A 55,343-nucleotide genomic window follows, 5' to 3' on the forward strand; every position below is an offset into this window, starting at 1 on the left:
CGCCCTGTGCCACCTGCCGACCCATCATGTCCGTGACCCCCTGCCGCCTTGCAGGAGTGAATCACGCCCTCGTCACCATCGCAAGCAGCCATTTTTCAACAGTCTCGTTCGGTTGTGACACTTGAGACAGCGCGGACTGAGCTATGAAGCAGCAGGTCCAAACCGGTTCAGTGGCAACTTGAGAAACGCCGTCCCACATTCGTCGGCATCTGGCAGTCGGCCGCCACGTATGTTCACCTGAAGCGCGGTAAGCATCAGGTCGGGTAGTGGGAGCGATGCGTCGCGTTTCTCGCGGGTTGCGACGAACTCGGCTTCGTCGATGCCATCGTGAACATGGATGTTGTCGCGACGCTGATCGGCGACGGTCGAGTGACCGAGTACGTCCCGGCCATCCTTTCCATAGTCATGCCCGACATAGGTTGCGGTTTCGGGTGGCAGATCGAGGATGGCGCGAATCGAGCGCCACAACGCATGAGCATCACCACCCGGGAAGTCTGCCCGGCTTGTGCCGCTATCGGGGACCATAAGCGTGTCGTGAACGAACGCGGCGTCACCGACGACATAAGTGATCGAGGCGAGCGTATGGCCCGGGGACAGCATGACTTGAGCGTCTAGCGTACCGATCCGGAAACGCTCGCCATCCGCAAACAACCGGTCCCACTGGCTGCCGTCGACGGCGAGATCGGGCAGGCAGTAGATGTCCCGCCACAGCTTCTGCACTTCCACGATCTTGTTGCCGATCGCGGTTTTGCCACCGGTCTTGCCGGCGAGGTACGGAACGGCTGAGAAGTGATCGGCATGGGGGTGGGTGTCGAGCACCCATTCAACAGTCAGCCCCTTCTCACGTACATAGTCGAGGATTAGATCGGCGTTGCGGGTCGCGGTCGCACCGGCGCGCGGATCAAAATCCATGACCGGGTCGATGATCGCAGCCGTCTTCGTGGTCTCGTCGATGACAACATATTGGAAGCTGCCAGTGTGTTCGTCATGGAGCGACGCAACGGTCATGCCATCGTGCTCATACTCGATCATGTTTTCATCCTCTCGCTCTGTTAGCTTTCCGTCCGCGCCCGCGCGAACAACCGTTCAAAATCACCCGCTTCGATTGCGCCCATCACCAGCATGCGTCCGGCAAGAAAGCCCGGGGTGCCGGCCAAACCGATCGAATAGGCCTCTCGGCCGTTCGCCCGCAGGCGTGCCGCGACAGCCTGTCCATGCGCAGCAAGCCAGGTCGTCGCGCGCAGCCAGTCCCCGCCAGCGCCGGTGACAATGTCCCTGAGCATGTCGTCGTCGATCATACGACTGTCGGTCATCAGCTGGCGATGAACGGCTGGGTAGATGCCCTGTTCGGCACAGGCGAGTGCAACGCTCGCGGCGCGTTCGGACGGCGGACCGAAGATCGGCCAGTCCTTGTAGATAACCCGAACCTTGCCATCGTGTCGCACCGCCTCTTCCATTGCGGGGAAGGCGTGACGACAGGCCGGGCAACGATAATCGGTGAACACGGCAAGTCGCAGCGTTGCATTGGCAGGGCCGTATTCAGGCGAACCGCTGCCTGCCAGAATCTGGTCAGCGGTCGGACCAACGTCGCGACCGATCGGCGCTGTGCGTCGCAGCACCTGTCCGGCTGCCCAGCCAGTCACGACGACGGCTCCAAGCCCGACTGCCTGCCTGCGATTGAGCGGCTCTGGCATATTTAATGCACCTGAGGCTTGCTGCGCGCCGTTGCGACAAGCCGGCGTAGCGTCGGCAGATCAACCGCGCCGGCCACCACTTGCGAGCCGACGATCAGCGCAGGTGTTCCGTTGAACCCGATCGCTCGAGCGATAGCGTTGGTGCGTGCGAGAAGCGCATCGATTTCTGCGCCGCGCGTCTTCAGATCGCGTTGCAGACGTGGCCAGTCCATCTTTGCTTTCGCGGCAGCGGCCTTGATCCCGGCACTGTCGAGCCGTGCCGGCGAGGTCAGCAACGCCTCATGAAAGGCAGCATGCTTGCCCTGCCACTGGCTTGCGACCGCAGCCCGTGCGGCTTCCCGGGATGCAGGGCCAAAGATCGGCCAGTCACGATAGACGATCCGTACCTTCGGATCGGCCGCGACAAGCGCGTTCAGCACCGGCTCCATTCGCCGGCAATACGGGCAATTATAGTCGGAAAATTCAACGACGGTGACGTCATAGGCTTGGCCGACACGCTTCGGAGCGACGGGATCGTCGACGACCGCCTTACGCGACAGATCGGGTTGCTGCGCAACTGCTGGCACTGTCGGCACGGCGACGGTGAGCAACGCCAGAAAGCTGCGACAGAGAAGGTTGCGTCGGTTCATCGGTGTTTCCTTGCCATATCGATCCCATCGGCGAGGGCGGCGCGCGACAGCTCGCCGAACTGAAGCTGCATGATCGTGCCGTCCGCAGCGACGAAGGCGGTTGCGGGATAACCAGCCACCTCGAAGGCTTGAGAAAGCCTACGGGAAGGATCGAGCGCGACATTGTTCACGCCGATGCCTTCACGGGTAAGAAACCCGGTGACGATTGCTGGTGACTCACCCTGATCGGCGAGCAGGATCGGCACATCCCGATTGCGCGTTGCCGCGGCGTCGAGCATCGGCAGCTCGCGCCGGCACGGCCCGCACCATGTCGCCCATAGATTGACCACGAAGGGGCGGCCTCGGAAACGTGCAAGCGGGAGAGGAGCGCCGGACGGCGTCGTCAACGTTAAATGATAGGGGAAGGGGCCATAGGTCACGGGCGGGATAAGCGCCTGGAGCGTGAACCACAGGCCACCCGCTATTGCCAACGCCCCCCAGCCCACCGCCAAGGCGCGTGTTCGGCCAAGCTGGAAGGCCAGCGTTGCGGCAGCACCAACGATGCCGGCCATCGCAGAGAAGCCACCCTGCCAGACGGCGAAAATGGATAGCGGCGCTTCGACATAGCTTGCCCAATGTGCCGCGACATAGCCGATCCGCGCCGCCACCAGTCCAGCGACGATGGCACCGGTCGTAACCGTAGACACTTGCGGGAAGCGGAACCGCCCTGCCACGGTCGTGAGCCCCAGGAACACGGCGACGCACAGTACCGCCAATCCACGATCGACCGCCATCATAAGCGGTCCGATGGCAATCGCGCTTCCCATCAGAGAAACGCGCCGGCGCTCTTCCAGAGCATGTAAGCTGCCACGACGAAGATCAGCACCGCGAAGACGGTGGTAAGCGTTCCGCCCGAGCCAAGGCGCTTGGCGATGCGTGTGCCGATCAACCCGCCGACGACCCCGCCGCCAATGAAGACGAAGGCAAGCGGCCAGTCGACCAGCCCGGAGAATGCATAATTAGCAGCGGTCGTCAGGCCGAAGGCGGTGACAGCAATCAACGACGTGCCGACAGCGTTAAGGATCGGCATACCCGTCGATCCGATCAGGCCCGGAACGATCAGAAAGCCACCTCCGATGCCGAAGAACCCTGAGAACAAGCCCGTCCCAAGGCCGTAGCCCAGCACCTTGGGTGCCTTCTCCCGGTTGCATTCCGCACCGGGATTACCTGCATCACCCCGCCCGCGAAGCATCAGGACGCCGACGACGACCATGACGAGCGCGAACAGAAAGAGCAGCTTGCCGCCATCGACGGCTTTGCCGACGGTGGACCCTAGCAGCGCGCCGATGACGCCCGCTGTGGCATACAGGCCCCCGCACCGCCATTTTACGGTATGAGCCTTGGCATGGCCGATCAGACCGGTCGCGGCATTGGCTGCTACGGCAAACGCACTCGTGCCGATTGCAAGGTGCGCATCGGGTACGCGCACCAGATACACCATTAGCGGTACGGCGAGGATCGAGCCCCCGCCTCCTACAAGGCCAAGGGTAAATCCGACCAGGCTGCCCGAAAGGGTGCCAAGCAGATACTGGATCGGTTCGAGAGTCATGCTGCCTTGCCGATTTTATGCGGGGCGGCCATCCACTCGCGGCCCTTCAGCATGCCCTGCCAATAGATCGGGGGAAGCATCCGCTCCTTCAGGAACCAGGCGGCGCGCGTGGGTCGCGTTCCGTCCAGCAGCCAGGATGGGAAGCTGGGCAGCAGCTTTCCGCCATAGCCAAACTCGGCGAGGACGATCTTACCGCGTTCGACCGTGAGAGGGCATGAGCCGTAACCATTATAGTCGGCAACGGGGGGGCTGCCGTCGAGCGCGGCCAGCGCGTTGACCGCGACTACCGGCGCCTGGACGCGAGCAGCAGCGGCCGTCTTGGCGTTGCTGGTCCCAGCGGCATCGCCAAGGCCAAAGACGTTTTCAAATCGCTTGTGCCGCAGCGTAGTCTCGTCGACCTCGACAAAGCCGTTCGCGGCCGCGAGCGGGCTATTGGCGACGACGGCATGCGACACTTGGGGCGGAACGACGTGGAGCATGTCAAACGGGCGTTCGATCCTCTCGGAGACGCCGTCCTGCTTGCGCTCGAACGTGGCGACACGACGATCGGCGTCGACTGCGACAAGGTTGGATTCAAGCCTGAGATCGATGCCGTACTTCTCGACATATTCCATCAGCGCCGGGACGTAGGTCGGAATCCCGAACAGGGCGGCGCCGGCGTTGTGGAACTCAACATCGATCGCGGGGAGGACGCCGCAGCCTCGCCAGATATCACATGAGAGATACATGGCCTTTTGCGGTGCGCCGGCGCACTTGATCGGCATTGGTGGCTGCGAAAACAGCGCACGCCCCCGCTGCAATTCCTTGACGAGCCGATAGGTGTAGGGCGCCAGGTCATAGCGATAGTTTGAGGTGACACCGTTGCGGCCAAGGGCCTCTGGTAGCCCCTCGATCTTCTCCCACGCCAAGCGCAGCCCGGGCGCTACAATCAGGACGTGATAATCAATGGAGCTTCCGTCTCCGAGCTGGATCGCGTGGCGGTCGGGGTCGATGGTGATCGCGGGCAATCGTATCCACCGGACGCCCTTAGGCATCACATCGGCTTCGGCCTTCCGGGTTTGCTCGGGCGTGAAGACGCCGGCTCCGACCATCGTCCAACCAGGCTGGTAATAGTGGTCCGTGGCGGGATCGACGACCGCGATCGTCACCTTGGCGTTGCGCTTCAGAATGCTGGAGGCGGTCGCGATGCCGGCGGCACCGCCCCCAATGATGACGATGTCGTAGGTCATTGATCCACCCTCTCGGAACGGCGCTTCAGCGCAGGCGTCAGATCGGCAAGGTCGTACCCGGCTGCCTTTGCCTGGCCGATGATCGTCGCCGAATCGGCGCGATCGGCCTCGGCCAATGCCCACAATGTCGCCGCGCGCGTCCCGCTGCGGCAGAAGCCGAGCGTCGGCTGTGGCAGCGTGGCCAGCGCCTCCTTCATGCGATCCGCATCGGCGTCAGTCGCTTTGCCCGGTACGATTGGAACATGCGCAAACGCGAGACCGTGTTCGCTGGCCAATCGAGCCATTACTTCCGCGCTTGGCTGGCCCGCCTCCTCGCCGTCCGGGCGGCTTGAGATGATCGAGCGATATCCTGCCTGCGCGGCAGCGGCGAGGTCGGCTTGCGTCAGCTGGGGGGCGGCAGAGAAGGACGAGGTGATCTGCTTGAAAGCCATGTGATGTCTCCTGTCTGATCAGGCCGAACGGCGGGAAGTGAATGCAAAGCGGTGGACGGCAGCGCCGAGGGCCATTGCAGCGATGAAGATCAGTGCCGGCAGAGGCTGGATCGCCAGTGCGGCAATGGCAGGACCTGGGCACAATCCGACGATGCCCCAGCCTATGCCGAACAAGGCCGCACCGCCGATGAGGTGCCGGTCGATCGGCGAGGTGGCTGGCGTATAGAACTGTTCAGCCGCAATCGGGGTCGAGCGACGCCGCACGACAAACCATGCTATCGCCATCGGCAGGATAGCGCCTGCCATGACGAACGCCAGGGTTGGGTCCCACGCGCCGGTGACATCGAGGAACGCCCGTACGCGCGCCGGATCGATCATTCCGGAGACAACAAGGCCGGCGCCGAACAGCGTCCCGCTGGCGAGTGAAATGAGGTTCTGGCGCATCACTGTAGTACCCCGGACAGACGCATGATCGTGACCGTGACGACGCCGGTTGCCATGAACGTAGCGGTCGCGGCGATGGACCGGGGCGACAGGCGAGACAGGCCGCATACGCCGTGACCACTGGTGCACCCGGACCCGAGCCGTGTTCCGATACCGACGATCAGACCGGCGACGGCGATCAGCGAAAGCGATGTCGGAAAGCTGGCCTTCACGCCTAAGCTGGCTGCAACAATACCCGCGCCCAAAGGCAGACCTGCGGTGAAAAACAGCGCGATTGCCCATGGTGGGCCTCCAGCGGAAAGACCCAAAACCCTTGCGAACATGCCGCTGACTCCGGCGATGCGGCCGTTTCCGAGCAGCATGATCGCCGCGGCGACACCGATCATCAGCCCGCCGATGAAGCCTTCGAATGGCATGGCATGGGGAAAGCCCGGCATCACAGCGCATCCAGCGGAATCTTGAGGTAGCGGGTGCCGTTGACTTCCGGCTCCGGCAGATGACCACCGCGCATGTTCACCTGGATCGAGGGCAGGATGAGCTTGGGCATCGACAAGGTCGCGTCGCGACTGGTCCGCATTGCGACGAAGTCGTCTTCGCTGACCCCTTCATGGACATGGACGTTGCCGACACGCTGCGCGCCTAAAGTCGTTTCCCAGACATATTCGTCGCGCCCCACCGCCTTGTAGTCGTGGCAGAGGAACAGGCGCGTCTCGTCCGGCAGCTGCATGAGCCGGCGGATCGAGCGGAATAGCTGGCGTGCGTCGCCACCAGGAAAGTCCGCCCGCGCGGTGCCGTAATCGGGCATGAAGAGCGTATCCCCAGTGAAGACTGCGTCGCCAATGACATAGGCCATGTCCGCCGGCGTATGGCCGGGCACATGCAGCGCAATGGCGTCGATGTTGCCGATGGCAAAGCGGTCGCCGTCCTCGAACAGCCGGTCGAACTCGGAACCGTCGCGCTCGAAATCGGTGCCAGCGTTGAAGATTTTGCCAAATACGTTCTGGACCCGGATGATCTCACGACCGATCGCGAGCTGCCCGCCAAGCGCCTGTTGAAGATAGGGTGCCGCAGACAGGTGATCGGCATGTGCATGGGTTTCCAACAGCCAATCGACCGTCAGTCCCTGATCCCGCACGTAAGCGATCACTGCGTCCGCCGACGCAGTTTTGGTCCGGCCCGCCGCGGCGTCAAAATCGAGGACGCTGTCGACGATCGCAGCTTTTTTCGTCGCCGCGTCCCAAACGACGTAGGTCGCTGTGTTGGTGGGCTCACCAAAGAAGGACTGAACGACCGGCGATCCGGCCGTTTTTGCGCGTCTGATCTGGGCGTTGGCTTCGCTCAAAACCGGGTCCATGACCATCTCCGTTTAATCAATATCACGGTTTATGTAGTTGTGTAATCATATTGCGTCAACGGGGTGTTCGTGCCATTTGGGAGGAATGGAAATGATTGATGCGAACATGCCGCGCTCGCTGCGCATCGGGGATGCAGCCCCGAACTTCACCGCCCGCACCACGCAGGGCGAGATTGCGCTCGATCAGTATCGTGGGCGCTGGGTCGTGTTCTTCTCGCACCCTGCCGACTTCACGCCGGTTTGCACCAGCGAGTTTGTGGCCTTGGCCAAGGCGGCACCTCGCTTTGAAGAGTTGGATTGCGCGCTGCTAGGGCTGTCGGTCGACAGCCTCTACTCGCACGTGGCTTGGCTACGCGCGATCAAAGACGTCTTCGGTGTAGAGGTGCCATTTCCGGTAATCGAAGATCCCTCGATGGCGGTCGGGTATGCCTACGGCATGCTCGACGAGCAGGCCGGAGATGCCTCAACCGTGCGCGCGACTTACTTCATCGATCCTGAAGGCATCATCCGCGCGCTTAGCTGGTATCCGATGAATGTTGGTCGGTCTGTCGACGAGATGCTGCGCACGGTCAGGGCGTTGCGGCGCTCGGCCGATGGCGAGGCCTATACGCCTGCTGACTGGCAGCCGGGTGACGACGTGCTCCTGCCTCCTGCCTTGCCGGGGCACGCAGGCGCTGACTGGTTTCACCAAACGAAGGCTGACCGGTGACGGCGATTTACCAGTCCCGCGCGCTCGCCGACGTCGCAGTCGAGAAGCTGCGCGTGTTCGCGCAGCCTCAGCGGCTTATGATCCTGTCCTATCTCTTAGACGGCGAACGGCAGGTAGCGGACATTGAGGCCGCCACGGGCGTGACACAACCCGCGCTCAGCCAGCAGCTTGCCGAGCTACGGCGCGCCGAACTCGTTAAGACCAGACGTGAGGCCAAACAGGTTCACTACCGCCTTGCCGACGACGCAGCCGCATTGTGCGTGCGAACCCTGGAGGCGATGTTTGGAGCCGACGATCTGTCGGCCCCCCAAACAGCCCCCGCCCTCCGCCAAGTACGACCGCGCGAGACGCCCTCCGTGGTTCGACCGCAAAATATCGGTGCGGCCGTTTTTGCGAGAGTTGGCTGATCATTTTGACTGAAAAAGGAAAAAGCGGATGCGCATGCCAATCATTGCTGTTGCAGGATGCTTGTCACTCATGAGCAGCGTCAGTGCTTTAGCCAGCGTGCCCGGGCAGGCGGTGATAGCGGGATACGGCGCGATCACACCCATCGAAGGTGCTGCGGAACGGCCCGATCGCAAGTTGCGCTATCGCGTGCTGTTCAATGTGACCAAGGCCGCGGCAACGCCGGATAAGATCAATCCATCTCTGGAGAAGGTCGCCCGCTTCCTGAACCTGCTAGGCAACGACGGCGTTCGTCCAGAACAAGGCGATGTCGTCGTGATCGTCCACGGTCCGGCGACGCCCATCGTTACCGAAGATCGCGCCTATGCGATAAAGACGGGAGTAGCTGCGAACCCCAACCTTGCTTTGATTGAGGCGTTGAAGAAGGCGGGTGTGTCCGTTCGGGTATGCAGCCAAGCTCTTATTGGCAACAAGATCGACCCCGCTACGGTAGAAAAGAGTGTCGAGACCGACGTGTCTGCGCTGACTACTTTGGCGACGTTGCAGCTGCGTGGTTGGGCGCTGATCCCAGACTGATCGCGCCGATACGCTTCCTGCTTCATCATTCCAGTCGGTAACGCTGCCGGTGTCATAACCGGTCGAGGCTGTTGAAAAAGGGTGCGTGATCGGCGGCAAGGGCCGTTTGGGATGTTGGCCATGTTGCGAGAGCAGGCTGTCCGCTCAGACTGGCGCTGCCCGATTGCTCAGCAGCTGGAGGTTGTAGGCTGCGGCTGCCATGGTGAACTCCTCGGCGGCACCGGCGAGGCCTCGAAGCTTGAGAGATCTGAGCTTCAGGTTGCGTTTGAGGTGCCCAAATACGCGCTCGATGCGCTTTCGTCTCTGTCTCGCACGCGCATATTCTTCGGTTCCGGCGAGTGCGCGCACGTGGTCGCGCGCGTCCTCATTGACCAGCCGAGCAATGGCGCGCTGCCTGGCCGTGGTACATTGCTGCTTGAGTAGGCACCCGGAGCAATCGGCCGCGCGGCTGCGGTATCGACGAACCTGACTGGAGGGTACCGTACCACGGTAAGTGAGAGATTTGTCAGCCGGGCAGCGGTAGGCGTCGGCGTCAGGGTCGTAAGTAAACGCGTCGCGGGTGAAGAAGCCGTCCCGCTGGCGGGTGCGATCGATCACCGGGATGTACGGAGTAATGCTTTGCTTTACCAGCCAACCGAGCAGCGGGCCGCTGCCGTATGCCTTGTCCGCGGCGAGGCTTGAGGGCTGGATCCCGAGCTTGGCCTGAGCACGCGACAATAACGTCCGCGTGGCGGTCACCTCAGCGGAGAAACGCGCCGGTGTTGCCTCCACGTCGAGGATGCAATCGGTGTCGAGGTCGAGCAGCGGATTGATGGCATAGGCATAGCGTGCCGGGCCGTGTTTGCATGAAAGCGCCGCCTGCGGATCGGTTGGCGAGACGTACATGGGTTCGACGGGTGCTGGCTCATCGGGGTTGACTGGCAGCGCGGCGTCGAGAGCAGCGAGATACTCGGCAACAGGACGTGACACTGCATCGCCTGCACGCAGATCATCAGGTGCGGTTGCCCCCTTCAGCTTCTTCTCATGGCTGGCATCGGCCATGATCGTGCTGCCATCTACAGCCAGTTCGCGGCCTGCCACCAATCCAGCCGCGGCACAGCGGCTCACCACCTGTTCAAACAGCAGACGGTACAGGTCGCACTGACGAAAGCGGCCATGGCGGTTTTTGGAAAAGGTCGAATGGTCGGGCACCCGGTCAGGCAGATCGAGCCGGCAGAACCAGCGATAGGCCAGATTGAGATGCACCTCCTCGCACAGACGGCGTTCTGAGCGGATGCCGAACAAGTAGCCGACGAGCAGCATCCTGAGCATCAGCTCCGGATCAACCGAGGGGCGTCCAGTTGAACTGTAGCTGGCCGCCAGCGCTTCCCGAACGAAGCCGAAGTCGAGCAGCCCATCAATGCGCCGAAGCAGGTGGTCCGCAGGCACGTGCTCGTCGAGCCGGAAGCTGTAAAATAGCGCGCCTTGCGCCACCTGCTGACCCATCATGCCTGTGATACCCTGCTGCCTATGCCGCAGTGAATCACCACTTCCACCCTGTCGCAAGCGCGAGTTTTTCAACAGTCTCGATCGATTTTGATACGCGACCATTTGAGAACGTCTAGCAAGGTCTGGACGCGTATCAAAACACTTTCTCGAATGGAGGTGGTCGTGATAGTCGCGAGACATGAGTTTTGAGAACGGTTCATGCTGATTGGCTATGCGCGGGTCTCCACGTCCGAACAGGATCTGACGCCCCAGCTCGAAGCGTTGCGCAATGCCGGGTGTGAGCGAACTTTTTCCGACAAAGCGAGCGGAGCAAAGGCGAACCGCGCCGGCCTGGCTGAAGCGCTGTCGCACGCACGCGCTGGCGACGTGCTGGTGGTGTGGAAGCTCGACCGCCTCGGCCGAACGATGAAAGGCCTGGTCGATCTTGCGGCCGATCTGACCGATCGTGGTCTCGGACTTCGCTCAATTACTGACGGGATAGACACCGCTGGGACAGCGGGCAAGCTCGTCTTTCACATCCTGGCGGCAATGGCGGAGATGGAGCGCGACCTTAATCGCGAGCGCACCACCGCTGCGCTGATAATAGCCCGGCGGGAGGGCAGGGTAGGCGGTCGAAAAACGGTGATGACGCCCAAGCGGCTCGAGGCGGCGCGCAAACTCCTGGCTTCCGGCATGGCGATCAGGGAAATTGCACCGGCGATTGGCGTCTCGGTTCCGACACTCTACCGCCACTTCCCGGCGCCCACGCAGGAGGCGATCAACGCGGAAGGGCTGGACACGTAGTCTCAAACGCGCCCGGTAAAGTTAACGAGGATAATCGGCGAAATAGGCGCTCGAACGTAGGTGGAGGAATAGTCATGGCTCGTATTCTCGTCATTGAGGACGATCCCGATACAGCCGACCAAATCATCGACGCCTTGAGATCTCATGGACACAAGGTCGCTCATGTCGCCGACGGCCTGCTGGCTGTCGAACAGCTGCTTCGGGAGCCATTCGACCTTGCCACGCTGGACCGCATGTTGCCCGGGCTCGACGGCCTCGCCCTGGTTGCACTCCTGCGCGATCGGCGCTTGATGATACCCGTTTTGATGATCAGTGCGCTCAGTGATGTCGATGAGCGGATTGCTGGCCTGCGTGCCGGCGGTGACGATTACCTGATCAAACCTTTTGTACCTGATGAGATGGTGATGCGTGTGGAGGTCCTGTTACGTCGCCGCCAGGGCAGCGTCGACGCCGTACTCCAGTGCGGCAACATCGCCCTCGATATCGTCAGTCGCCAGGTGACTGTAGGCGGGGAGCCTGTGCGGCTTCTGCACATGGAGTTTCGACTGCTTGAACTCTTTTTGCGCCATGCCGGCGACACACTGAGCCGTCGAATTATTTTCGAGCAAGTCTGGGGGTATCATTTCGATCCTGGCCCAAATCTCATCAACGTTCACATCGCAAAACTTCGCAAGAAACTGGATCGCCCTGATCAACCATCGGCAATCACGACCGTAAAGGGCGAGGGATACCGTTTTGATGTCATTTGAGCGGCTTCGGTTTCACGAGATCCGCAAGACGAGCACATTCAGGCTAACCGCTCTGCTCGGCGTAGTTTTCGCGCTAGGTGTGGTCGCTTTACTCGCATTGATCTATGCGCTTTCCGCGCATGAGCTAACTGCGCGAACGGATCGCATCCTTCGATTGGAGGCGGCGCGCCTACAATCGGTATCAGCCGAGGCGCTACCGGACCGTATAAATGCCGAGATTCGACATAATGCCAGCGGGTTGACCCTGTTCGGCTTGCAGTCGCATGACGGCGAGCATGTCGCGGGCAACCTTCGCGTTGGGGCTGATCTGAGCTTCAATCGCCCTACAAATATTAGCGGGCAGCTTATGCATAATCCGCTGCGCGTTTTGGCGATCCGCGCTGCGACCGGAGAGATCATCCTGATCGGCCGCGATATTTCGCCAATCATCGATCTGCGGCACCGGATGCTTGGCATTCTGGTCTTCACCGGCGTCGCGATGGTGCTGTTGGTTTTTGGCGCCGGCTTCGTGTTGAGTCTTGCACCGCTGCGCCGCGTCCGTGATTTACAAGCAACGAGCCGCGAGATCGCCGCAGGGCGATTAGACCGGCGCATGCCTGTCAGTAAGCGCGGAGATGAACTCGATCTCTTCGCCGGTACGGTTAATGCAATGATTGAAGAGGTGGAACGTGTGGTCGCACAAGTGAAGGGCGTCACCGATGCTATTGCGCACGATCTGCGCACGCCTTTGGCGCATGTGCGCGGTCATCTGCAGCGTGCGATCACGATCGCTGACGGTAACACTCAGATGATCACACTTGCCAAGACGGCGACGGCGGATCTCGACGTGGTGCTTGATCGGTTTGCGGCATTACTGCGCATTTCCGAACTTGAGGCCCGCGGTCGCCATGCTGGATTTATTACTGTTTCAGTCGCGTCGCTGCTCACGGCAGCATATGATCTCTACGAGCCGCTCGCCGAAGATGCCGGCGTGCGGCTACACCGCCCCGACGGACCGGATGCAGCAATCACGTGCGACCCGAACCTACTGTTCGAGGCGATCAGCAATCTGGTCGATAATGGGATTAAGTTTACCGGCGTGGGCGGCGACGTCTGGCTGACGATTGATGTCGAAGCGGTACGTGTTGTCATCGGGGTCCGTGATAACGGCCCCGGTCTGGTGGCTGAGGAGCGACGGGCCGCGCTGCGGCGCTTCTACCGGGGTGTGGATACGGGCGGCATCCCTGGTAGCGGTCTCGGCCTCAGCGTGGTCGCAGCCATCGTTCACCTTCATGGCTTCGATCTGGAACTCGCTGACGGATCGCCGGGGTTGCTTGTCGCAATACGCTGTTCGGTTGATCTTGGGCAGACCTCGCCACAGCCGGCGATACCCGCGACCTGACGATGCACATGTCCCGGCTCCATCCGGGTCGCGACGCTCCCAGGTGAAATTCATTTAAGATGCGCTGCGGTGCAACAGCTTTAGATGGAGCCCCTCATTCCGTGGAAAGAGGGCCGGCGATCCGTGTTACAACTCGTCAAGCTTGCGCTCAGCAAGCCCTATACGTTTGTCGTCCTCGCTATCCTGATCGTGCTGTCCGGCTCGATCGCATGGGTACGCACGCCGACCGACATCTTCCCGGACATCAAGATCCCCGTGATCGCGGTGGTATGGACCTATCGTGGCCTGCCGCCCGAGGACATGGCCGGCCGCGTCGTGTACTATTACGAACGCCAGCTTTCGAGCACCGTCAACGACATCGACCATATCGAGAGCCAGTCGCTCAACGGCGTCGGCATCGTGAAGATCTTCTTCCAGCCTGGTGTTGATATCCGCACGGCGTCCGCACAGGTCACGGCGGCGTCGCAGACGGTGCTGAAGCAGATGCCGCCCGGTATCACCCCGCCGCAGATCCTCAACTACAACGCATCAACCGTGCCGATCCTTCAACTCGCGTTGTCGGCAAAGGATCTGTCCGAACAGAAGATTTACGATCTCGGCCAGAACTTCATCCGCCCCGCGCTCGCCTCGGTGCAGGGCGCGGCGATTCCGTCGCCGTATGGCGGCAAGGAACGCCAGATCCAGATCGACCTCGATCCGGGCGCGCTTCAGGCACGGCACCTGTCGGCGAGCGACGTCGGCGCCGCACTCGCCGCGCAGAACCAGATCGTGCCCGCGGGCACCACCAAGATCGGCGAGTACGAGTATAACGTCCGGCTGAACAACTCGCCGGAGGTTGTCGAGCAGCTCAACGACCTGCCCATCAAGACCGTTGATGGGGCGACCGTGACAATGCGCGATGTAGCGCACGTCCGAGACGGATCCCCGCCTCAGCGTAACGTGGTGCGCGTCGATGGCGGCCGCGCAGTGCTGATGACAGTACTAAAGTCGGGCGCCGCTTCCACTATCGCGATCGTCGATCAGGCCAAGGCCCTCCTACCGAAGATCCGGGAGACGCTGCCGCCATCGCTCAAGGTTCAGCCGCTGTCCGATCAGTCGCTGTTCGTGAAGGCGGCAGTGTCCGGCGTCATCAAGGAAGGCGTGATCGCCGCTGCGCTCACCTCGCTGATGATCCTGTTATTCCTCGGCTCGTGGCGCTCGACCGTCATTATTGCAGCCTCAATCCCGCTTGCCATCCTCGCAGCCGTGGCGGGGCTGGCGGCGGCAGGTCAAACGCTCAACATCATGACGCTTGGAGGGCTGGCGCTCGCGGTCGGCATCCTTGTCGACGATGCGACGGTAACGATCGAGAACATCAACTGGCATCTCGAACAGGGCAAGACCGTGCGTGATGCGATTCTCGACGGTGCCGAGCAGATCGTTGGCCCGGCGTTTGTGTCCTTGCTTTGCATCTGCATTGCCTTCCTGCCGATGTTCTTTCTGCCCGGTGTGGCGGGTTTCCTGTTCGCGCCGATGGCGATGGCAGTCGTATTCGCCATGATCGCCTCGTTCGTTCTGTCGCGAACGCTCGTCCCCACGATGGGCAACTATCTGCTGCGGCAGCACGCCTCCGAGCATACCGCTGAGGTCATGGCCAGCCACGACGCCAAGGCCGGACGCCCGAAAAGCCGCAACGTATTGCGCAGTTTTCAGAGCGGCTTCGAACATCGCTTCGAGAAGGTGCGCGGTTACTACGTCTCGCTGCTCGACTTCGCGCTCGCACGTCGGCGCGTTTTCGTGCCCGCCTTTATGGTCGTGGTGCTGCTCTCATTCCTGCTGGTGCCGATGTTGGGTCGCAACTTCTTCCCGACCATCGACGCGGGGCAGATCAACCTCCATGTCCGCGCGCCGATCGGTACGCGCATCGAGGAGACGGCGGCGATGTTCGACCATGTCGAGGATCGCATCCGCTCGGTCATCCCGCCCGACGAACTGGTGTCGATCGTGGACAACATCGGCATGCCGGTATCGGGCATCAACCGCGCCTATTCGAATACCGGCGGCGTTGGCCCGCAGGACGGCGACATTCTCGTCACGCTGTCGGAAGATCACAAGCCCACTGCAGGCTATGTTCGTGCGCTTCGCAAGGCCTTGCCCGATGCATTCCCCGGCTCGGTGTTCTCGTTCCTTCCGGCCGACATCATCAGCCAGATCCTCAACTTCGGCGCGCCTGCACCGATCGACGTGATGGTGACCGGCAACGACATCAAGGGCAGCAAGGCCTATGCGCAGGCGCTCGCCGAGAAGATGCAACATATCGCCGGCATCGCGGACGTGCGCGTCCAGCAAACCGAAACCTATCCCGAACTCGGCTTCGACGTGGACCGCGCGCAGGCCGATCGGGTCGGGATCACGGAAAACGACGTGACGCGGAGCATGGCCGTGAACCTTGCGGGCAGCTTCCAAGTCGCGCCGGCCTTCTGGCTTAACCCAAAGAACGGCGTTTCGTACCCGATCGTCGTGCAGACGCCGCAATACCGCACCGACAGCCTTTCGGCGCTCCAGAACCTGCCAATCACCGGATCGGGCGGCACGTATCAGCTGCTCGGCGCGCTCGGCACCCTCCACCGCGAGCCATCGCCTGCTGTGGTTACGCATTACGCGGTGCAACCGTCCTACGACGTCTATGCCACTACACAGGGGCGCGACCTCGGCGCGGTTGCCGCAGACATCCAGAAGGTGCTGGACGACGCAAAGGGCACGTTGCCCAAGGGCTCGAGCGTGAAGCTGCGTGGTCAGGTCGAGACGATGAACACTGCCTTCTCGGGCCTGATCTTCGGCCTGATCGGCGCGATTGTGCTGATCTACCTGCTGATTGTCGTCAACTTCCAGAGCTGGGTCGATCCAACGGTCATCATCTCCGCTTTGCCCGCCGCCCTCGCCGGGATCGTGTGGATGCTGTTCGCAACGCACACGCCGCTATCGGTGCCGGCGCTGACCGGTGCGATCATGTGCATGGGCGTGGCAACCGCAAACTCAGTGCTGGTGGTTAGCTTCGCGCGCGAACGCCTGGCAGCAACAGGCGATGCGCTCCTTGCCGCAGCAGAGGCGGGCGCAACCCGCTTCCGCCCGGTGCTGATGACTGCGCTCGCCATGATCATCGGCATGGCGCCGATGGCGCTCGGCTTGGGCGAAGGCGGCGAGCAGAACGCTCCGCTCGGCCGAGCCGTCATTGGCGGCCTGATCTGCGCCACGCTCGCCACGCTCGTCTTCGTCCCCGTCGTTTTCTCGATCGCGCACCGCAAAGAGCGGCGTGCAGCCACTGATCCTCATGCAACCGGAACTCTCGCTCATGCAGGCTGAACCGCTTCAGGCACCCGCTCCCAAAGGTCTTAAGGCTGCAGGTATCGTTGCTGTGGTGGCCGCCATCGGCGTGGTCGCAGCCGGCGCTGTAGTGCGCCGAGGCGATACGCATGAGGCACAGACCTGGTCGGATGCGCGCTCCGTACCAACCGTGCATCTGATCGCGGCCAAGGGGTCATCGGCAAGTGACGCGCTAACCTTGCCAGGCACGATGCAGGCGTGGAACGCCGCCAAGCTCTACGCCCGGGTCGGCGGCTATGTCAGCGCTTGGTACAAGGATATTGGCGCTGTCGTCGGTGCGGGATCTCCGCTTGGCAAGATCGACACGCCCGAACTCGATCAGCAGATCGTCTCGGCGCGCGCTGCCTTGGTCAGCGCTCAAGCCCATGCCAGCCTCGCCCGTAGCACCGCAGCGCGCTGGAATGACTTGCTTACTGATAATTCGGTGTCGAAGCAGGAAGCCGACGAGAAGAACGGCGATCTGGCGGTTCGCAACGCGGCAGTGCAGTCCGCGCGCGCCGATCTTGGTCGACTGCTCGCGCAGAAGGCGTTCTCGACCGTCCGGGCACCATTTGCAGGAACCGTGACATCGCGCAATTCTGACATCGGTGATCTCGTAGGTCCCGGCGCATCCGTGCAGCAGCCGATGTTTTCAGTCGCCGATACGCGCAAGATCCGCATCTACGTCAACGTGCCGCAGAATTACTCGGCGGGTATGACGCCAGGCCTTACCGCGACCCTGACCACGCCCGATTACCCGTCACGCAGCTTCAGCGCGCACGTTATCGGCAATTCAGGTGCGATCGCCCAGCAGACCGGCACCTTTCAGGTGCAGCTCATCGCTGACAATTCGGACGGCGCGCTAAAGCCAGGTGGCTACGCGCAGGTTAAATTCGACGTGCGCGGCCAAGGCAGCACGGTGCAAATCCCCTCCAGCGCGCTGATTTTCCGCGCGAAGGGAACGCAGGTCGCAACGGTAAGCGCGGACCGGCATGTCCACTTGCGCTCGATCAGCGTCGGGCGCGATCTCGGGCAAACTGTCGAAGTAACGTCAGGTCTTTCAGGATCGCAGCAGATCGTCGACAATCCGCCCGACTCGCTTGCCGATGGTGAACTGGTGCGCGTCGAGGATAAGACCCGTGGCTAACCGCGCGTTGTCTGCCCTGGCGCTACTGGTCACCACCGCCGGTTGCTCGTTTGCCCCAGCCTATCACCCGCCGGTTACCCCGACAGTCACGGCGTTCAAGGAAGCCGGCCCGTGGGAACCGGCGACCCCGGCCGACACCGCGCCGCGTGGCGACTGGTGGGCGGTGTTCAACGACCCTACGCTCGACGGCCTTGAGCGGAAAGTCGCGAGCGATAACCCGACATATGCCGGTGCACTTGCCCGCTACGATGCGGCGCGCGGCTTTCTCGGCCAGAGCCGCGCTGCCCTGCTGCCGCAGCTGGGTGTCGACGTCGACGTGACGCGCAATCGTCAGTCCGACAATCGCCCGCTTCGCGGTGCTAACCAGCCCGACGTTTACAGCGGTGATACGGTCGAGGCGAGCTTTGGCTACGAACTCGATTTATGGGGCCGTGTTCGCAACACGGTCGCCGCAGGCAAGGCCGAGGTGCAGGCCTCGGGCGATGATCTCGCCGCCATCCGGCTGAGCCTGCAGGCCGAACTCGCCACCGACTTCATGGCGTTGCGCGGCTATGACCGGCAAGCCGTATTGTTGTCGCAAACCGCGGATGCCTTCGCCAAGGCTGACCACCTGATCGCGCGGCGGTTCCAGGCCGGCATCGTCAGTGGCATCGAAACAAGCCGCTCTGGCGCGCAGCTCGCCGAGGCGCGCGCGCAGCTCGCCGACATTGCAGCGTCCCGCGCGCTGACCGAGCACGCCATCGCCAGTCTGGTCGGCACCCCCGCGTCCAACTTCACGATCGCGCCCGTCGCGACGGATTTCGACGTACCCGCAGTGCCGCTCGGCTTGTCCTCCACTCTGATCGAACGCCGCCCGGACGTTGCCGCTGCCGAACGTCGTGTCGCGTCCGCCAACGCCGAGATTGGCGTTGCCAAGGCAGCGTTTTTCCCTGCAATTCGGCTCGGTGCGAGCGGAGGCTTCCAGAACACCGGACTGCCCGGCCTGTTCTCGGCACCCAACGAGATCTGGTCGATCGGGCCGAGCGCGGTGCTCAACCTGTTCGATGGCGGCCGCAGGCGTGCCGAACTCGCCGTAGCGCGTGCGCGCTGGGCGAGCGCCAGCGCGGAGTATCGGAGTACGGTGCTCTCGGCGTTCCAGCAGGTCGAAGACAATCTCGCGCTGCTTCACCATCTTGGGGATGAAGCCGCAGCCCAGGACCAAGCCGTTCGGCAGGCTGCAATCACCGAACGGCTTTCGCTCAATCGCTACAGCAAGGGCGCAGTGACCTATCTCGAGGTGTTCACCGCCCAGACGACCGCATTGCAAGCCCGACGTACTGCGCTGGATCTAGACACGCGGCGTCTGCAGGCCAGCATTCGGCTTATCCGCGCATTAGGCGGTGGATGGCGCGAGTCTGAAGCAATCGCAACAGCGCGGTGAGTATCGACCGACTGTTTTCTGGCGAGGAGAAACTGACGCCCACCCGCAGCGATGAAAGGTAATTTCAGTGATTATGCTATCTTTGGCCCTAGCCCTCTCTTCTCCGGATCCAGCAAAAGCCCCGCGTTGTTTGTATACGGGGTGGAGCACGGTCTGCAGCAAATCACGCACTTCAGAGCCGGCGAAGCACTGCGCAGCAACGTCTTCCGGGGGAACCTGCCCAACGTCGCCAAAGAACAAGGTTAACGAGCCGGAGCCAAATCAGCGCAGCAACGACGATCGCTCGCGATCAGGCAATGCGTTGAAGGGACGGATCTGACCGGCATAGTGATCTGCAATGCCCGGACTCCTGCCAGGCGCCGGCTTCCCGGCTTAACGGTCAGCCAGAACTTTGATTGTCTTCATCATGTTCTCCTTGGATAAACATTGACTATCCCGGGCATCGGGCGGTCGCCCCAAGTCGTTTTGCCACTTTTGTATGGTTTGAACCACGGGAGAGAATAGCGGCTCGAAAGCATCACTTAACAGAATTTGGAAAGCCGGCCGAGATGCACCATGTCCAATTCGCCGATCTCGGCCTGCACCCCATAGCCCTATCGCTCGGCCCGCTCGATCTACGCTGGTATTCGCTCGCCTACATCGCGGGCATCATCGTGGGCTGGCGGTACCTGTTGCGGCTGCTCGCGCAACCGGCCGCTCCGATGAACCGGGCGCAAGCCGATGATCTGGTATTCTACTCCACTCTTGGTGTTATCTTGGGTGGCCGTCTCGGATATGTGATCTTCTATGGCCCCGAGATGATCCTTCACCCGCTGCAAATCTTCAAGCTGTGGGATGGGGGCATGTCGTTCCACGGCGGCGCGGCCGGCGTGTCGCTCGCACTGATCTTGTTCGCACGACGACACGGACTCGATTGGTTGCGGGTTCACGACTATGTGGCCTGCACGGTGCCGCTCGGCCTGTTCTTCGGACGTCTCGCCAATTTCGTGAATGGCGAGCTGTGGGGCAAGCCCGCCGATTTGCCGTGGGCGATCGTGTTCCCCGGAAGTCATGACGGTCTGGCCCGCCATCCCAGCCAGCTCTACGAAGCCGGGCTGGAAGGGGTGGCCCTGTTTGCGGTGCTCGCCTTCTTGTTCTGGTTCACTAACGCGCGCCGCAAGCCTGGTATGCTCGTCGGGGTGTTTTTGATCGGCTATGGCCTGGCACGGTTCGCGGTCGAGTTTTTCCGAGAACCTGACGCCCAGCTTGTCGCGTTCGCCGTGCGAACCGGCCTCCACATGGGTCAGTGGCTGACTCTGCCGATGTTCATCGGCGGCATCTACCTGATCGTTACCGCCCGACGTCGCGAGCGTCGCCCGGAAACACCTGCTGCCATCGCGCCGCTATGACGGATGGACGGCGTATCATCGCCGCGCAGATCATCTCTCGCCGTCGCGCTCGCGTGCTGGCGCGCGATTTCCGGGGATGGCTTCGCGCGAGCGAAGCATCTTTCATTGTGCTGGCGATCGGCATCGGCGCTGCGGCCGGTCTGCTTAGCGTAGTTCTGGGTGCACTCGCACGCACCCTGCAACACCTGCTGTTCGCGCTGCCTCCGAACACGCGGTTGAGCGGCGTCGCCGAACTCGGGCTGGCGAGCCTGATCGTGCTGCCGCTGGGCGGCGTGATCTTTACGGCATTTGGCTACGCGACCCGCGCCCGAAAGCGCCGCCTCATCGATGCCGTGGAGGCAAACGCCCTTCATGGCGGGCGTATGTCGCTGCTGGATAGCTTGGTTATTTCAGGTCAGACCGTACTCTCCAACGGGTTCGGAGCCTCCGTTGGTCTTGAAGCCGCATACGCGCAGATGGGTGGTGCCGTTGCGTCGGTGCTTGGGGGTTGGCTGAAGCTTCGTCGCGCCGATCAACGCACGCTGGTCGGCGCCGGCGCGGGCGCGGCTATCGCCGCTGCGTTCGGCGCGCCCCTGGCCGGGGCGTTCTACGCCTTCGAGATCGTCATCGGAACCTACACGCCCTCGGCGATAGCCCCTGTTGCCGCTGCGGCACTGGCGGGTGCGCTCGTCGCACAAACCTTCGGGCAGCAACCCTATCTGATCGACGTGGCATCGAACGCCTCGGTCGAGACGCACCATTACCTGATCTACGCCGGGCTGGGCGCGATTTGCGCGCTGATGGGCATTGCCTTGATGCGTGCCGTCGCGCTGGTCGAGAGCGCATCCCGGCGAACGGGGATGCCGGAATGGTTGCGCCCCGCGCTCGGGGGCCTGCTGCTGATTCCAATTGCAATGGTGTCGCCACAAGTCCTGTCGGCCGGACATGACGCGCTTCATGCCGATCTGGCGCTCGGGGCGTCACTGGGGTTCATCCTGCTCGTACTGCTCGCCAAAAGTGCCGCGTCGATCGTGTCGCTCGGGTTCGGGTTCAGGGGCGGACTGTTCTTCGCATCGCTGTTCTTAGGAACGCTGATCGGGCATCTGTTCGCCGACACCCTGACACTGCTGGTCGGGCATCCCGTTATCGACACTCATAACGCGGCGCTGATCGGCATGGCAGCGTTCGCGGTCGCTGTCGTGGGTGGCCCGATGACCATGGCGATGCTGGTCCTGCAAGCGACGCATGATTTTCCGCTGACGGGCGCCGTGATCGCCGCCTCACTCGTGTCCTCGACGATCGTGCGCGAGCTGTTCGGCTATTCGTTCTCGACGTGGCGGCTCCACCTGCGTGGAGAGACGATCAAGAGCGCGCGCGACGTCGGATGGGTCAAAACCCTCACTGCGGGCAGAATGATGCGAAAGGAAACGCGCCCCACGCCCGCCTCCATGTCGATAGCGGAGTTCCGGCGCACCTTCCCGTTAGGCTCAACCAGCAGGGTTGTGCTGTCCGACGCGAAAGATGCCTATGCTGGGATCGTCGTCGTGCCAGCCGCCTATGCAGAAGGGCTCGATCCGAATGCCGCAGTCACCACGCTCGCGACGGGGCGTGAAATCGTACTTACGCCGGAAATGGACATTGCCGCTGTGATGGCACGTTTCGATGAAGCGCGGACCGACGAATTGGCGGTGCTGTCTGCTGAATGCCATGTGCTCGGAATCCTTTCCGAAACTTACGTCCGGCGACGCTACGCGGAAGAACTCGAAAAGGCGCAACGCGAGCTGTTCGGTGAACGCTGAGCACCCCTGATCCGGCGAAGCGGTTCGCAAAATTGGATCGAAACGGCAGTGGCATGCTCGACAAGTCGGAGATCGATGCGATGCTCTCCCGTCGCTTCAAGCGCCTTGATGCGAACGGGGATGGCGTGGCGAGTTCGACAGAACGGGCAAGCGCGCGCGCCAAGAGCATCAACGCTGTGGGCGACGAAACGGAATCCTGATGCTGGACCGACCGGGATGGGCATAGGAACAAGGGCGCTTCAGCGATCAGGACCCAGACTCGAGTTTGCTCGAGCGCGTCGACCGCGGCGAGCCGGCTGCAACGCGAATGCTGGTCGCAGCGAAGCTTCCCCGCATGAACGATTTTGTCTCAAGACACTGTTCGATCGATACGGAACTCCCGGAATGGGCGTCACCATCACGGCATTAAGCTTAATTTAGGTGCTAACAGGGCCGGTTCGGTATAAGGTACGCGCGAGAACACGGCCCCCCCGGCAGTGGCCGTACCCGATACGAGATATATTCAATGCCCAAATGTCTCCACTTAGAGGAGATCACACAGCCGGCCGCGGTCCTGTTTGGAATACGGCTGAAGAAGCGTCGTAAGGAACTCGGTCTTACGCAGGCTCAGCTCTTCGAGCGAACGGGGATCGCGCCGGGCTACCTTTCCTATATCGAGAACGGCCGCGCAAACCCTACGATCGACATGATGGTAAAGCTCGCCGAAACAGTCGGCTTGGAGCTTTGGGATATGCTACGTCCCGAGCCGGAACAGGGTGCCTGATAAAAAGCATCCAATATGAAGGTTTTAAGACAACCTTTTTTCGTTGCCGATGTGCCGGGACATATTTAGAAACATTCGCAATTAGCGGCGCTGACGAAAGACGCCCGTCTGGGAGGTCGAGTCCTAGGAACCTGGTGGGGAACCGAGGGAGTTGGTGTGGCGGTTAGCTTAGAATGGCGGTCCCTTGTTGCGGACCGCATCAGAGCGTTACTTAGGGCAAGAGGTCTATCCGCTCAGGATCTGGTCGAGAAGGTTTCGCTCCCCCCGAAGCAAATTGATGCGATCCTAGAGGCTCGACCTGTCCGGGTCCGCTCCCGAGACCTCGACCTGATCGCTGCTGTCCTCGGCACCGCTGCCTACGTTCTTTTTCTGCCGGTTGACGCGCCGATCGAGGTCATACCGTTCGAGATAGTTGAAAAGGGTGGATCGCCCCACTCCTAGTGCCTTCGCGACGTCTGTCGTCGTCGCGCCGGGTTCGTTCAGTTTCGCGCGAATCTCCGGCAGCTTGTCCGGACTAAGGATGCGTTTCCGGCCAGCCTGCGCCATTTCAGGCGGATGTGTCTTGATGCCGTGCATGTGCCGGTAGTGTGGCCTGCCCCCGTCGAGTGAACCGGGTTTATTGTTAGTGGATTATGCTCGCCGCTGCCATATCCGGGCGGAGGTGGAGCGAAGCGGAACTGGAGGCCGGATATGGCGGTGAGGCCGTTTCCGGGGCCGGTGGTCGGTAGCCAAGGCTGCTGTGCGGGCGGACGGTGTTGTAATGCCGACGCCAGGCTTCGATCAGCACCTTCGCCTCGGCGAGGCTGTAGAAGATCTCGCCATTGAGCAGTTCGTCGCGCAGCGACCCGTTGAAGCTCTCATTATAGCCATTCTCCCACGGTGATCCCGGTGCGATGTAGAGCGTCTTCACGCCGATCTGGCCGAGCCATTTCTGCACCGCGTTGGCGATAAACTCAGGCCCATTATCCGACCGTATGTGCGCCGGTGGCCCCCGTGTGACGAACAGATCCGCTAAGGCTGCCAGCACATCCTCATGTCGAAGCTGACGTGCCACGACCAACGCCAGACATTCCCGGCTGGCCTCGTCGATGATGGTGAGGATGCGGAACTTGCGACCAGCATGCGTGCGGCTTTCGACGAAGTCGTACGCCCACACATGTCCCGGATACTCAGGCCGCAGCCGGATACACGATCCATCGTTGAGCCACAGGCGCCCACGCTTCGGCTGACGTTGCGGGACCTTAAGCCCCTCACGCCGCCAGATCCGCTCGACCCGCTTATGGTTCACGCTCCACCCAGCGTGGCACAGCAATGCTGTCACCCGGCGATAGCCGTAGCGACCGTATTGCTTCGCCAGCGCGATAATGTCCTCGCTCAGCGCCTGCTCATCATCCGCCCCGCGCGGAACCTTACGCTGCGTCGATCGATGCTGGCCCAGCACCCGGCAGATCCGTCGCTCGGACACCGGGAGCTCTCGTTGCACATGATCGATACAGCGTCGTCGCCGCGCAGGGCTTAGAAGTTTCCCCGGGCAGCCTCCTGCAAGATCAGCTTGTCCAGCGTCAGGTCCGAGATCGCCCGGCGCAGCCGAAGGTTCTCCTTCTCCAAATCCTTCATCCGCCGCGCCTGGTCGGTCTTCAGCCCACCATATTCCTTGCGCCAGCGATAATAAGTCTGCTCGCTGACCGCGATCCGCCGACACGCTTCGGCCGTCGATGACCCCTGTGCCAGCACGATCTCAACTTCACGCAGCTTCCCGATAATCTCTTCCGGATTGTGCTTCTTGGCAGGCATTCGTCGTCCCTTTCGTGGTCCAGACTATCATAGTCTCTGGGCCACTCAGCGGGGGGCAGATCAATGTCAGGTGCCGTACGTTTCAGCTCGTCATAGTTGCCCGCATCCGGTATGATGACGAGATTACGATCTATGGGCTGAGAGGGCGCGAGACGCTCTGGCGTTTTGTTGTAAGTCGGTTGTATCGCCATGATCATGTCTCCGCGCGTTACGCCGAATGCCGAGCGTGACACTTGAGATCGTCGAGACCGCTCCTTAGGTCCAACACGCAAATCTGTTCGTTCCGATCTTTCAACGAGATGGTTGCAGAGCTTCGATAGCGTGTTCGTCGCGTTCTCATCCGAGAGACATGAGCCTTATGTCGTTTTGAGGAGCAAATTCGTGCGAGCCGATCTGAATATGAGATTAGAATAATCGTAATCTTTGATTGGTCTGACTGATCGCCTGCTCTCATAGTGAGCATAAGGGGATCCGGCGTGACCCGCAAAAAACCCAGAATCGTGTTCGGCATTGACACTGCCGTCGCGTTCAAGCTCGCTACGACGCTCCAGCTCAGCTTTTCGGAATGATTGGAACAGTTCTCCCCGCCGCGCCGGCAGGCATGTGACGACTGGTAGCCGCCAAGTCGGTTGCTGGCGGCTGCGCAGCAACCTGTCCGTGTCGCCGCTTGCGTTGGGCAGCCCAGCGGTCGGCACGCGCATACTAATCATCGATTGAACGAGAGACTGCTGATGAACAGCTTGAACATGAAACTGGCGCAGGGGATAGACCGCCGTCGCTTCCTGGCAGGGGCCGCAATCGCCAGCGGCGCACTGCTCCCCGCACCTGCTCTGGCAGGGCATCGGGATTTGCATCTGCCGGGTGGTCCATCCGAACGGCCTCTGACAGGCGCATTTCCGGGCAAGGGCAGCATGATCCTCCAGCGAATCCACCCGCCGCTCCTCGAGACGCCGATGAGCGTGTTTAATGGTGACGTCTTCACTCCTAACGACCAGTTCTTCGTCCGCTGGCACTGGGCAGACATTCCGACCTCGATCGATGTCGAGGCGTTCCGGATCAAGGTGCACGGCGCCGTCACGCGACCGCTCTCGATCTCTATCGCGCAACTACTGAGGCTTCCGCGCGTCGAGTTGGCGGCAATCAATCAATGCTCGGGTAATTCACGCGCGCTGTTCCAGCCCCCCGTCGCAGGCGCGCAGTGGCGCCACGGGGCGATGGGCAATGCCAAATGGCTCGGCGTGCGCCTACGCGATGTGCTCGACATCGCCGGGGTGAAGCCGGGCGCGATCGCGGTGCGGTTCGGCGCGCTCGACCAGCCAGTAGTCGCGGGCGCCCCGGATTTTGCCAAGTCGCTGCTGATCGACCACGCGCGCGACGGCGAAGTCATGCTCGCATTTGGGATGAACGGCGAGCAGATGCCGCTTCTGAACGGCTTTCCAGTCCGGCTGATCGTGCCGGGCTGGTATTCGACCTATTGGGTCAAGATGCTGAACGACATAGAGGTGCTCGCCGCGCACGACGACAGCTACTGGATGGCTAAGGCCTATAAGGTGCCCGACACTCCGGGCGCGAACGTGCGGCCAGGCCAGAAGGACTTTCCGACCGTCCCGATCAACAAGATGATCCCACGCAGCTGGGTCACCAGCCTCGACGAGGGGCAGGCGATCGCGTTCGATAGATCGATCCCGCTGGGCGGCATCGCGATGGGGGGCGATTGCGGCGTTGCAAAAGTCGACGTGTCGACCGACGATGGCAAGACCTGGTACAAGACGACACTCGGCCCCGACCACGGCAAATACAGTTTCCGCCGCTGGGACGCACAGGTGCCGCTCACGCATGCCGGCCCGACCAGGCTGATGTCGCGCTGCTGGAACACGGCTGGTGTCGCGCAGCCGGTGACGCCGATCTGGAACCCCGGCGGGTTCATGCGCGGCAATATCGAAACCACCAACATTCTCGTCGGCTGAGGAGCGCACCTCATGAAAACGCCTTCCATCAGCACGCTGTCCTTTGGGCTCGTCGGGGTCACCGCCGTTCTGCTATTCGCGATCGGTGCGCCGAACAGCCGCATCGTTCCGCCGCCCGCCGCTCCGGTCGCACCACCACCGAGCGTATCGGCTAACGGCTTCTCGCTCGCATCGACCTCGGTTGATCTCCCGACCGACGAGGCGCAATATCCAGACGGCCCACATGCCGACGTCATCAACGCGAACTGCACCTCATGCCATTCGGCGAGCATGGCGCTCAACCAGCCGCCCTTGTCGGCCGATCAATGGACTGCGGAGGTCACCAAGATGCGCGAGGTCTACAAAGCGCCCGTCGCCGAAGCCGACGTTCCGGCGATCGTCGCTTATCTGGCAGGGATGAGTGCGAAACTGCCGGGGGTCGCGAAGGGCAAGGCGCAGGATCCCGATCCGAAGACTGCGCCCGACGTTTCCGGAGGATCCGGCTGAGCGATCGAATCATGAACCACTGCGGCTCTGGAAGGCGTGAAGCGTCGCACAGTCCGTACGTGTCTTGCGCAGTCGCGCATTGGGCGCGACGCCGTTTTCTGGGATAATCAGTATCGCTTACACGATGCGACAGGTAGATGCCGAGTGGCCCGTGAAAATAGAGGCGATCGCGATCGGCACCGCGTCGCCAGCGCCAAGCAGTTCGAAGCTTCACGAAAGAACAGGCCAGCGGGGGATTTTCGGCTTCTGCAAGGATCACGACAAAGCCAATCGCTGCCACTCGCTGTCGGCACGCCGAATAAGTAAGCCAGCCGTTACCAAGCGCTGCGCCGCGGCAGGAGAACGGCGTGACTTATCACCCCTGGAAACCGGCACCGAGCATGACAACAGTAGGCAACAGCTTGATCGCCTAACTTTGCGAAGGATTCTTCGGTCTGAAAAAGCTGGCAACGGTCACACTTTTGAGCGTCGCCGCCAGGCTACCCAGCTCAGAGCGCGTTTGAGAAGGATTCCCAAGGCGGCTTTGGCGTGATTCATAGGGCGTCGGACCAACGACGCGAGCCGCCAGCCGATGCCGAAGAGGAAGCCGCCAGCGAGGCGGCGCTATGACACTGATCTGACGGATACCCAGTGGGAGCTGATCGCGCCCATGATCCCGGACGCGCGGGTTGGTGGGCGACCACGGAAGGCCACGTCGCGCGAGCTGATCGACGCCATTCTCTACTTTCTGCGGTCGGGAGCGGCATGGCGGCTCCTGCCGCACGATCTCCCCCCGTGGCAGACGGTCTACTATTACCTCCGCCGCTGGCAGGACGAAGGTGTGTGGCAGCACGTCCATCATGCGCTCGTTCTGGCCGACCGGGAACGCTGCGGCCGGGAAGCGTCGCCGTCGGCGGCGATCCTCGACAGCCAGTCGGTCCGCACCGCTGATCAAAAGGGGGCGAAAAGGGCTATGACGCGGGCAAGAAGATCACTGGGCGCAAGCGCCACATCCTGACCGACACCAATGGCCGGCTCCTGACGGTTCGCGTTCATGCCGCCGACGTGCAGGATCGCGACGGCGGCAAGCTGCCACTCAAGGGCTCGCGCCAGCGATACCCCTTCGTCACTCGCGTCTTCGCCGATGGCGGCTACGCCGTTCGTCTCATAAGCTGGGCTGCCGACAAGACCCACATCTCTCTGGAGATCATCCGTCGCGGTGCCCACACCAAGGGCTTCGAGGTGCTGCCCAGGCGCTGGGTGGTCGAGCGAACCTTCGCCTGGATCTTCAAGAACCGGCGCCTCGTCCGCATGGCAAACGCACTGTGCTTCGCGACCTAATCGTACAAAGCCGAGCTCAGACAATCGCACCGCACGTGTCGAACAGGAAGGCTAGGGCGATGACGACTTGCCGATCATCGGCGAAGGGGAGCCAAAGAGGGGCGATCCTCTTAAACAATCGCTCTCCAGCTGCCTGTTTTCGCCAGTAAAGGCGTGCCCCATATTCCGAACAGATGCCGATAATGCTTTTCCTCGTGACGAGCAGCTGTGCATCGACGGCCATTCGAATTTACCAGTAGAAAATGTGTGGAAGCGCCAAGCCAGGCGTATCCAATTGCCGACGAACCGTGCCATCCGCATCGGCACACCGCCCTTTGAATGGCGAGGCCGCTCGAAAGCACCCAATGCGCTTTTTGGGAGGGAAGGGCGGGAACAGCGTCACGGCGTCGGCTACCGACCGATCGGATGCTCAATTCATCCTCCGAGCTGATCGGAATCATATAATCTGATCGTTGGAAGGATGAAACCGCCGGGTCCACCTGTCTCCCAACCCGAGGAGACGACCGTGACCGCTTACACCCTGCCCAATCCAGACCGCCTGCGGGGCGCGCGGTTGTTGCCCGGGTTGGCGCTATGTCTGGGCGTAACCGGCGCGGCGTTTGCAGTACAGCGCATCGAAGAGGCCCTATTCGGCCGCGCCTGGCTCGAGGCGTTGGTGCTCGCCATCCTGATCGGCACGGCGATCCGCAGTGCCTGGACGCCGGACCAGCGCTGGTTCCCCGGCATCACGTTCAGCGCCAAGGTCCTGCTCGAACTCGCAGTCGTGTTGCTCGGCGCGTCGGTTAGCGCCGCGACCATTCTAGCGGCGGGCCCGGGGCTGCTGCTCGGTATCGCCGGGGTAGTGGTGGTGGCGATCGGGACGAGCTTCCTGATCGGGCGGCTCCTGCACCTGCCGCCGCGCATGGCGCTGCTCGTCGCGTGCGGCAACTCTATCTGCGGTAATTCCGCGATCGCCGCAGTCGCGCCGGTGATCGGCGCCGATGGCGACGATGTTGCCGCCTCGATCGGCTTCACCGCCGTACTCGGCGTGGCTGTCGTACTCGGGTTGCCTCTGCTTGGGCTCGCGCTGCATCTGGACGGGCTGCAATATGGCGCGCTTGCTGGGCTAACCGTTTATGCGGTGCCGCAGGTGATCGCCGCTGCCGCCCCCGCCGGCGCCGCTGCCGTCCAGATGGGTACGCTGGTCAAACCGGTGCGCGTCCTGATGCTCGGGCCGGTGTGCCTCCTGCTGTCGTTCGTCGCGCCACGGCTGCGCGCGGAGACGGACGAAGCCGCCCCGCATGTCACGACCGGCGAGCGACCGGCGCCCGGCCACCTGCCCCTCCACCATCTGGTGCCGTGGTTCATCATCGGTTTCCTGGTGCTGGTCGCGGCCCGCTCTCTCGAGCTGATCCCGCATGCCGCGCTCGCGCCAGCGAACGAGATCGCGACGCTGCTCACCGTGGTGTCGATGGCTGCGCTCGGACTTGGCGTGGACGTTCGCACCGTGGCGCATGCCGGTGGCCGCGTCACCGCTGCGGTGGTGCTGTCGCTGCTGGTGCTCGGCGCCGTCAGCCTCGGCCTGATCCACCTGCTCGGGCTGGCGTGACCGAACTCGCCCCGATTTCTTCTCAAGCATCAGACAGGAACCTCGTGATGAAGATATCCCTATCCCTGCTCCCGCTCGCTGCCGGACTCGCGCTGGCCGGTTGCTCTGGCACGAACGCCCCGTCGGAGGGCAACAAGGGGCAGCGACAGCAGGCTTCAGCACAGGCCGACCAGCCCGCCGATTGCCATAGCGGCATCTCGCTCCAACTGCTCGGCTCGGGCGGACCGATCTCGGACGATGCGCGTGCGTCGTCGGGCGCGGTGATCTGGATCGACGGCAAGGCGCGGCTCCTGATCGATGCCGGCGGTGGCACCTACCTGCGCTACGGCGAGTCCGGCGCGCGGCTTGAAGACCTCGATTTCATCGGCATTTCGCATTTCCACACCGATCACGTCGCCGATCTGCCCGCGATCCTCAAGGGGGCGTATTTCCTCGGCAGCACGCATGGCGTGACGCTGGTTGGCCCGACCGGCAACGCGAACTTCCCGAGCATGACCACCTTCTTCGACCGTGAATTCAGCCACGGAGGCGGTGCGTTTCAATATCTGTCCGGGTTGGCCAAAGCCTCGGATGGCCTGAAACTCGCCGTCCACCCGGCGAACGCGGATGTTAATGCACCGGTCCGCACCCTGGTCTGGCAAGGCGATGGCGTCACCGTTTACGCATACGGCATCCCGCACGGCGACGTGCCCGCGCTCGCCTTCCGGATTGAGACGCCAAAGGGCGTCATCGTCCTGTCGGCCGACCAGAATGGCAGCCGCAAAGGTTTCGTCGATTTTGCGCGCGGTGCCGACATCCTGATGATGCCGGCTGCGATCGACGACGATGCCGATGCGCAATCCCGCTTCCTGCACGCAACGCCCACGGTGGTCGGACAGATCGCGGCCGCCGTGCAGCCGAAGATGCTAGTGCTCGATCACTTCATGGGTCGTGCGCTGAAGAACAAGGACAAGAACGTCGGGATCATCCGCCGTTTCTACCACGGCCCTGTCTTCGCCGCCCGCGATCTCTCCTGCTTTCCCTTGCCTCGCTGATTTCCTTTCAACCACCTCTAGGAGCTTATACATGAAGCACGAACTCATCCTTGGTATCGCTGTCACCTCGCTGCTCAGTGCGCAGTCCTTTGCAGCGCCGCAGGCTCCAACACCTGCGTCGACCAGCCAAGCCGCGAGTGGCGGCGGGAAATGCGCTAGTGGCAAGTGCGGCACCGAGAAGATTTATAGCCAGACCAAACTTCAGCGTGATCCCAACGGCCAGCTTGTCCGCGCGCGTGACGGCACTTGCGGTTTGACAGGGAAGGGCCACCAAATCGTTGAGGCCAGCCGGACCAGGCTGGCGGAGGGCGTATGCGGCCGCTGACATCCGAAACGCGCGGACTCGGGCTTCGGCCCGAGTTCATCGCAAACCTTATCGACAGCCCACCCATCAGCGGGCTCGACTTCCTGGAAATCGCCCCCGAGAACTGGATGAACATCGGTGGACGCAAGCGTGAGCAGCTCGACCGGATCGCTGATCGCTATCCATTGATCGCACATGGCCTCAGTCTTTCGCTTGGTGATACCGAGCCGCTCAACCTCCCGTTCGTACGGGAGGTGTGCAGCTTTCTCGACGAGTATCGCATCGAGATCTACAGCGATCATCTGAGCGCCACGCGCGACAGCACGGGCTATCTTTACGATCTCATTCCCATTCCCCGCCGATCGGAAAATATCGCGTACCTCGCCGGCCGGATTGCCCAGGTACAGGACGTCACCGGACGGCGGTTGGTGCTGGAGAACATCTCCGCCTACCACGAATATCCCGGACAGATGCCCGAAGGCGAGTTCCTGGCGGAGCTGGCGCTGCGGTCCGGCTGCGGCATCCTGCTCGACATCAACAACGCCTATGTGAACGAGCGTAATCACGGCGCGGACGCACGGACTTTCATCGCGACGCTGCCGACCGAGGCGATCGCCTATTATCACATCGCCGGCCATCTCGAATTGGCCGATGGTATGATCCTAGACACACACGGCACGCCGGTGGCTGATGCGGTGATCCAGCTAGCGCAGGATGTGTGGCATCTACATGGCTCACGGCCGCTGCTGCTTGAGCGCGATAATTTCGTGCCTTCGCTCGGCGATCTCGTCCACGATCTGAATGCGATCGGGCAGGCAATGCGGGAGAGCCGTCATGACTTTGCCTGAAGCAACGCCACCGCCGGTCATGGCGGCGGAGTTAGCAGCATTTTGTGCCAGGGCACGCAGCGACGGTTCCGGTCTCTACGGTCAGCTACTGCGCGAAAATGTCGGCGACGCGCTGCGATCGTCGTTCCCGCTGTTTGTCGATCGTTTGGGCCTGGATGCGCTCGACGAGGCGGCAGGTACTTTTGTTGTCGAGCACCCTGCGGTGCGGCCGCAGTTCCACAGCATCGCTACTGAGTTCGTCGCCTTCGCGCAAACGCGGCTGCGGCTGTCGCCCGCGCTCACGGCGCTGCTTGAATATGAGTGGATGTTGCTCGCCGCCGAAATCGACCCGGCGCACGTGCAAGCCGGTGGCAGGAGTGATGCAAGGGTCGCGCTCAACCCGACGGTGCGGCTGGTGCTGCTGCCGTTCGACCTTGCGCAAGATGGGTGGGCGTCGGCGCAAGGCGATGACACGCAGCGTCCGTACGCCATCTTCCGTTCGTCCGATCATATGGTGCGGACCCTGCCGCTGACTCATCAGGCTTGTCTGCTGGTCGAGCATGTCCGCGACGCCGAGGCGATCCTGCCCGCCACACTTGCCCGCCTGACGGCAGCGCTAGTTTCCGAACGCGATATCTTGGCGTGGGTCATGCAGGAACTCGCGTCCGGCCTGCTCTGCCCCCCGCCCGAAGCTTTTGGAGAAGACTCGTGAAATTGATCTCGTTTGTTCAAAGCGCCCTCGACAGGGCGCGCGCGTTGGACTTCATCGCGCCGCTGGCGATCCGCCTTTATCTGCTGCCGATTTTCTACGAAGGCGCACATGCCAAGATCACTGGCTTCGCCGCACTGGTCCAATGGTTCGGTGCACCCGTGGCACAAGGCGGCCTCAATATGCCGGCACCGCTGTTGATGGCATTGCTTGCGACAGCCACTGAGACGGCAGGGTGCATTTGCCTCGCGCTCGGGCTGCTTACCCGACTGATCTCCATTCCGCTGATGGTCACGATGACTGTTGCCGGGCTATCCGTCCACTGGTCGCATGGATGGGCAGCGATCGCGGGTTCATGCTGTTTGCGCGTGCGCGCCGAGGTAGCGATCTCGCCGGTTTCCATCAGTTGCTTAAACCGGCGCAAGTCGCGGCGCGCCTGGATGCCGGGCTCGCGCTGGAAGAGTTTTGCGACGATTTTGCCGATCGCGCCAGCGGGCGGATCATAAGCGATCGTCGCGGTTACCACGGTGCCGCGCGCACCGGCCTCGACGAACGTGACCTTGCCCGAATTAGAGACATCGGCGCCCTCGGCCGACTGCCAAGTGATCGACTCGTTCTCGACCTCGTGCGTGACCGTCGCGTCCCATTCGTAGGTCGTGTCGCCCGGTCCCTTGACCACCCAATGCGACGATTTGGCATCAATCACGTCGATACGGACGATGTTTTCCATGAACCCGGGAAGGTTCGAGAAATTACGGAAATAGGCGTACAGATCGGCGGCAGAACGGTTGATCGTCACGGCACGCCCTACTACGTCGCGCGCGCCGTGCAGGTCCTTGGCAGTGCTGGCGGGCGCATCGTCGCCGCGCTCGGCTTCCACGGTGTCGGTCACATCAATCTCCGAAACATGAGGGTAGGATCGCGCAAAGCGGGGCGCGCGGCAGCGCGCCCCCTCCTTACCTCACGCCGGCTCGGCCACCGCCGCTGCCTTGACGTTGTCACGGCCGATCGCCATCTGCGTCAGCTTGTCGTCGGTGGCATATTCCTCGTCGAGCGTTTCCTGCAGGATCGCGGCGACCTCGCCCCTGCCAAGCTGATTGGCCCAGGCGATCAGCGTGCCGTATCGCGTGATTTCGTAATGTTCGACGGCCTGTGCCGACGCGATCAGGGCAGCATCGAGCACGGCCTTGTCGGCAATGTCGCCAGCGACCTCATTGGCTTCCTTGATAATGCCTTCGATGGCCGGGCAGGTCGCGCCTTTGGCGTCTTCGCCGATCAACGCGAAGACCTTTTCGAGCCGCGCGATCTGGCCTTCGGTTTCCCGCAGATGCGTTTCAAAGCCTTGCTTGAGCGCCGGATCGGTCGCCTTGGCAGCCATTTTGGGCAGCGCCTTGGTAATCTGGTTTTCGGCGTAATAGACGTCCTGCAACTGGTGCAGGAAGAGGTCGTCGAACGTCGCGATATCCTTGGTGAACAAGCCCATCGAAGCCTCCTGGTCTGGTCATCGGACAACGCGCCGCGGCTGGTGCAGGCGTTTCCGTCGAAACCCGATAACGGTCGGTCGGCGCTGCGGTTTCACCCAATCACACTGACCTAGATCAACTGCTCATCGCGGCGACGCGGGCGCCAGGAGCGGTTGCTACGCTGTCGCCGTGGCGCGTTTGTCGTTCGATCAGGCCGGTTTGCTCGTATCGTCGGGGTCCGGGCGGTCGTGGGGGTACTGTCAGACCAATTGCACGTCGAATTTCCTATTTGATTAGGAGACCAAACCAGCATCAGATGGCGCGTTTTGTTCTCGCTAAATTCCTGCAGGGTAATCGACCGACAAACGTTCAAGGAACGACACTCGGCCGCCTTGGCCGAGTGGCAGACGCTCGCCAGCTAGACGTCGCCTTCAAAGAGCGGACTCCATCGTGGAGAGACGAGCTCGCATTAGGCTGACAGCACCCTGGATCGCCTTCAGCAAGCGGCCGAGCGTCCGGTCGATGTCGTTCCGCGCGTTACCAGTTTCGGAAGTTATTATACTGGCTCTTAGTGCAATCGAACCCGTTCGTCGCAGACCTGCAGCCGGGTTCTCCGGTGGGTAGGCCGTTGAACGTCGGATGCTCGTGGTTTACGAAGGCACGGCCCAGGTCTCCCAACTTGGCCTTCAGGTCACCGACTTGCGTCTTCATCGCGGCATTTTCAGCCGTCAGCGCCGTAACCTTAGTCTCCAGCCGATCGAGGCGTGTCTGCAACACTATTTGGGGAGAAAGAGTCGCCGTCTGCGCGGACAGCGGACCCGCCGTAATTTGGGCATATGCCGTGCCGGACAAAGCTGCGGTGGCGACGAACAACAGAGCGGTATTGCGCATCGTGATCTCCCAGACTGTACACGCCTAGAATAGGAGACATCTGCCGAGGCAATCTTCCCCCTCGGAGCGTTTTTCATGCAAATTACTACGGAACGGCGGGAGTCTGTCGGTTGCATTCGATCTGTATCGTCCCGTCGCAACGTCCGCTTCCAAGTATCGCGAGCTCAAATCTACACGACCGAATTTGGGCGCGTTGCGGTCGGCGAGCGGAGCAGCGTGACGGATGCTAACTACCGCTACGTCTTGGATCACCAGCGACTTACCTCACTCAGCCCCCCGTAGGTGCAGATAGATCGGGTCGAATTCACCAACAGCGCAAAGTCCTCGCCAGTCCATGATGTGGACCCGCCGCGCGCGTATCTCCACCAGCCCCTTGTCCCGCAGTCCACGCAGCATCCGGTTCACGTGAACAGGCGTCATGTTGGTTGCCTCGCCGATCTGCTGCTGCGTAAGCGGAAAGGGATAGTGCATCTGGTCATCCGCAGAACTGACGCCGACGCGCACACTCATCTCGGCGAGCAGGTGCGCGATGCGGCCGTCACCCTGCAACCTCGAATTGGTCATCGACCATTGTGAGAGGATCGCGCCGTCGACGGTGCAGTCGCGCCAGAACGCGCGCTCCAGCGCGGGATGCATGTCGCCGACTTCCCTGATCGCCTCATGAGGGACTCGGTAGATCTGCGTCTCGCCAAGCGCCATCAGCGCGGAAGCGGCCTTGGGCAGGACGACGGAGTGAAGGTCGGCCATGTCTCCAGGAATGTGAAGTGCGGTAGTTAGTCGGATCCCGTCCCTGCCCTGGCTGAACCGTCCAGCAATTCCGGATAGGACGAGGCAGGAGCGGTCGACGACCTCACCGAGTTTAACGAAATCGCGTCCGGCAGGGATCACCTCCAATGATCCGGGCAAGCCAAGTACAGCGTCGCACTCGGCCGAGGTCAGGGTTGACCGTAAGCGGAGACGTGCAAGCCACTTAGCTAGGGCGATAGATACGTCGGCCATGACAGCTGTCTAGCCGTCATAACCGCTACGTCCAACGAGTTCATAAAAAACCGGTCGGCCCTCGACGAGGGTTTAACCGCTTATGTCGACGGCATCGCGGTATTGGACCTTGAAGCAACTTGCTCCCGCGGCATCGCTGACGTCGATGTAGCATGACATGCAGAGGCGTCCCTCCAATAATTCGGCACACATCATCTCCCGCGCCGCCCGGATCGCAACGGCGTGGGCCTGCTCGGGGCCGTCGAGCTCCATGCCGTCCTCGTCGATCGTGACGGTGCCGCACTCGTGCAGATGGAGGAAGTATAGCGTCATTTCATTCCAGTGTTCTGAAAGCGGCACTCTTCAATCAATCCAATGATCGAGTGACGCTTCGTATCCCGAAAATGATACTAACTCTCGTTAGCCGGAGAATGCGCATGGCCGGTACAACCGGTGGCCGGTATGCAGAAACTAGCTTGCCGGCCTCAGCAGGTCCGCAACCTTCGATGCGAGACCCTCCATCGTGAACGGCTTCGTGAGCAGTTCCATCCCGGGGTCAAGGTGACCGTTCCCGACCGCCGCATTCTCGGCATATCCCGTGATGAAGAGTACCTTTAGACCCGGCCGCAGCGCGCGCGCCGCATCGGCGACTTGCCTGCCGTTCATTCCGCCGGGCAACCCGACATCCGTGATCAGAAGGTCGATATGCGCGTCAGATTGCAGTATCTTCAGGCCACCGGAGCCGTCGGCCGCACCGATGACCGTGTAGCCAGCATCGTCCAACACCTCGTCGATGAGGTGCCGGATCGTCACCTCGTCGTCTACTACGAGAATGGTCTCGCCTGCGCCCTCGCCGGTAATCACGCGTTGGGAGTTCGCAATGTCAGCCCTTGGCGCGTCGCCAAGATATCGAGGCAGGTAGACGCATACCGTCGAGCCCTCGCCTTCCTCTGAATATATCCGCACCTGCCCGCTGCTCTGACGCGCGAACCCATAGATCATGGAGAGTCCCAGGCCAGTCCCCTCCCCCAAGGGTTTCGTCGTGAAGAATGGCTCGAAGGCTCGTTCGATCGTCGCTGGACTCATACCCGTCCCAGTGTCCGTCACGCAGATCGACAAGTACTGCCCAGGCGGTAGATCCCGCTCCCTTCCCGACCGGTCGTCGAGCCACTTGTTGGCCGTCTCGATCGTGAGCCTTCCACCATCGGGCATCGCGTCCCGTGCGTTGATGCAGAGGTTAAGGACCGCGTTTTCCAGCTGACCGGCATCGATGTTAGCCGCCCATAGCCCGGCCGCACCGACGATCTCGATCTCGATCTGCGGGCCAACGGTCCGCCGCAGCAATTCCTCCATCCCCGCGATCAGTCGGTTGACGTCCGTCGGCTTCGGATCGAGCGTCTGCCGCCTCGAAAACGCCAGCAATCGCTGGGTCAGCGCGGCGGCTCGGCGTCCGGCGCCTTGCGCGGCTATTACGAAACGGTCGAGGTCGTCGGTCCTACCACGCGTCAAGCGCAGCTGCAGCAGCTCTAGGTTGCCCATCATTCCGGTGAGGAGATTGTTGAAGTCGTGCGCCAAGCCGCCGGTCAGCTGTCCCACCGCCTCCATCTTCTGCGACTGCCGCAGAGCGTCCTGCGCCTCGGCGAGCTCGGCCTGCGCCCGGAGCCGGGCACTTATATCGCGCGCATGGTGAAAGGCACCGATGATGTTGCCAGACCCATCGCGCAGCGGCGAATAAAGAATCTCCCAACGGGGAGCGTCGATTTCGGGGTTTCCGAACTCCTGCTCTACTGTGAAGGATTCCCCGGCGAGCGCCCGCGCCATCTGAGCGCGCATGACTGGCCGCTGCTCGGGAACGAACAGGTCCGGGAAGACGTCGCCTAGCTTCGTATAGAAGCCGTTGACGCGGAAGAACTCATCGTTGTGCGCCTTGTTGAAAGCGATAAGCCGATATTCCATATCGAAAGCACAAATGGCGGTATCGTCCGACTGCACGATGTTCTCGTGCAACAGCAGTGCTGCCGAACGCTCCTTAACGCGCTCTTCCAGCGTGGTGTTGAGCAGACGCAAGGCAGCTTCGCTCCGGCTGCGCTCGATCGCCCCGCGCGTTCGCGCGGCCACCTCGCGAATAAAGCTAACTTCTTCGTCGGACCAATCTCGCGCGTAACGGTGGTTCACGAACAGCACCGCGACAAGCTCACCGTGTTCAATCACTGGGACATTCACGAAGCTGCCTGCACTTCGAGCCTTGAGCGCGTCCGAAGCGCGTGCCGTCCGGCTGTCCAGACTGACGTCTGTTATGTTGATCAGGTCGCCCAGCTTGAGATCGTCAATAAAAGAGCCGTACTCCCGCAGCGACACCATACCTGAGAGTGATTCGACACCGGGGGCCGTCCAGTCGCGTTCGACTTGCAAGGTCTCCGCGACAGCATCAATCGTGCCAAAACCGACACGGCTCACCTTTAGGATCCTGCCAATTTCCTCCGCCGCCGCGTAGCCGATTTCCTCAGGACCGGACAGGTTGGCAAGCCGATCCGTGAGTCGGACGAGCGCATCGAGGAATGCCTCTGCCCGGACACGCTCGGTGACATCATACCCTCCAACGAAAATGCCGCTCACCGCCCCGTCATCATCGCGGATCGGTTCATAAAGGAAGTCGATGTGGCGGTCGTCGTCCTCGCCAATCAAGCGAATAGGAAGTGCCCGTGCGGAGAACGGCTCACCGGTCGCGTAGACCTCGTCGAGCAACTCGTAGAAGCCTTGACCAGCAAGTTCCGGAAAGACCTCCCGCACCCCCCTGCCAATGAAGTCGCGCTCGCCGGCGATCGCGACATAGGCATCGTTCACATATTGATAGACGTGGTCTGGGCCCGACAGCATCCCGATGAACCCAGGCATCTGCTTCAGCGTCGCCCGCAGGCGCGACGCGTCCGCCTCCCGGCGTTCGCTCGCTAGGACCTGCTCGGTTGTCTCGGTCGCTGCGCAGTATATGCCGGTCGCGTTACCGTCCTCGTCGCGAAGGGCCGTGTAGGAAAAGGTGAAATAACCGACCGGCCGGTCGGGCCGCCCGCCCAGCGCAATCGGAAGATTGACGAAGTGCTGCGCTTCCCCGGACAGCGTCGCCGCCACGATAGGCTCGAAGTCGGCCCAAATCTCCTGCCACAACTTCGAGAAGGGCGCGCCGAATCCCTCCGGATGCTTCGTGCCGACGATGGGCAGATACCCATCGTTGTATAGGGAAATAAGCTCGGGACCATAGGCGACGTAGACCGGCTGGGTCGCTCCCAGCATGAGGTTTACGGCAGTCTTGAGTTCGGATGGCCAAGCGTGCGCCGGCCCGAGCGGAGTTGCACTCCAGTCGTGTTCGCGGATGCGGGCGCCCATCTCGCCACCGCCCCGAAGGAAGGGCATCTCCTGCGCCTCGGCTGTCGACACTTGCGTTACCCTCTTGATCATCTCTGCGATGCACTAGGTGAGCGGTCGCAATGGGCTACGGAACGCGCGAGACCAGGTCCAGTGCCGACATTTAAAACGTGTCGTCAATCCAGAAGCGAGGCCGAACAGGCGCATCCCCATCGAAAGGCCCCTGCCGGCTCCCGCGACCAAAGATGCATCCGGGCGTTTGTCCGAAGGCCTGCGGGAAGGAAGGACGACGCGATGAGGATGGTACATGTTGCACAGTACGAGACGGTGCCGTGCCTTGGGCAAGGGACTTGGAACATGGGGGAGCGGCCCGGCCGCCGCAACGCGGAGATCGACGCGATCCGGGCTGGCGCCGACCTCGGTATGACGCTCGTCGACACTGCCGAGATGTACGGCGACGGCGCGACCGAGCAACTCGTCGGGGAAGCGCTGCACGGGATACGCGACAAGGTCTTCCTCGTAAGCAAGGCGTATCCACAGAACGCTTCCATCGAACGCCTGCCTCGCGCATGCGAAGGCAGCCTTCGTCGGTTGGGGACCGACAGGCTCGATCTCTATCTCCTGCATTGGCGCGGCGGTGTTCCTCTCGCGGAGACGGTCGAGGCGATGACGTTGCTCCAAGCCAGCGGAAAAATCCGGCACTGGGGCGTTAGCAATCTCGACGTCGACGACATGAACGAGCTCGTCAAAGCGGGAGGCCGCGGCTGCGCGACCGATCAGATACTCTACAACCTCACACGTCGCGGGCCGGAGAGGGACCTCCTGCCATGGCTCGGCACCCATGGTATGAGCGCGATGGCCTACAGCCCGGTTGAGCAGGGCCGTCTCCTGCGAAGCAGTCAGCTATCCTCCATCGCCGCCGGCCTCAACGTGACGCCGGCCCAGCTCGCGCTGGCCTGGACGCTGCGCATGCCCGGCGTCATCGCGATACCGAAGGCGGGAACGATCGCACACGTCGCCGAAAACCGCGCCGCCGCGGACATCGTCCTCGACGATGGCACGCTAGGCGCGCTCGACGCCTCATTCCCAATCCCGAGAGGACCGATCGCGCTTCAGATGCTGTGAACTATCGAGTCAGTCTGCTCGCGCCGTCACCGCAGCTGACTGTCCTTGCTGCCGCGACGGTTTATCCCGCCAGCGCGCACGGAAGCGTCGCGGATCGACTGGCACGACACGCACGTCCGCGTTCCCACCAGCGCCTGACGGCGACGTTCCGGGATCGGTTCACCACAGTCGTCGCAGTCCTCCGCACTCTCACCCGCTGGCATCATCGTACGCGCGCGCAGGACCGCATCCTTGACGGTGTCGTCGATCTGATCCTGAACGGCGCCATCAGGCGCCCAGCCATTAGCCATCGTGTAGTTCCTCACTGCCGTGGCGGTTCGTCCTCGGACTTCACGGTGAGAAACACGCAAGGCGGACGGACGTTCAATGGGAGCGTCGGGAAGGTTAGCCCTCTGGCGGCTGACTGAGGCAGGCGGCGGGCTGCATATATCGTGACGATGACGATCCTTCATGCGTGAACCGGTCGGACACCTTTGCCTAGCGTCTCGATCCATGGCGCCCCGAAACGGGACTGGTCTCAACACTTCCATGACTTGAACATATGCATATGTGCATATATGTATCTGAGGCCTGATAGGAGAAGTTGATGCCTCATTCCCATACGAGCCCAAGCGACTGCAGTTGCCTGCAGGCAATCTACGCTCGCGAACTCTCACACCGAGCCGCCAATGCCATGCAACAGGCGATCGCCGCAGTCAGCGTGAGCCGCCGTGGCGACCGGTCAGTGCTCGACCTCGCGCTCCGGCGGCTTACAGGCGCGGCCGACCTCCAGGAGATGTTGGCGGGTATCCAGCCGCCGCTTTCCGATCTAGGCGAACTTCTGACGGATACCTGCAACGCCGCGCTCCGCGCCGCCGGCGCGACGAGCGCCATCCAGCTCCACATCAATGCGCCAAGCCTCCTCACTAACTCCCGCGCGGCGCGGCCGATCCTGATGATCGCGGCGGAACTCGTGACCAATTCGGTGCGGCACGCGTTCCCGGACAAGCGCGGCAACATCGTTGTCGTGATGGCTGACGATGGACATGAGGCAAGGCTCACCGTCGAGGACAACGGAACTTGCCTCGGCTGGCGCCGCGAGGGCGGGCAAGGCGCCAACATCGTCGATGACCTGGCGCGGGCGATGGGAGGCGGCGTGCGGCGCATCGTCAACAAGTCCGGATCCTCGCGCGTGGTCGTCAGCCTGCCTACCGTGGCGGCCGCGGCGATCGAGCCCGCCGGAGCGGCATGAGAGGCCCTCGCCTCATCTCGGGAACGATGGCCCGCGACTGTCCGAGCATCGGCGTGCGTCCGGGCCGCGCTCGCCAAGTTGGAGCTGAGGGGGAGGATAGAGAGTTTAAGGCGACCCTCGCCGTGACACGGAATGGTTGGACCCGCCTACCCGCGGCTGCGTCGCTCGACGAGGTCGGAGCCAGGCTTCACGCCACTGAGGAGCACGTCCATGCCGACACCCAGCGCGAGCGCAAGTCGGGCAAGTGTCTCCACGGTCAGGTTCTGACCGGTCTTCTCGATGCGGAACAGGGAGCTCACATCGATGCCGGCGCCGCGGGCGCACTCCGCCTGTCCAATGCCCAATCCAGTCCTGACGGCCCGAATCCGCTCACCGACGTCGGCATGAAGCGCACGGCGCGCTGCGTCCGCGGGACCGCCGCGCTTCCTATCCGGCCCGTTCTCGCCCCCGTTCGCCATGCGCGCATTGTAGGCTGGAAAGCGCGCCGCAAAAAGGGGCTTGAAGTCAGGCGTGACCGACAGTCGCACTTTCCGGCACACCTGCCGACGGCTGATCGCCCTTCGCGTGGAACTGGCCTGTTCCAAATAAGTGGAAAGATACTCGTCTCGGGCCGTTGAGCGGGCTTGGCAACGGAGGGTGACGCGTGGCGGATACAGCGGGTTGGATCGCGCTGGTCGCGACATGCGTCGCAGCGCTGATGACGGCGTCGAATCTCGGTGCCCGAACCACCGGATGGGGCTTCGTGATCTTCACGCTGGGCGCAGCGGCATGGATCACCGTCGGCGTCGCGACCCACCAGACGCAGCTGCTCTACTCGAACATCTTCTTGGGTCTGGTCGACGTGTTCGGCGTTTGGCGGTGGCTCGGCCGGCGCGCGCGCATCAGCGACACCGCCCGCGCGGAGGAGGAGAAGAGCGGCCGCCGAGCCGGCGAAAGCCTGTTCTCCACCGGGAAGATCGACGGCCTACCCGTGAAGTCGAGTGACGGCGAAGTCCTGGCAACTTCCGTCGACGCGCTAGCCGCCTGCGATGGCGGACGGATCGACTTCCTCATCATCAGGGCTGGTGGCATCGGCGGGGTCGGCGAGACGCTGTATCGGCTGCCGTGGTCGGAGGCCCGCGTCCGCGATGGCGAGATTACCACGACGCTATCCCGCGCCGCACTCTCGCGGCTCACCGTCGCCGATGGAGGCTGAGAACATGACCCTCGTCGAACCGCAAGCCGACCGCCAAGTGTCCGGCGGCTGCCTGTGCGGGGACGTACGCCTCGTGGCATCCGGCGAACCCTATCGCATAGGCATCTGCCACTGCCTCGATTGCAGGAAGCACCACGGCGCGCTGTTCTTCGCTGCTGCCATCTATCCCCGGCATGCCGTCGAGGTCGTTGGCGAAACCCGAGCGTTCAAGAATCGGCACTTCTGCCCCCGCTGCGGGTCATCGGTCTTCGCCCGCTGGGGCGACGAGATCGAAGTCCACCTCGGCGCGCTGGACGAGCCGTCACGGTTCACGCCTACCTACGAGAACTGGGTCGTCCGCCGCGAGGGATGGCTTCCGCCCTTCCCGCTCGACCGCCATAACGACCGTGATCGAACGAGCGAGGGCCGGACGGAAAACTAAGGCGGTCTCAAGCGACCGCCGCGCCGATCGCATCCCCACTTTCCGATTGCACGGACTGAGACGCATCGCGGGAATAGGTCCCGACGAGTAGACCCGTCCCAACGACATGGTTCGAGATCGCCGTCAGCAGATCACCGCGGCCACTGTTCGGCTTGAAGTCGGGCACGACATCGAGGGCGAACAGCTGGAACACGTAGTCGTGCTCACCATGCCCGGTCGGCGGATCGGGCGGAAGCCAGCCTTTGGAGAGGTAGCTGTTGCGGCCTACATCCTCGCCCCCGCCGTCCCCATCCCCGTCGGCGGCGATCGCACCCTCGCGCAACTCGCGCTGATCATCGGGCATGTTGACGACCACGGCGTGGACCAGGGGCTGGGGCGTCGGTGCGTCCGGATCCTCCACGATCAGCACCAGGGAGCGCGTGCCCGGCGGGACGTCACCCCACATGAGCGGAGGCGACACGCCCTCGCCGTCAGCGGTGAACCTGACCGGGAGGCGTTGGCGATCCTGAAAGGCGGTGCTCTTGAGCTCGATGCGCTCGTCGGTCGCCACGACCCCTTCATGAGCTACCACCAGCTTGTCGTGACCCGCTCGGACATCACGCAGGAGCGCGCCGAGCCATCCAGGAACATGTTCGAGCATCACGACCTCCGAATTACCGTCCGCACCCCAACCATCCCGGGCACGTTCAGTTCATTCACGGTGCTCAGAGCTTCGCGCTCGGTCGACGCAAGAGGACTTCCGTCAACCAGGCTAACTGATTTTGATCAGTCGCGAATTATCCTTTTTTCCATAGTCGGGAGATAAAGGATTTGCAGAACACAGGTGGGACATCGCGATGATACGACTGCTCTACATCAGCACGGCACGAGAGCGCCATTCGCCGGCGACCATGGAAGACATCCTCCGGGTGTCGCGGCGCAACAACGTCGCCGCCAACATCACCGGGCTGCTGATCGCGGGCGGGAACCGCTTCCTGCAGGTGCTCGAGGGTCCGGACGAGAACGTGCGGCAGACCTACGACCGCATCTGCCTCGACGAACGTCACCGCGCACCCGTGATCCTGAAGAGGGAGTCAATCGAGGAGCGGGCCTTCGGTGCCTGGTCGATGGGGTTCCAGCAAGGCGGGGGTGCCATGTCCCCGGCGGCTGGCGTGAACGACCAGGTGGCTGCGCTCGTGGCCCCGATCGACGACGTGATCCTGAAGGCCTATTTCGAGGGGTTCGCGCGACAGCACGCCGCCTAGGTCTGAGTCACAGCGGCAACTGGGTGGTCCAGGCTGCTCGGTCGACAAGTCCGCTGGCAGCTGCTTTCACCGATCGGACAGTTGCGAGCGTCCGACGATTCGGCAGATAAAGTAGTGGAAGCTCGATCGGCCGCCGCGGCGATCACGCCGCGACGGCCGTCGCATCAGCGCTTTCCGCGCAACGTGTTGATCAGCGCCACGCCGAGTACACCAACCAAGGCGGCGACTGCGAACGGGCGTTTCTTCGCGAAGTCGGTCGCCTTCTGCGCTAACGCGTCGCCGCCTGGACCGACGGCATCCCGCGCGGCTCCGATGACCTTCTGGGCCTTCCCGGTCAGCTGATCGACCAGACCTTCGCCCTGAAGGCTGGAATTCCCTGACACATCGCCAGCGGTCTCCTTTACCTTGCCGATGATGTCGCGGCCTTCGCCGCCAATTGTGTCCTCGTTCATCCGTGTATCCTCTGAACTGAAAGTCGTGGGGCTCGGTCAGCTAGCGGACGCTACCACGGCGGACGAGGTTCACCACGCCAAGCAGGATAACCGCTCCGATGAGGGACACGCCGAACGTGCCGAGCGTCAGCGGCGCGTCGTTGATGTTGCCGTGGGCGAAGATGATCCCGGCGATGAACGCGCCAACCACCCCCACGATGATATTGAGGAAGATGCCCTGCTGCGCGTCGGTGCGCATGATGAGGCTCGCGAGCCAGCCGACCACGCCCCCGACGATCAACCACATGATGATGCCCATTGCTTTCCCTTTCAATTTGACAGCGGCTCAACAGTTGGTCGGGTCCGACGTTCCACGACTGCAATGAATTCTGGCGATCGCGAAAATTACTTGGGCAGTCGGCGATAAGCGCTCCCTGAATGTCCGGCACAGCAATAGGGCGGGTCGCCATAGCCGTTCGGCAACGGATTGGCACGACCGCTCGTTACGGACCCATGACAACGCAAAAGGGACCGGCCGACGAGGCTGGTGAGAACATCATTGACGCTCGGGATGCTGCGGAGTCAGCGGGCCTGAGTTACGTGACCGATCAAGAGCCGGGCATCACGAGAAGGCGAAGCGGAAAGGGCTGGAGCTACCGCACCGCCTCCGGCGACCGGATCACGGACAAAGCGGAGATCGAGCGCATAAACGCCATCGGGATACCGCCGGCATACACCGACGTCTGGATATGCCCCGATCCCAACGGGCACATCCAAGCGACCGGGCGCGACGCCAAGGGGCGCAAGCAATACCGCTACCACACGCGCTTCCGGGAAGTTCGGGACGGGACGAAGTATGAGCACATGCTGGAGTTCGCGAAGGCCCTGCCGGCAATCCGCGAAAGGATCGACGCGGACATGCGAGGGCGCGGGCTGACCCGCAACCGTGTGCTCGCAACCGTCGTGCGCCTCCTCGAAACGACGATGATCCGCGTCGGGAACGCCGACTACGCGAAGCAGAACAAGAGCTACGGGCTGACGACGCTCAACAACCGGCACGTGAAGGTCGAGGGCAGCGAGCTGAGGTTCCGGTTCAAGGGCAAGAGCGGGAAGCAGTGGAACCTACGCCTTGCCGACCGGCGGGTGGCGAAGATCGTCAAGCAGAGCCAGGAACTGCCCGGCCAGCACCTCTTCAGCTACATCGACGACGATGGCGTGCAGCGTGAAGTGACCTCGGGCGACGTCAACGCCTACCTACGCGAGGTGAGCGGTACCGATGTGACGGCGAAAGACTTCCGCACCTGGACCGGCACCGTGCTTGCCGCGCTCGCCCTGAGCGAATTCGAGAAGTTCGACAGCGAGGCCGCGGCCAAGAAGAACCTGCGCGCCGCGATCGAGAAGGTGTCCGCGCGGCTCGGCAACACGCCGGCCGTCTGCCGGCGATGCTACGTCCATCCCGAGGTGATCGATAGCTACATGGAGCAGTCGCTCGCGCTCGACATCGAGAAGGCGGTCGAGCGGGAACTGCGGGACGAGGTGGAGGGCCTCAAGCCGGAGGAAGCCCTGGTGCTGGCGTTCCTGCAGCGGCGCCTTCAGGAAAAACTCGCGGCTTGACCTCCCTACACAACCATCAGATCCGGTCGCTTCACCCGAGCGGCCTTAGCTGCATCAAAGGACCGCCATTTGCCCGCACCGACCAAGCTGCGCCTTGAAGCCCTCCGCCACCGCCGGGACCTGAAGATGGCGAGATCGGTGCATGCTTACGTTCGTGGCAACACCGCCAAGTTCTACGAATGGCTCGAGGCCTCGCCGGTCTTCAAGGACATACCGATCGGGCCGCCCATCTGGATATGCGGCGACTGCCACCTGGGCAACCTCGGCCCACTGGCCGACGCGGATGGCCGGGTCGACGTCCAGATCCGAGACCTCGATCAGACGATCATCGGCAACCCGGCGCACGACCTCATACGGCTGGGCCTCTCCCTCGAGACCGCAGCCCGCAGTTCGGACCTGCCCGGCGTCACGACCGCGCGGATGATGGAGGCGATGATCGACGGATACGTCCGCGCGCTTACCGTCAACACGTCCGACGACCCTCCCGAGCCCGCAGTGGTTCGATCCGTGCGCCGGATGGCGGCCGGCCGGAAATGGCGCCACCTCGCGAAGGAGCGCATCGACGGGGTGGACCCGACGATCCCGATCGGAAAGCGCTTCTGGAAGCTGACAACCGAAGAGCGATCCGCCCTCAATGCCCTGTTCGAACAAGCCGAGATCCTGCAACGGGTTCGCGATCTGGCGGATGCTGGCGACAAGGCGCGCGTCAGGGTCGTCGACGCGGCATACTGGCGAAAGGGATGCAGCTCGCTAGGCAAGGCGAGATACGCCGTTCTTCTTTCGACCACAAGCAACCCCAACTCCCCCGAGTGCGCCAGGAGCAGGCCCGTCCTGAGGGCGCTGCCCCAACGCATCCCTGACAACCGGGTAACGGCGGAGACGACCAGCAACTTGACGCCCACGATCGCGGCAAGGATTGCAGCCGTCATACCGGGGCTGCCGGCGATCTCGTTCCAGTCGACCGACATCCCGACCGTGATGAAGAATATGCCGACGAGCAGATCCCTGAACGGTCGGATCTCCTCCTCGAGCTGATGGCGGAAGTCGCTCTCGCCGATGATCATTCCAACGACGAACGCCCCCAGTGGGAGCGACAGCCCGATCGACTGTGCCACGAGGGACGCGCCGACGATTAAGGTGAATACCGCAAGGAGGAAGACCTCGTTCACGTTGGTGCGCGCAACCCATTCTAGCAGCCGCCCCACCGTCCGTCGCGCCAGCAGCGCCACCGCAGCGAACACGGCCAAGCCCACGCCGAGTCTCAGGAGCACTGCTTCGAGACCGTGTGGACCGGCACGGTCCTGGAGCGCGGAAACCATGGCCAAGAGGATAAGCGCGGCCACGTCTTCGAAAAGCACTATCCCGGCCGCTGCTATTCCGTGGCGGCTGCCAGTCTGGTCAGCATCGATCAGATGCTTATGGACAATCGCCGTCGAGGACATCGCGACTGCGCCACCTACGATTGCCGCCAGGATGATCGGGATCCCCGCCGCCCAGACCGCCACGCATGCCGCCAAGGTGGCGGTCGCGAGCAGCGTCGTGACTCCCAATCCCACAACCGACCTGCCGGCCGCGACGAGCCTCGGGAGCGAGAACTCCAATCCGATCACGAACATGAGCAGCGCGATGCCAAGCTCTCCGAGAAAGTGCGCCCCCTCGTTCCGAGCCGACAAGAGACCGAAGCCGGTCGGGCCAAGCAGCAACCCCGCCGCCAGGTAGCCCACGATCGGCGAGACGCGGAGACGCGCCAGCACGGCCACAGCCGCGAACGAAACCCCGATCACGAGGAAGGTCTGTTCCAGAATGTCCGTCATCGCGCGCGTAGCTCCTCGAGGTTTCCAAGCTCCAGAAGTGCCCGCGACCCGCACCATGGCTGGCGCCGCGGACGGCGGCGGAAACGCCCAAGGCGCGTTCGGGTTTCGATTACCGCCACGTCATCAACGCTTTGCGGCTGAGGGATACCGACAAGGCTTGGCAGCCTTCAATCTCCACGACCACCGACATGCGGGTTCCGTTCGAAAGCGTTTTTTCCAGCGATTGACCGGAGCGGGGCGGCCGCGAAAGCGTTCGGTGACCGAGGAGAAAAAGACATGTCAGAGAAACGAGGCAGCGACGAAGAGCCAAACGCCGGGAAGCGGCCAGTGTTCGCGACGCCGGCCGACCCGGAGGCAGGCTCAAAGGTCGGAACGGGCGCTGGCTATTCCGGGCAGGAATATGACAGCGTCGGACAAGCGGAGTGGCGCCGGGAGCAGGAGCGTCACAGCCTGCCATCGGACGGCACAGTCGAAGGCAGCGGAGCCGGTGTGGGCGGCGGCAATCCTGGCGAGGACTACGACTCGGACAGCGCGGCCGGTGACGGTTATCCTCACACAGGCGCGAGTGGCGAGGAGGCCATAATCAAAGCGATCGATGAAAAACGGTCCAGTTCCCTCTGAACCTCGAGCCCTTGGTTCGTGCAACTTTCCCCGGCCGACGTGATCAAGGTAGGCCGAGCGCGCAACGGATTCGACGGCTGGCCTGTGCAATTTCAAACTTGCTGCCTGCCGCCGAACAGAAGCTGCGACGGGGCCAGCGGAAACGTCGCAACCCAAGTTAGTTTCCCGCATGACGATGAAACTTGCCCGGGTCTGAGCGCTTGAGTCTTCGAGGTTGGCGTCGCCACGATTGCGCGGCGGAACGACGACAAGAACCCGGGCTGGCTGAGAGCCGCCCAAATTGTCTGGGAGGACGAGAGAATGGCCAAAGCGACATCATCAAAGGTCACTAAAAAGCCAGCCGCGAGTTCTGCCAAGCCGGCGAAATCGCCAGCGCGGCCGGAAGACCGCTTTGCCGAGGATCAGGGTGACGGTGGCGAAACCCACCAAGTAGCTGGCGATGGTATCGCCGTGCTCACGACCCAGCAGGGCATTCCGGTCGCCGACGACCAGAACAGCTTGAAGCAGGGTGTGCGCGGTCCAACCCTTCTCGAGGACTTCCATTTCCGCGAGAAGATCTTCCACTTCGACCATGAGCGAATCCCGGAGCGGGTCGTGCACGCGCGCGGCTACGCTGCGCATGGATTCTTCGAACTCACCGATAGCCTATCGGACGTAAGCAGAGCGGATATATTCCAGCGGGTGGGCGAGCGGACCCCGGCGTTCGTGCGCTTCTCGACAGTCGCAGGCTCGAAGGGTTCGCCGGACCTTGCGCGAGATGTGCGCGGCTTCTCGGTCAAGATGTACACTAAAGAGGGCAATTGGGATCTCGTCGGCAACAACATCCCAGTGTTCTTCATCCAAGACGCGATCAAGTTCCCTGACCTGATCCATGCTGCGAAGCCCGCACCTGACCGGGCGTTTCCGCAGGCGCAGACGGCTCACGACAATTTCTGGGACTTCATCACCCTGACGCCTGAGAGCATGCACATGGTCATGTGGATCATGTCGGACCGGACGCTACCGCGGTCCTTCCGAACGATGGAGGGGTTCGGCGTGCACACCTTCCGTCTGCTCGACGACGACGGCGCATCCACTTTCGTGAAATTCCACTGGAAGCCAAAGGCAGGCCTGCAGTCCGTGGTCTGGAACGAAGCGGTCAAGATCAACGGCGCGGATCCCGATTTCCATCGCCGCGACCTCTGGGACGCCATCAACGCGGGAGACTTCCCCGAATGGGAGCTGGGGGTCCAGTTGTTCGACGAGGAATTCGCGAACTCGTTCGATTTCGACGTGCTCGATCCGACCAAGATAATCCCGGAGGAAATCCTCCCCGTCCGTATCGTCGGCCGGCTCGTCCTCGACCGCCTCGTGGACAATTTCTTCGCCGAGACCGAACAGGTGGCCTTCTGCACGCAGAACGTGCCCCCCGGGATCGACTTCTCCAACGACCCTCTGCTGCAGGGTCGGAACTTCTCGTATCTGGACACCCAGCTGAAGCGGCTGGGCGGACCGAACTTCACGCACATCCCGATCAACGCCGCGAAGAGTCCCGTCGCAAACTTCCAGCAGGACGGCCACATGGCCATGACCAATCCGAAGGGGCGGGCCAACTATGAACCAAACACCTGGGCGCCCGAATTGGGCGGTCCGCGCGAAGACCCGGTCCGTGGCTTCCGGTCCTTCGCCGCGGAACCCGACGGTCCGAAGTTGCGGGCACGACCCGAGAGCTTCGCCGACCACTACAGCCAAGCGCGGCAGTTCCTGGTCAGCCAGACGGCTATCGAGCAGAAACACATCGGGGACGCGCTGGTCTTCGAGCTATCGAAGGTCGAGCGTCCGGACATCCGGTCGCGAATGCTGTCGCATCTGCTCAACATCGACACTGGCCTCGCACAGACGGTCGCGGACGGGCTCGGCATGCAGTCACCCGAGGCAGCCAAGGCGGCTCGCCCCACCAACTTGGAACTCGCACCCTCGGATGCGCTCAGCATCGTCAAGAACGGCCCGCCTAACTTCGCGGGTCGGAAGATGGGCATCCTCGTCACCGATGGTACGGATGCGAAGCTCTTCGCGGCGCTGACGAAGGCGCTGGATGCGGAAGGCGCCGTCTTCGAGGTGATAGCGCCCAAGATTGGAGGGGTGACCCTCTCGGACGGCACGCCGCTTCCGGCCAAGCAGAAGATCGATGGCGGACCGTCGGTGCTCTACGACGCGGTCGCGGTGATCCCCTCAGCGAAGGGCGCAGAGCTTCTAGCCATCGACAAGCCTTCCAAGGACTTCGTGTCGGATGCATTCGCGCACTGCAAATTCATCGGACTTGGAGCCGAAGCGGCGCCGTTGTTCAAGAAGGCCGGCGTGTACGACGACCTGGACGATGGGTGTCTTCCGCTTGCGTCGGCTAAGGACGTGGGTCGGTTCATCGAGGCGTGCCGCGGCCTGCGCTTCTGGCCGAGGGAGCTAACGGTGGACCTCGACGCTCGGCCTGATGCCTGAGACAATCCCGCCATTGCCGTCTCCGGCGCGCCTGCAGGAGCTTCTGTACGACGCGGCGAGGATCGGCCGCGCCGACATGGTACGGCCGCTCCTCGCCGCTGGGGCAGAGTTGGAACTCCGCGACGCAGGAGGGCATACGGCTCTCATCATCGCGACATACAACGGCAATGAGGAGGCGGCGCGCGAACTGTTGGCCGCAGGGGCCCAGGTCGACGCCGCGGACGCGACGCGCGGCAACACCGCGCTAATGGGCGTGTCGTTCAAAGGCCACGCGAGCATCGCACGCCTACTTCTCGAAGCCGGTGCCGACGTCGATCGCCGTAATGACGCAGGTCAGACTTCGTTGATGATGGCCGCACTGTTCGGGCACCTCGCCATCATCGATGCCCTCATCAACGCTGGGGCGGACTGCAATGCCATCGACGCAGCGGGAAACTCCGCGATCAGCGTCGCAACCACCCAAGGGAATGACCTGGTCGTCGATCTGCTGTCGCGTCCGAAGGCCAATTTTGAAAACGGCTCGCAGGGGTCGCCGGCGCAAATGGCGTAGGTGCGTGACTGCGCGTCCGGTTCGACGTCCCGTAAAGGCCGCTGGCCACCCCGTGACACCGGACAAGCGATACTTCGTGGTGCGCGGTCGCCTGTGGCGATTGGCCAATCCAGGCTTGGCGGAGGAGAATCGCGCAAAGCTGGTTTCGGGCCTCATGACGGCTCGGCGAGCCGTCAGGTCAGCCAAGCGCGCAGCGGACCCCGAAGCCGAACAGGCTGCCCACGCGGAGGTAGGTCGGATGAAGGTCGCACTTGGTGAGCGGGGACCGGCGTGGTGGACAGACGGGGCGCCGGACATCAACCGGCACATGGTGAGGAACACGCCATACGCCGAGTGGTTCAAGACGCTCCAAGTCTGCGAGCACGATACGTAGGCTGGCGATCCAGTGCGCGCTGCGACGCTGAACCAAGCCGCATCGTCAGTACCGCGTCACTTTCGACGCCACAGATTGAGTCTTCGGAAAAGACCGCGTTCGTCGAGAGCCTCGAACATCTCATCGGGTCCCTCCGGATCAAGGATCTCGTTGTCCGCCAGCCAACTCTCGACGCTTGATAAGTCGGGCACTTCGTATGGGACCAGCGTCCGGCGCCGATCCTTCGCATTCCTGCGACCAGTGAAGCGCAAACTGTCGATGGCGGAGATCAGCGACCCTTTGGATGCGATCGCCTTCGCCACCCCCGCGACCGTCGTCCCCAGGTGTTCGGCAAGGAGGTCGTTGCGGATCCGTGCGATCGCTTCGGAGCAGTCGGCATTGCCCTGACGAGCGCAATCTATCGCGACGTCGCACTCCGTATCCAGCCGCATGGAGCGATTGTTCATGTTCGACGACCCCACGCGGAGGATCGACTCATCGACGATTAGGATCTTGGCATGGACGTAGATCGGGACACGGTCGCGCGTGTGCGGATGATAGATGCGCAGGCGATCGTGAACGTCCCGACGCCGAAGCGCCTGCACGAGACGGGCTCGCGCGGTGTCCATCGCGATCGGCTCCAGCCAACCCTGGGCCTGGACTGGATTGATGATGACGATCTCGGGACCATCAGGCTCATCCAGCCGCCGGGCGATTGCCTCCGCGATCCGCCGCGAAGCGAAATACTGACTCTCCGCGTATATCCAGCGCTTCGCACTCCGTATCTGGGATAGATACAGCTCTTCGATCTCCGTCACCTCGCGCTGGTCATCCATGCGCGGGGCGGTGCGCGCGATGGCAACCACCACGTTCTCGAATTGCGCCAGGAGGCCGTCGGGCCAGCAGTCCCGCTTGGTCCGTATCGCGGGCAACCTCACTCCGGTCGCGCGCTGCCAACGATCCCGCGCATGTCGTCCGAGCGCCGCGGCCACTGGCCCTTGCAAGGCGGTCGTTGCGTCGTGCCAAGGCTCGTAGGTAGAACCGTCCGCATTACGTCGCTCCGGGTCATCGTCGGCGTGGTCCCGCGTATCCCACCGGTCGCCAGTCATGTCGATGCCGCCGCAGAAGGCGAAAGAGTCATCGATCACGACGATCTTCTGATGATGGGACGCTGATGGCGGATGGTGACCGTCGAGCTTAACGTGGATCCGCGGATGCATCATCCACTTCGCGACCGTGAGGATCGTCTTGCCACGAAACAGGGTCTTTAAAGCGCCAAGGTCCCAGCGCAGGAGGTAAACCTCGAGTTCTGGGTTTCGTTCGACCAGCCAATAGATAAGGTCTCCCACCGCCGTCGGGGCGTCGTCGCCCTCGGGCGTAGCTCGGATGAGATCAATCCTGGCGTCGAAGTCCCACCCGATGAGCATGATCCTGCGCCGCGCCTTGAGCATGGCTGCCCGGGACGCACGGAAATAATTTTCGGCGTCAACGATGACACTGGCCTTATCGGCTCGAGTAGCACGCCAGTGATCACGGACCATGTAATTCCTTTACGCTGAGTTCGCCCGCCCGCACTGTCGAGTTACTCGCCCGTACGCAATTCCCGGTTCGCCTCATCAATGACGAACTCCCCGCCGCCCAATGCGCCATTTTCGGCGCAAAGAACGTCGCGACCTAGCCACGCACCGCCACCGCTCAGGTAAGGATGCCCAGGGCCATGCGTTCCAAGGGCCGGCGCCGGTCAAGCCGACTTCGGCCGCCCCGGACTCCTTCCACACCAGAGCCGCGCTCTCCGATCACAAGAGGGGTGTTGCCTCGACGGGCGGCGCCTTGCGCTTCACCCAAAGCTCGTCGGTGCGCCGCATCTCGATCAGGTCATCAGGGAAGCACCGGTTCTGGAACGCGAGCGCGTCGTCGAAGGTGCCATTGAGCCAACGATCATAGTCGTCCGCGTGTAGCAGCACGGGCATGCGGTCGTGCACAGGTCGGATGGCCTCGTTGCAGTCCGTCATGACCCCGGAATAGACAGGGCCCCACTCGTCGCTGATCCGCCACAGTCCCGCCCAGGCAAAGATCGGCTCACCTCTAACGCTGAACCATGTGCGCGTCTTCGAACCCTTGGGGCCTTCCGCCTCGGCAAACTCGGTGAGTGGGATGAGGCAGCGCCACTGGGGCTTGCGGGCGAGTCCGACCCACATCGGCTTTGCGAGGTCGGCGATGTTATTGACTGGCTTTGGCTTCGCCGTGGGTG

Annotated in this window: 57 protein-coding genes and 4 pseudogenes (1 of these 61 running past the window's edge); 33 read left to right on the forward strand and 28 right to left on the reverse strand. The window is 62.6% G+C overall.

Features of this window, described 5'->3' with window-relative positions; translation table 11 throughout:
* Positions 1–141 precede the first annotated feature (141 nt).
* From FFS35_RS16615 to FFS35_RS16660, 10 genes are read right to left on the reverse strand one after another with little or no spacing between them, the layout of a single operon-like run.
* A complete protein-coding gene (locus FFS35_RS16615; protein ID WP_137788020.1) occupies positions 142–1,032 on the reverse strand; it encodes an MBL fold metallo-hydrolase in 891 nt (296 codons plus the stop codon).
* Positions 1,033–1,052: 20 nt separating this feature from the next.
* Entirely contained in the window at positions 1,053–1,643 is a 591-nt protein-coding gene (locus tag FFS35_RS16620) for a DsbA family protein (RefSeq protein WP_249341695.1), read from the reverse strand.
* Positions 1,644–1,696: 53 nt separating this feature from the next.
* The gene (locus FFS35_RS16625; protein WP_031439442.1) at positions 1,697–2,323 is read right to left on the reverse strand and encodes a DsbA family protein; all 627 of its coding nucleotides are present in this window, start codon (positions 2,321–2,323) and stop codon (positions 1,697–1,699) included.
* A complete protein-coding gene (locus tag FFS35_RS16630) occupies positions 2,320–3,096 on the reverse strand; it encodes a TlpA disulfide reductase family protein (protein ID WP_249341696.1) in 777 nt (258 codons plus the stop codon). The genes FFS35_RS16625 and FFS35_RS16630 overlap by 4 nt, the downstream gene beginning before the upstream one ends.
* A 32-nt stretch (positions 3,097–3,128) precedes the next feature.
* The gene (locus tag FFS35_RS16635; protein ID WP_031439443.1) at positions 3,129–3,911 is read right to left on the reverse strand and encodes a sulfite exporter TauE/SafE family protein; all 783 of its coding nucleotides are present in this window, start codon (positions 3,909–3,911) and stop codon (positions 3,129–3,131) included.
* Positions 3,908–5,140, reverse strand: coding sequence for an FAD/NAD(P)-binding oxidoreductase (locus FFS35_RS16640; protein ID WP_031439444.1), 1,233 nt, complete (start codon positions 5,138–5,140; stop codon positions 3,908–3,910). The genes FFS35_RS16635 and FFS35_RS16640 overlap by 4 nt, the downstream gene beginning before the upstream one ends.
* Positions 5,137–5,571, reverse strand: coding sequence for a TIGR01244 family sulfur transferase (locus FFS35_RS16645; RefSeq protein ID WP_137788022.1), 435 nt, complete (start codon positions 5,569–5,571; stop codon positions 5,137–5,139). Before FFS35_RS16645 ends, FFS35_RS16640 begins: the two co-directional genes overlap by 4 nt.
* A gap of 18 nt (positions 5,572–5,589) precedes the next feature.
* Positions 5,590–6,015: a DUF6691 family protein gene (locus tag FFS35_RS16650; RefSeq protein WP_137788023.1), complete on the reverse strand. Its 426-nt coding sequence runs from the start codon at positions 6,013–6,015 to the stop codon at positions 5,590–5,592.
* Complete coding sequence (locus FFS35_RS16655; RefSeq protein WP_171007659.1) at positions 6,015–6,452, reverse strand: YeeE/YedE family protein; 438 nt, start codon at positions 6,450–6,452, stop codon at positions 6,015–6,017. The genes FFS35_RS16650 and FFS35_RS16655 overlap by 1 nt, the downstream gene beginning before the upstream one ends.
* On the reverse strand, positions 6,452–7,369 hold the full coding sequence (locus FFS35_RS16660) for an MBL fold metallo-hydrolase (RefSeq protein WP_137788082.1): 918 nt from the start codon (positions 7,367–7,369) through the stop codon (positions 6,452–6,454). Before FFS35_RS16660 ends, FFS35_RS16655 begins: the two co-directional genes overlap by 1 nt.
* A gap of 85 nt (positions 7,370–7,454) precedes the next feature.
* On the opposite strand from FFS35_RS16660, the gene FFS35_RS16665 reads away from it, so the two are divergent.
* The 3 genes from FFS35_RS16665 (at position 7,455) to FFS35_RS16675 (ending at position 9,059) form a co-directional block, all read left to right on the forward strand.
* Positions 7,455–8,078, forward strand: a complete 624-nt coding sequence (locus FFS35_RS16665; RefSeq protein WP_137788024.1) for a peroxiredoxin — start codon at positions 7,455–7,457, stop codon at positions 8,076–8,078.
* Positions 8,075–8,485, forward strand: a complete 411-nt coding sequence (locus tag FFS35_RS16670; RefSeq protein WP_037529358.1) for a metalloregulator ArsR/SmtB family transcription factor — start codon at positions 8,075–8,077, stop codon at positions 8,483–8,485. Before FFS35_RS16665 ends, FFS35_RS16670 begins: the two co-directional genes overlap by 4 nt.
* A 70-nt stretch (positions 8,486–8,555) precedes the next feature.
* Positions 8,556–9,059 carry a DsrE family protein gene (locus FFS35_RS16675; protein WP_052149082.1) on the forward strand — a complete coding sequence of 168 codons (504 nt, stop codon included), beginning with the start codon at positions 8,556–8,558 and terminating at the stop codon, positions 9,057–9,059.
* A gap of 144 nt (positions 9,060–9,203) precedes the next feature.
* On the opposite strand, the gene FFS35_RS16680 is transcribed toward FFS35_RS16675, so the two are convergent.
* Positions 9,204–10,547, reverse strand: coding sequence for an IS1182 family transposase (locus FFS35_RS16680; RefSeq protein WP_137788025.1), 1,344 nt, complete (start codon positions 10,545–10,547; stop codon positions 9,204–9,206).
* A gap of 198 nt (positions 10,548–10,745) precedes the next feature.
* Between FFS35_RS16680 and FFS35_RS16685 the strand changes: the two genes are divergently transcribed.
* The 10 genes from FFS35_RS16685 (at position 10,746) to FFS35_RS16735 (ending at position 23,298) form a co-directional block, all read left to right on the forward strand.
* A complete protein-coding gene (locus tag FFS35_RS16685) occupies positions 10,746–11,330 on the forward strand; it encodes a recombinase family protein (RefSeq protein ID WP_137788026.1) in 585 nt (194 codons plus the stop codon).
* A gap of 74 nt (positions 11,331–11,404) precedes the next feature.
* Positions 11,405–12,079: a response regulator transcription factor gene (locus tag FFS35_RS16690; protein ID WP_137788027.1), complete on the forward strand. Its 675-nt coding sequence runs from the start codon at positions 11,405–11,407 to the stop codon at positions 12,077–12,079.
* On the forward strand, positions 12,069–13,460 hold the full coding sequence (locus tag FFS35_RS16695; RefSeq protein ID WP_137788028.1) for a HAMP domain-containing sensor histidine kinase: 1,392 nt from the start codon (positions 12,069–12,071) through the stop codon (positions 13,458–13,460). Before FFS35_RS16690 ends, FFS35_RS16695 begins: the two co-directional genes overlap by 11 nt.
* A gap of 123 nt (positions 13,461–13,583) precedes the next feature.
* Positions 13,584–16,802 carry an efflux RND transporter permease subunit gene (locus FFS35_RS16700; RefSeq protein WP_171007660.1) on the forward strand — a complete coding sequence of 1,073 codons (3,219 nt, stop codon included), beginning with the start codon at positions 13,584–13,586 and terminating at the stop codon, positions 16,800–16,802.
* A complete protein-coding gene (locus tag FFS35_RS16705; RefSeq protein WP_249341697.1) occupies positions 16,753–17,949 on the forward strand; it encodes an efflux RND transporter periplasmic adaptor subunit in 1,197 nt (398 codons plus the stop codon). Before FFS35_RS16700 ends, FFS35_RS16705 begins: the two co-directional genes overlap by 50 nt.
* Positions 17,909–19,369, forward strand: a complete 1,461-nt coding sequence (locus FFS35_RS16710) for an efflux transporter outer membrane subunit (RefSeq protein WP_137788030.1) — start codon at positions 17,909–17,911, stop codon at positions 19,367–19,369. The genes FFS35_RS16705 and FFS35_RS16710 overlap by 41 nt, the downstream gene beginning before the upstream one ends.
* 548 nt (positions 19,370–19,917) lie before the next feature.
* Positions 19,918–20,757 (forward strand): prolipoprotein diacylglyceryl transferase, encoded by an 840-nt coding sequence (lgt, locus tag FFS35_RS16715; RefSeq protein ID WP_137788031.1) that lies wholly within the window; start codon positions 19,918–19,920, stop codon positions 20,755–20,757.
* Positions 20,754–22,535: a chloride channel protein gene (locus FFS35_RS16720; protein WP_137788032.1), complete on the forward strand. Its 1,782-nt coding sequence runs from the start codon at positions 20,754–20,756 to the stop codon at positions 22,533–22,535. The genes lgt and FFS35_RS16720 overlap by 4 nt, the downstream gene beginning before the upstream one ends.
* Positions 22,532–22,735, forward strand: coding sequence for a hypothetical protein (locus FFS35_RS16725; RefSeq protein WP_283214575.1), 204 nt, complete (start codon positions 22,532–22,534; stop codon positions 22,733–22,735). Before FFS35_RS16720 ends, FFS35_RS16725 begins: the two co-directional genes overlap by 4 nt.
* A gap of 305 nt (positions 22,736–23,040) precedes the next feature.
* Positions 23,041–23,298 (forward strand): helix-turn-helix transcriptional regulator, encoded by a 258-nt coding sequence (locus FFS35_RS16735; protein ID WP_137788033.1) that lies wholly within the window; start codon positions 23,041–23,043, stop codon positions 23,296–23,298.
* Positions 23,299–23,583: 285 nt separating this feature from the next.
* Here FFS35_RS16735 and FFS35_RS16745 read toward each other — a convergent pair whose 3' ends face one another.
* A complete protein-coding gene (locus FFS35_RS16745; protein WP_137788034.1) occupies positions 23,584–23,874 on the reverse strand; it encodes a helix-turn-helix domain-containing protein in 291 nt (96 codons plus the stop codon).
* Positions 23,875–23,920: 46 nt separating this feature from the next.
* A protein-coding gene (locus tag FFS35_RS16750; RefSeq protein ID WP_137788035.1) for an IS3 family transposase occupies positions 23,921–25,092 on the reverse strand; the annotation gives its coding sequence in 2 pieces (ribosomal slippage) (positions 23,921–24,828 and positions 24,828–25,092; 1,173 coding nt in all).
* Positions 25,093–25,823: 731 nt separating this feature from the next.
* On the opposite strand from FFS35_RS16750, the gene FFS35_RS16755 reads away from it, so the two are divergent.
* From FFS35_RS16755 to FFS35_RS16765, 3 genes are all read left to right on the forward strand, one after another.
* A complete protein-coding gene (locus tag FFS35_RS16755) occupies positions 25,824–27,059 on the forward strand; it encodes a molybdopterin-dependent oxidoreductase (protein ID WP_137788036.1) in 1,236 nt (411 codons plus the stop codon).
* A 12-nt stretch (positions 27,060–27,071) separates the two neighbouring features.
* On the forward strand, positions 27,072–27,545 hold the full coding sequence (locus FFS35_RS16760) for a hypothetical protein (protein ID WP_137788037.1): 474 nt from the start codon (positions 27,072–27,074) through the stop codon (positions 27,543–27,545).
* A 571-nt stretch (positions 27,546–28,116) separates the two neighbouring features.
* Positions 28,117–28,865 (forward strand): IS5 family transposase gene (locus tag FFS35_RS16765; RefSeq protein WP_137788038.1). Its coding sequence is split into 2 segments (ribosomal slippage): positions 28,117–28,476 and positions 28,479–28,865, totalling 747 coding nucleotides; the frame shifts between segments, so codons are not numbered across the junction.
* 16 nt (positions 28,866–28,881) lie between these two features.
* Here the strand turns inward: FFS35_RS16765 and FFS35_RS20100 are convergent.
* Positions 28,882–29,088, reverse strand: a complete 207-nt coding sequence (locus FFS35_RS20100; protein WP_171007661.1) for a hypothetical protein — start codon at positions 29,086–29,088, stop codon at positions 28,882–28,884.
* Positions 29,089–29,370: 282 nt separating this feature from the next.
* Here FFS35_RS20100 and FFS35_RS16775 point away from each other — a divergent pair, with 282 nt between their 5' ends.
* The 6 genes and pseudogenes from FFS35_RS16775 to FFS35_RS20420 all read left to right on the forward strand — a co-directional run.
* On the forward strand, positions 29,371–30,453 hold the full coding sequence (locus FFS35_RS16775) for a putative sulfate exporter family transporter (RefSeq protein ID WP_249341698.1): 1,083 nt from the start codon (positions 29,371–29,373) through the stop codon (positions 30,451–30,453).
* Positions 30,454–30,500: 47 nt separating this feature from the next.
* Entirely contained in the window at positions 30,501–31,487 is a 987-nt protein-coding gene (locus tag FFS35_RS16780) for an MBL fold metallo-hydrolase (protein WP_137788041.1), read from the forward strand.
* A 31-nt stretch (positions 31,488–31,518) separates the two neighbouring features.
* Complete coding sequence (locus tag FFS35_RS16785) at positions 31,519–31,812, forward strand: hypothetical protein (protein WP_137788042.1); 294 nt, start codon at positions 31,519–31,521, stop codon at positions 31,810–31,812.
* Complete coding sequence (locus FFS35_RS16790) at positions 31,800–32,639, forward strand: DUF692 domain-containing protein (RefSeq protein WP_137788043.1); 840 nt, start codon at positions 31,800–31,802, stop codon at positions 32,637–32,639. Before FFS35_RS16785 ends, FFS35_RS16790 begins: the two co-directional genes overlap by 13 nt.
* On the forward strand, positions 32,626–33,330 hold the full coding sequence (locus FFS35_RS16795) for a putative DNA-binding domain-containing protein (protein WP_249341699.1): 705 nt from the start codon (positions 32,626–32,628) through the stop codon (positions 33,328–33,330). Before FFS35_RS16790 ends, FFS35_RS16795 begins: the two co-directional genes overlap by 14 nt.
* Positions 33,327–33,593 (forward strand): annotated as a pseudogene (locus FFS35_RS20420) (DoxX family membrane protein); the annotation flags it as partial. The gene FFS35_RS16795 and the pseudogene FFS35_RS20420, both read left to right, overlap by 4 nt.
* A gap of 86 nt (positions 33,594–33,679) precedes the next feature.
* On the opposite strand, the pseudogene FFS35_RS20425 reads toward FFS35_RS20420, so the two are convergent.
* The 6 genes and pseudogenes from FFS35_RS20425 to FFS35_RS20585 all read right to left on the reverse strand — a co-directional run.
* Positions 33,680–34,225: pseudogene (locus FFS35_RS20425) on the reverse strand (SRPBCC family protein); the annotation flags it as partial.
* Positions 34,226–34,288: 63 nt separating this feature from the next.
* A complete protein-coding gene (locus tag FFS35_RS16805; RefSeq protein WP_137788045.1) occupies positions 34,289–34,810 on the reverse strand; it encodes a ferritin-like domain-containing protein in 522 nt (173 codons plus the stop codon).
* Positions 34,811–35,327: 517 nt separating this feature from the next.
* Complete coding sequence (locus tag FFS35_RS16810) at positions 35,328–35,681, reverse strand: bZIP transcription factor (RefSeq protein ID WP_137788046.1); 354 nt, start codon at positions 35,679–35,681, stop codon at positions 35,328–35,330.
* 264 nt (positions 35,682–35,945) lie between these two features.
* Positions 35,946–36,428: a Crp/Fnr family transcriptional regulator gene (locus FFS35_RS16815; protein WP_171007662.1), complete on the reverse strand. Its 483-nt coding sequence runs from the start codon at positions 36,426–36,428 to the stop codon at positions 35,946–35,948.
* 324 nt (positions 36,429–36,752) lie between these two features.
* Entirely contained in the window at positions 36,753–37,019 is a 267-nt protein-coding gene (locus FFS35_RS16820; protein ID WP_137788048.1) for a hypothetical protein, read from the reverse strand.
* Positions 37,020–37,130: 111 nt separating this feature from the next.
* Positions 37,131–40,091: a PAS domain-containing protein gene (locus tag FFS35_RS20585; protein WP_171007664.1), complete on the reverse strand. Its 2,961-nt coding sequence runs from the start codon at positions 40,089–40,091 to the stop codon at positions 37,131–37,133.
* A 228-nt stretch (positions 40,092–40,319) separates the two neighbouring features.
* Between FFS35_RS20585 and FFS35_RS16830 the strand changes: the two genes are divergently transcribed.
* Positions 40,320–41,144 carry an aldo/keto reductase gene (locus tag FFS35_RS16830; protein WP_249341708.1) on the forward strand — a complete coding sequence of 275 codons (825 nt, stop codon included), beginning with the start codon at positions 40,320–40,322 and terminating at the stop codon, positions 41,142–41,144.
* Positions 41,145–41,170: 26 nt separating this feature from the next.
* Here the strand turns inward: FFS35_RS16830 and FFS35_RS16835 are convergent, their stop codons facing one another.
* Positions 41,171–41,434, reverse strand: coding sequence for a DksA/TraR family C4-type zinc finger protein (locus FFS35_RS16835; protein ID WP_137788051.1), 264 nt, complete (start codon positions 41,432–41,434; stop codon positions 41,171–41,173).
* Between the two features lie 383 nt (positions 41,435–41,817).
* On the opposite strand from FFS35_RS16835, the gene FFS35_RS16840 reads away from it, so the two are divergent.
* Positions 41,818–42,375 (forward strand): ATP-binding protein, encoded by a 558-nt coding sequence (locus tag FFS35_RS16840; protein WP_137788052.1) that lies wholly within the window; start codon positions 41,818–41,820, stop codon positions 42,373–42,375.
* A gap of 146 nt (positions 42,376–42,521) precedes the next feature.
* Here the strand turns inward: FFS35_RS16840 and FFS35_RS20590 are convergent, their stop codons facing one another.
* Positions 42,522–43,058, reverse strand: coding sequence for a helix-turn-helix transcriptional regulator (locus FFS35_RS20590; protein ID WP_137788053.1), 537 nt, complete (start codon positions 43,056–43,058; stop codon positions 42,522–42,524).
* Between FFS35_RS20590 and FFS35_RS16850 the strand changes: the two genes are divergently transcribed.
* Both FFS35_RS16850 and FFS35_RS16855 read left to right on the forward strand, forming a co-directional pair.
* On the forward strand, positions 43,019–43,570 hold the full coding sequence (locus FFS35_RS16850; protein ID WP_137788054.1) for a PRC-barrel domain containing protein: 552 nt from the start codon (positions 43,019–43,021) through the stop codon (positions 43,568–43,570). The two genes, FFS35_RS20590 and FFS35_RS16850, sit on opposite strands and share 40 nt — an antisense overlap.
* Positions 43,571–43,574: 4 nt before the next feature.
* Complete coding sequence (locus FFS35_RS16855) at positions 43,575–43,991, forward strand: GFA family protein (protein ID WP_137788055.1); 417 nt, start codon at positions 43,575–43,577, stop codon at positions 43,989–43,991.
* 7 nt (positions 43,992–43,998) lie between these two features.
* Here FFS35_RS16855 and FFS35_RS16860 read toward each other — a convergent pair whose 3' ends face one another.
* A complete protein-coding gene (locus tag FFS35_RS16860) occupies positions 43,999–44,631 on the reverse strand; it encodes a YbhB/YbcL family Raf kinase inhibitor-like protein (protein WP_137788056.1) in 633 nt (210 codons plus the stop codon).
* Between the two features lie 196 nt (positions 44,632–44,827).
* Between FFS35_RS16860 and FFS35_RS16865 the strand changes: the two genes are divergently transcribed.
* On the forward strand, positions 44,828–45,235 hold the full coding sequence (locus tag FFS35_RS16865) for a BLUF domain-containing protein (RefSeq protein WP_137788057.1): 408 nt from the start codon (positions 44,828–44,830) through the stop codon (positions 45,233–45,235).
* 164 nt (positions 45,236–45,399) lie between these two features.
* Here FFS35_RS16865 and FFS35_RS16870 read toward each other — a convergent pair whose 3' ends face one another.
* On the reverse strand, positions 45,400–45,687 hold the full coding sequence (locus FFS35_RS16870) for a CsbD family protein (protein ID WP_137788058.1): 288 nt from the start codon (positions 45,685–45,687) through the stop codon (positions 45,400–45,402).
* A 40-nt stretch (positions 45,688–45,727) separates the two neighbouring features.
* A complete protein-coding gene (locus FFS35_RS16875) occupies positions 45,728–45,985 on the reverse strand; it encodes a GlsB/YeaQ/YmgE family stress response membrane protein (RefSeq protein WP_137788059.1) in 258 nt (85 codons plus the stop codon).
* Between the two features lie 281 nt (positions 45,986–46,266).
* Between FFS35_RS16875 and FFS35_RS16880 the strand changes: the two genes are divergently transcribed.
* Both FFS35_RS16880 and FFS35_RS16885 read left to right on the forward strand, forming a co-directional pair.
* Entirely contained in the window at positions 46,267–47,280 is a 1,014-nt protein-coding gene (locus FFS35_RS16880; RefSeq protein ID WP_249341700.1) for a DNA topoisomerase IB, read from the forward strand.
* 126 nt (positions 47,281–47,406) lie between these two features.
* Positions 47,407–48,018 (forward strand): annotated as a pseudogene (locus FFS35_RS16885) (DUF2252 family protein); the annotation flags it as partial.
* 98 nt (positions 48,019–48,116) lie between these two features.
* Here the strand turns inward: FFS35_RS16885 and FFS35_RS20430 are convergent.
* Positions 48,117–49,151: pseudogene (locus FFS35_RS20430) on the reverse strand (cation:proton antiporter); the annotation flags it as partial.
* A gap of 219 nt (positions 49,152–49,370) precedes the next feature.
* Here FFS35_RS20430 and FFS35_RS16890 point away from each other — a divergent pair.
* The 4 genes from FFS35_RS16890 to FFS35_RS16905 all read left to right on the forward strand — a co-directional run bounded on the left by FFS35_RS16890 (position 49,371) and on the right by FFS35_RS16905 (position 53,113).
* Positions 49,371–49,715, forward strand: a complete 345-nt coding sequence (locus tag FFS35_RS16890; RefSeq protein ID WP_137788062.1) for a hypothetical protein — start codon at positions 49,371–49,373, stop codon at positions 49,713–49,715.
* 300 nt (positions 49,716–50,015) lie between these two features.
* The gene (locus FFS35_RS16895) at positions 50,016–52,190 is read left to right on the forward strand and encodes a catalase (protein WP_137788063.1); all 2,175 of its coding nucleotides are present in this window, start codon (positions 50,016–50,018) and stop codon (positions 52,188–52,190) included.
* Entirely contained in the window at positions 52,183–52,740 is a 558-nt protein-coding gene (locus tag FFS35_RS16900) for an ankyrin repeat domain-containing protein (protein WP_137788064.1), read from the forward strand. The genes FFS35_RS16895 and FFS35_RS16900 overlap by 8 nt, the downstream gene beginning before the upstream one ends.
* Positions 52,741–52,744: 4 nt before the next feature.
* The gene (locus FFS35_RS16905; protein WP_249341701.1) at positions 52,745–53,113 is read left to right on the forward strand and encodes a hypothetical protein; all 369 of its coding nucleotides are present in this window, start codon (positions 52,745–52,747) and stop codon (positions 53,111–53,113) included.
* Between the two features lie 56 nt (positions 53,114–53,169).
* On the opposite strand, the gene FFS35_RS16910 is transcribed toward FFS35_RS16905, so the two are convergent.
* Together FFS35_RS16910 and FFS35_RS16915 are read right to left on the reverse strand one after the other, a co-directional pair.
* The gene (locus tag FFS35_RS16910) at positions 53,170–54,633 is read right to left on the reverse strand and encodes a phospholipase D-like domain-containing protein (RefSeq protein ID WP_137788065.1); all 1,464 of its coding nucleotides are present in this window, start codon (positions 54,631–54,633) and stop codon (positions 53,170–53,172) included.
* Between the two features lie 255 nt (positions 54,634–54,888).
* A protein-coding gene (locus tag FFS35_RS16915; RefSeq protein ID WP_137788066.1) for an SOS response-associated peptidase family protein crosses the window boundary here: on the reverse strand, positions 54,889–55,343 show its 3' portion. It continues 193 nt past the right edge of the window; 455 of the gene's 648 nt are visible here — the last part of the coding sequence; its start codon lies off the right edge, out of view; the stop codon is at positions 54,889–54,891.

This window comes from Sphingomonas sp. 3P27F8, assembly GCF_005502745.1.
In the GTDB taxonomy this organism is placed as follows: Bacteria; Pseudomonadota; Alphaproteobacteria; order Sphingomonadales; family Sphingomonadaceae; genus Sphingomonas.

Excerpts from the sequence above, each read along its gene's own strand:
- FFS35_RS16870 (WP_137788058.1), bottom strand. The coding sequence starts at position 45,687 with ATGAACGAGGACACAATTGGCGGCGAAGGCCGCGACATCATCGGCAAG.
- FFS35_RS16790 (WP_137788043.1), top strand. The coding sequence starts at position 31,800 with ATGCGGCCGCTGACATCCGAAACGCGCGGACTCGGGCTTCGGCCCGAG.
- FFS35_RS16830 (WP_249341708.1), top strand. The coding sequence starts at position 40,320 with ATGGTACATGTTGCACAGTACGAGACGGTGCCGTGCCTTGGGCAAGGG.
- FFS35_RS16760 (WP_137788037.1), top strand. The coding sequence starts at position 27,072 with ATGAAAACGCCTTCCATCAGCACGCTGTCCTTTGGGCTCGTCGGGGTC.
- FFS35_RS16630 (WP_249341696.1), bottom strand. The coding sequence starts at position 3,096 with ATGGCGGTCGATCGTGGATTGGCGGTACTGTGCGTCGCCGTGTTCCTG.
- FFS35_RS16690 (WP_137788027.1), top strand. The coding sequence starts at position 11,405 with ATGGCTCGTATTCTCGTCATTGAGGACGATCCCGATACAGCCGACCAA.
- FFS35_RS16810 (WP_137788046.1), bottom strand. The coding sequence starts at position 35,681 with ATGCGCAATACCGCTCTGTTGTTCGTCGCCACCGCAGCTTTGTCCGGC.
- FFS35_RS16615 (WP_137788020.1), bottom strand. The coding sequence starts at position 1,032 with ATGATCGAGTATGAGCACGATGGCATGACCGTTGCGTCGCTCCATGAC.
- FFS35_RS16900 (WP_137788064.1), top strand. The coding sequence starts at position 52,183 with ATGCCTGAGACAATCCCGCCATTGCCGTCTCCGGCGCGCCTGCAGGAG.
- FFS35_RS16890 (WP_137788062.1), top strand. The coding sequence starts at position 49,371 with ATGTCAGAGAAACGAGGCAGCGACGAAGAGCCAAACGCCGGGAAGCGG.
- FFS35_RS20100 (WP_171007661.1), bottom strand. The coding sequence starts at position 29,088 with ATGGCCGTCGATGCACAGCTGCTCGTCACGAGGAAAAGCATTATCGGC.
- FFS35_RS16895 (WP_137788063.1), top strand. The coding sequence starts at position 50,016 with ATGGCCAAAGCGACATCATCAAAGGTCACTAAAAAGCCAGCCGCGAGT.
- FFS35_RS16805 (WP_137788045.1), bottom strand. The coding sequence starts at position 34,810 with ATGGGCTTGTTCACCAAGGATATCGCGACGTTCGACGACCTCTTCCTG.
- FFS35_RS16685 (WP_137788026.1), top strand. The coding sequence starts at position 10,746 with ATGCTGATTGGCTATGCGCGGGTCTCCACGTCCGAACAGGATCTGACG.
- FFS35_RS16645 (WP_137788022.1), bottom strand. The coding sequence starts at position 5,571 with ATGGCTTTCAAGCAGATCACCTCGTCCTTCTCTGCCGCCCCCCAGCTG.
- FFS35_RS16910 (WP_137788065.1), bottom strand. The coding sequence starts at position 54,633 with ATGGTCCGTGATCACTGGCGTGCTACTCGAGCCGATAAGGCCAGTGTC.
- FFS35_RS16835 (WP_137788051.1), bottom strand. The coding sequence starts at position 41,434 with ATGGCTAATGGCTGGGCGCCTGATGGCGCCGTTCAGGATCAGATCGAC.
- FFS35_RS16815 (WP_171007662.1), bottom strand. The coding sequence starts at position 36,428 with ATGGCCGACCTTCACTCCGTCGTCCTGCCCAAGGCCGCTTCCGCGCTG.
- FFS35_RS16720 (WP_137788032.1), top strand. The coding sequence starts at position 20,754 with ATGACGGATGGACGGCGTATCATCGCCGCGCAGATCATCTCTCGCCGT.
- FFS35_RS16635 (WP_031439443.1), bottom strand. The coding sequence starts at position 3,911 with ATGACTCTCGAACCGATCCAGTATCTGCTTGGCACCCTTTCGGGCAGC.
- FFS35_RS20590 (WP_137788053.1), bottom strand. The coding sequence starts at position 43,058 with ATGTCGCGACCAGCGCGATCCAACCCGCTGTATCCGCCACGCGTCACC.
- FFS35_RS16785 (WP_137788042.1), top strand. The coding sequence starts at position 31,519 with ATGAAGCACGAACTCATCCTTGGTATCGCTGTCACCTCGCTGCTCAGT.
- FFS35_RS16650 (WP_137788023.1), bottom strand. The coding sequence starts at position 6,015 with ATGCGCCAGAACCTCATTTCACTCGCCAGCGGGACGCTGTTCGGCGCC.
- FFS35_RS16735 (WP_137788033.1), top strand. The coding sequence starts at position 23,041 with ATGCCCAAATGTCTCCACTTAGAGGAGATCACACAGCCGGCCGCGGTC.
- FFS35_RS16865 (WP_137788057.1), top strand. The coding sequence starts at position 44,828 with ATGATACGACTGCTCTACATCAGCACGGCACGAGAGCGCCATTCGCCG.
- FFS35_RS16665 (WP_137788024.1), top strand. The coding sequence starts at position 7,455 with ATGGAAATGATTGATGCGAACATGCCGCGCTCGCTGCGCATCGGGGAT.
- FFS35_RS16680 (WP_137788025.1), bottom strand. The coding sequence starts at position 10,547 with ATGATGGGTCAGCAGGTGGCGCAAGGCGCGCTATTTTACAGCTTCCGG.
- FFS35_RS16780 (WP_137788041.1), top strand. The coding sequence starts at position 30,501 with ATGAAGATATCCCTATCCCTGCTCCCGCTCGCTGCCGGACTCGCGCTG.
- FFS35_RS16625 (WP_031439442.1), bottom strand. The coding sequence starts at position 2,323 with ATGAACCGACGCAACCTTCTCTGTCGCAGCTTTCTGGCGTTGCTCACC.
- FFS35_RS16695 (WP_137788028.1), top strand. The coding sequence starts at position 12,069 with ATGTCATTTGAGCGGCTTCGGTTTCACGAGATCCGCAAGACGAGCACA.
- FFS35_RS16745 (WP_137788034.1), bottom strand. The coding sequence starts at position 23,874 with ATGCACGGCATCAAGACACATCCGCCTGAAATGGCGCAGGCTGGCCGG.
- lgt (WP_137788031.1), top strand. The coding sequence starts at position 19,918 with ATGCACCATGTCCAATTCGCCGATCTCGGCCTGCACCCCATAGCCCTA.
- FFS35_RS16860 (WP_137788056.1), bottom strand. The coding sequence starts at position 44,631 with ATGCTCGAACATGTTCCTGGATGGCTCGGCGCGCTCCTGCGTGATGTC.
- FFS35_RS16675 (WP_052149082.1), top strand. The coding sequence starts at position 8,556 with ATGAGCAGCGTCAGTGCTTTAGCCAGCGTGCCCGGGCAGGCGGTGATA.
- FFS35_RS16710 (WP_137788030.1), top strand. The coding sequence starts at position 17,909 with ATGGTGAACTGGTGCGCGTCGAGGATAAGACCCGTGGCTAACCGCGCG.
- FFS35_RS16640 (WP_031439444.1), bottom strand. The coding sequence starts at position 5,140 with ATGACCTACGACATCGTCATCATTGGGGGCGGTGCCGCCGGCATCGCG.
- FFS35_RS16660 (WP_137788082.1), bottom strand. The coding sequence starts at position 7,369 with ATGGACCCGGTTTTGAGCGAAGCCAACGCCCAGATCAGACGCGCAAAA.
- FFS35_RS16655 (WP_171007659.1), bottom strand. The coding sequence starts at position 6,452 with ATGCCGGGCTTTCCCCATGCCATGCCATTCGAAGGCTTCATCGGCGGG.
- FFS35_RS16795 (WP_249341699.1), top strand. The coding sequence starts at position 32,626 with ATGACTTTGCCTGAAGCAACGCCACCGCCGGTCATGGCGGCGGAGTTA.
- FFS35_RS16855 (WP_137788055.1), top strand. The coding sequence starts at position 43,575 with ATGACCCTCGTCGAACCGCAAGCCGACCGCCAAGTGTCCGGCGGCTGC.
- FFS35_RS16875 (WP_137788059.1), bottom strand. The coding sequence starts at position 45,985 with ATGGGCATCATCATGTGGTTGATCGTCGGGGGCGTGGTCGGCTGGCTC.
- FFS35_RS16755 (WP_137788036.1), top strand. The coding sequence starts at position 25,824 with ATGAACAGCTTGAACATGAAACTGGCGCAGGGGATAGACCGCCGTCGC.
- FFS35_RS16840 (WP_137788052.1), top strand. The coding sequence starts at position 41,818 with ATGCAACAGGCGATCGCCGCAGTCAGCGTGAGCCGCCGTGGCGACCGG.